Below are 55,741 nucleotides of genomic sequence, written 5' to 3' on the forward strand. Positions count from 1 at the left end.
CGGTGCCGCGGATCTTCAGCATGGAGCTTTCCGCGCCCGGCACGCCGCCGCCGGCCACCGCGGCGATCACGCGCAGGTTGGTGGTCTTCATGTTCTCCAGGTCGATCTCCACGCGGGCGAGGCGCGCCGCGAACAGCGGGTCCTGCGCCAGCGGACGGCCGTTGCACTGCGCGGTGGCGGCCACGCGCTTGAGCTTCTCCAACGCAGCCACCGAGAAGCCCACGCCCGCGATGTTGGTGCGCTCGTAGGTCAGCAGGTACTTGGCATAGGTCCAGCCCTTGTTCTCCTCGCCCACCAGGTTCTCGGCCGGTACCTTCACATCGGTGAAGAACACCTCGTTCACCTCGTGCTCGCCGTCCAGCGTGATGATCGGGCGCACCTCGACGCCGGGCGAGCGCATGTCCACCAGCAGGAAGCTGATGCCCGACTGCGCCTTAGCCTCGCGGTCGGTGCGCACCAGGCAGAAGATCATGTTGGCGTGCTGGCCCAGCGTGGTCCAGGTCTTCTGGCCGTTGACGACGTAGTGGTCGCCCTGGCGCACGGCGGTGGTCTTGACCGAGGCCAGGTCCGAGCCCGCGCCCGGCTCCGAATAGCCCTGGCACCACCAGTCCTCGCCGTTCAGGATGCGCGGCAGCCAGTACTGCTTCTGCGCTTCGTTGCCGTACTTGATCAGCACCGGGCCCAGCATGTTCACGCCGAAGGGCACGATGCGCGGCGCACCCGCCAGTGCGCACTCGTTCTCGAAGATGAACTTCTGCACGGCGCTCCAACCCGGCCCGCCGTACTGCTCGGGCCAGTGGTTCGCGAGCCAGCCGCGCGCATTCAGGATCGCATGCCAGCGCTCCATGTCGGTTTTGTCCAGGCGCAGGCCGGCCTGGACCTTGTGCGACAGCTCCGGCGGCAGATGCTCCGCCAGGAAGGCGCGGACGTCGTCGCGGAAGGCCTGTTCCTCAGAGGTGAATTGCAGATCCATGGGGTTCCTTGGCGGACGGCAGGCGGGGCCGCCGTCCGGTGTTCTTGTCGGTGGATTTCGAAGACTTTTCGGCCCCTCGCGCTTGCTGCACCTGCGCTTCCAGCTATCTTTTCGATAGCGAAAGCGCCAGGGTGCTCAGGCGGCTTCGGCGGCTGCGCGGTTCAGGCTGCCGAAGTCGCGGCCCTCGGCCACCAGCTTTTCCAGCAGCGGCGCGGGCTTCCAGAACAGCGGGTCTTCCTGGGCGAACTCGCGGATGTCGGCCAGGATCTTCGGCAGGCCCACCGTGTCGGCGTAGTGCATCGGTCCGCCGCGGAAGCGCGGGAATCCGTAGCCCGAGAGGAAGGTCACATCCACGTCCAGCGGCCGCAGGGCGATGCCCTCCTCCACCACCTTCGCACCCTCGTTGACCATCGCGGCCAGGTAGCGGCGCATGATTTCTTCCGACGTGAAGCTGCGCGGCACGACGCCTTTCTTCGCACGCTCGGCATCGACGATCGCCAGCACCTCCGGATCGGGCTGGCCGGTGCGGGCGCCCTCGGGATAGAGGTAGAAGCCGCGCCCCGTCTTCTGCCCGAACCAGCCGCGCTCGCAGATGCGGTCGGCGATCTCCACATAGCGCGCCTGCGGGTCGCGGGTGGCGGCGCGGCGCTTGCGGGTGGCCCAGCCGATGTCGCCGCCGGCCAGGTCCGTCACCTGGAACGGGCCCATCGGGTAGCCGAAGCCACGCACCGCGGCATCGATCTCGTAGGGGGAGGCGCCATCTTCCATGAGGTAGTCGGCCGCTTGCTTGTACACGGCCAGGATGCGGTTGCCGATGAAGCCGTCGCAGACGCCGGCGCGCACCGGCACCTTCTTGAGCGTCTTCGCCAGCGCGAAGGCAGTGGCGACCACGTCGGCGCTCACCTTGGCCGGCACCACGATCTCCAGCAGCTTCATGATGTTGGCCGGGCTGAAGAAGTGCAGGCCGATCACGTCCTGCGGGCGCTGCGTCGCCGCGGCGATGGCGTCGATGTCCAGGTACGAGGTGTTGGTGGCCAGCACGGCGCCGGGCTTGCAGACGCGGTCCAGTTCGCGGAACACGGCCTTCTTGACCTCGATGTCCTCGAACACCGCCTCGATCACCAGGTCCACCGCGGCGATGTCGTCGTAACGGGTGCTGCCGCTGTAGCGCGCCATCACGGCCGCTTTGGCGTCGGCCGTCATGCGGCCCTTGGCGACGAGGCCGTCGTACACCTTCTCGACGTGCGCGCGGCCCCGGGCCAGCGAGACGTCGTCGCGCTCGATCATCGTCACCGGCAGGCCGGCATCCAGCGCCGACACGGTGATGCCCGCGCCCATGGTGCCCCCGCCGATGACGGCGATGGAGGCCACCGGGCGCGGCGCGGCGGCCTTCGCCTCGGGCACCTTGGCGACCTCGCGCTCGGCGAAAAAGGCGTGGATCAGGCCGGCGCGCTGCGGGCTGGCGATGCATTCCATGAAGGCTGCGCGCTCGCGCTGCATGCCTTCGTCGAAGGGCAGCTCCACGGCGTTGCGCACGCATTCGACGATCTTCTGCGGCGAGAACAGGCCGCGCGATTTCTTGGCGGTGTCGGCGGCGAGCGTGTCCAGGTCGGCGAGCGCCGCGGCCTGGTCGGCGATGGCGATGTCGCGGGTGCGGCGCAAGGGCGCCTGCGCGGCCTGCCATTCCTGCACGCAGGCCAGGCCCACTGCGACCGGATCGGTACCGTCCACCAGCCGGTCCACCAGGCCCGCGGCGAGGGCCGCCTTGGCGTTCAACGGCTTGCCGCTCAGCATCAACTCGGCGGCCGGCTTCACGCCCATCAGGCGCGGTGCGCGCTGCGTACCGCCGGCGCCGGGCAGCAGGCCCAGGTTCACTTCGGGCAGGCCGAGCTGCGCGCCCGGCAGCGCCACGCGGTGGTGCGCGGCGAGCGCCACTTCCAGCCCGCCGCCCAGCGCGGCGCCGTGGATCGCGGCCACCACCCGCTTGGCGCAGGACTCGATGCGCCGGCAGACCTCGGGCAGCGGCGGCGGCACCGGCGTCTTGCCGAATTCGCGGATGTCCGCACCGCCGATGAAGGCCTTGCCCGCGCCGACGATCAGCACCGCCTGCACGTCGGCCCGCGACTCGGCTTCGTCGATGGCGGCGATGAGCCCCTGGCGCACCGCGGCGCCGAGCGCATTCACCGGCGGGTTGTCGATGCGGACGACGAGGACGCCGTCCTGGCAATGGGTCTGGACAGGCGCTGCGGTGGCGCCCGGTGCGGCGAGGGTCATGCGGAATGTCTCCTGGAAAGGCTGCTGCTCCGATCCATTCTTGCGGCGACAATGTTTTCTGACAATCCCATCAATCATTGACAGTCCGTCAAAGGATTTCTACCAATCCCGTTCTTCCACGATGGATCTGCCTTCCCTCACCCTGCTGGTCGAGATCATCGACAGCGGCAACCTCAGCCAGGCCGCCCGCAAGCTGAAGATGACCCGCGCCAACGTGAGCTACCACCTCACCAAGCTGGAAAAGGCGGTGGGGGTGCAGCTGGTGCAGCGCACCACCCGCCGGGTGGAGCCGACCGAGATCGGCCTGCGGCTCTACGAGCACGGCCGCACCATCCGCAACGAACTGATGGCCGCGCAAGAGGCCGTCACCACGCTGGGCCAGGGCCTGCAGGGCCGCGTCGGCATCAGCGTTCCCAGCGGCTACGGGCAGATCGTGATGAGCGACTGGCTGATCGCCTTCAAGCGCATGTACCCCGGCATCGTGCTGGACGTGCTGTTCGAGAACCGCGCCGACAACCTGCGCGACGAGGTGGACATCGCCATCCGCGTGGTGCAGGAGCCGCCGCTGTCGCTGGTAGCGCGCAGCCTGGGCGACGTGCGCTACCTGGCCTGCGCCTCCGCCGACTACGCCCGCCGGCACGGCCTGCCGCGCACGCTGCATGCGCTGCGCGCCGGCCCGGTCATCACCGCCGGCGTGACCGGGCGGCAACTGCGGCTGTCGGCCTACCAGGGGACGGAGCGGCACGAGGTGCTGCTGGAGCCGACGCTGATCTCCGAGCACTTCCCGTTCCTGCGCCAAGGCATCCTCGCCGGGCTGGGCGTGGGGCTGGTGCCGGACTACGTGGTGCAGGACAAGCTCGCCACCGGCGAGGTGCTGACCACGCTGGACGAATACCGGCTCAGCATCTTCGGCACCCACATGTACCTGCTGTACCTGCCCAACCGGCATCAGACACGGGCGGTGCGAACCTGCATCGACTTCCTGCTCGAGCAGGCACGCGCGCGGACCGGCACGCCGGAGACACCGGGAGACGCTGCCGGCTGACCCCGCGTCGTCGGCGCGACCAGGGCACCGTGCAGCGACGACCGGGTTACCCGTATCCTGCAGCCCGCCCCGCCCATCCGCTGCTCCGCGCCCTTTCGCCTCCCACGCCAGGACCCTGCCATGACCGACCTCCACTTCTACGAACCCGCCCAGGGCCACGGCCTGCCGCACGACCCGTTCAACGCGATCGTCGGTCCCCGGCCGATCGGCTGGATCGCCTCCCAGGACCGCGAGGGCCGCCGCAACCTGGCGCCCTACAGCTTCTTCAACGCGTTCAACTACACCCCGCCGATCGTCGGCTTCGCGAGCATCGGCTGGAAGGACAGCGTGCGCAATATCGAGGCGACCGGCGAATTCGTCTGGAACCTCGCGACCCGGCCGCTCGCCGAGCCGATGAACGCCTCGTGCGCGGCCGTGCCGCCCGAGGTGGACGAGTTCGCACTCGCCGGCCTGGAGGCGGCGCCGTCGCGGCTCGTCGCGCCGCCGCGCGTGGCCGCCAGCCCGGTGGCCTTCGAATGCCGGCTGACCCAGCTGCTGCAGCTGCAGGCCCACGACGGCCGTGCGGTCGAGACCTGGCTGGTGCTCGGCGAGGTGGTCGGCGTGCACATCGACCGCGCGCTGCTGAAGAACGGCATCTACGACACCGCAGCCGCCCGCCCGATCCTGCGCGGCGGCGGTCCGGCCGACTATTTCGAGATCGGACCGGACGGTCTATTCAAGATGCACCGGCCGCGCTGACCGGCGCAGCCAGCGCGCGCACGCAAAAAAGCCGCTCCGGCCTGGCGGTCGGAGCGGCTTTCGGAGGGCGGCGGGCGGCAAGTGCCGCCGGCATCAGGCGCGTTGCAGGGCAGCGATGCGCTCCTCGATCGGCGGGTGCGTCGAGAACAGCTTGCCGATGCCGCCGGTGATGCCCATCGCCTGCACGCTCTTCGGCAGTTCGCCGGGCACCATGCCGCCGAGGCGGGCCAGCGCGTTGACCATCGGCTGCTTGCGGCCCATCAGGCTGGCGGCGCCGGCGTCGGCGCGGAATTCGCGCTGGCGCGAGAACCAGGCGACGATCATCGCGGCCAGGAAGCCCAGCACGATGTCGAGCACGATCGTCGTGACCCAGTAGCCGATGCCGGGGCCGGAGCTGTTCTCGTCGCCCTTGCGCAGGAAGCTGTCGACCGCGTAGCCGACCACGCGGCTCAGGAACACCACGAAGGTGTTCATCACACCCTGGATCAGGGTCATCGTGACCATGTCGCCGTTGGCGATGTGGGCGACCTCGTGGCCGATCACCGCCTCGATCTCCTCGCGGGTCATGCCCTGCAGCAGCCCGGTCGAGACGGCGACGAGCGCCGAGTTCTTGAAGGCGCCGGTGGCGAAGGCGTTGGGCTCGCCGTCGAAGATGCCGACCTCGGGCATGCCGATGCCGGCCTTGTCGGCGAACTTGCGGACCGTCTCGACGATCCAGGCTTCGTCGGCGTTGGCGGGCTGGTTGATCACCCGCACGCCCGAGCTCCACTTGGCGACCGGCTTGCTGATCAGCAGCGAGATGATCGCGCCGCCGAAGCCCATGATCAGCGCGAAGCCGAGCAGCGCGCCGAGGTTGAGCCCGTTGGATGTGAGGAAGCGGTTGACGCCGAGCAGGCTGGCGACGACGCCCAGGACCACCACCACCGCGAGGTTGGTCAGGACGAACAAGACGATACGTTTCATGGACTCTCCGTGGGAATGCCGTGGAAGGGGACAACAAGGCCCTTGCGCGCAAGATGGAGCTTCAGGGGCTCCGCTTCAAGCCGCGCCGCGTCGCAGATGTCCGATGGAGTACGTTGTTCTGGCTGCCCTGCGGGGCGTAAGCGTGGGAGCGATGTTAGGGGCGAAAAGTTCTGATCGACGTAGGTGGCGGCCGAAATACGGCCGGATCGTCGTAGAACGCCGGATCGGCATTGGCCGGCCACCAGCCCGGCACCCCGAGGACCGGCAGCGGCGCGAACGGCTTCGTGCCCAGCCGCTCGGCGGTCAGTTCGCCTGCCAGCCACGCATCCAGCCCCGCTATCGAATCGATAGCTGGCGGCGCAGGCAGGACGTGCGCCGTGAGCCCTTTTCGCGGAGAAACCAGCTGTTCGACGAGCGCGTGGCCGAACAGCGTGAGCCGTGCGTCGGCCCAGCGCGCACGGTGCGTGACGAACAGGCCGCGCCAGTCGCGCATGCGCAGCGCGTCCCACAGCACGGCCGGCGCCTGCAGCACGGCGCCGTTCTCGTCGAACAGCGTGGCGCCGTCGCGCACCGGCCCGCGCCGCCCGCCGATGCCGTCCCGCGCGATCGCGTCGGACTGCACGCGGTTGAGCTGGCGCTTGGTGGCGGGAAAGACGTGCCAGACCAGCCCGTTGAAGAAGTCGTGCAGGTTGTCCCGCGTCGGAATCTCGCCGGTCGCGCGGATGTGGGATTCGTAGGGCGTGCCGGGCGGCAGCGCGTCGGGCGGCACGAACCGCGGCGCCGCATCCGGGCCATTCAGCGCCGCAACGGCTCCGCCGTTCGCCCCGCTGCGCGCCGCCGCGGCCGTGCCTGCCGCGGCATACGGCCGGAGCCATGGGCGTGCCCATTCCACTGCCGTCCACGGCACACCCGACGCCAAGCTGCTCAACCTTTCGACGCCTTCTGATGTCGCCTGTCGCGCACGGCTACCTGCGGGCTGCCTTCGCTTTGCAAATCGAAAAGGCCGGTGGCAGACAGCAGCTTCGTCAGCGTCGCGTATCCAAAATTGCGGGCGTCGAAAGATGCCTTGTTGGCGATGTGCGTGCCGACTGCACCGACCCGCGCCCAGCCGCTCTCATCAGCCGACGCCACAACGGCGCTGCGCAGCATGTTCACCAGCCTGGTGTCGCTGCGCAGTTGTTCCGGCGGCACTCGCAGCGGCACCGCCGGGCGCGGCACGGTCGCCACATCGGCCACGGACTCCGCCGCAATGGCGGACCGTGTCGCCGCCGGCACGGCGGGCACGGCCGGCAGCGACACTGCCCCCGCTGCCTCCCCGTCGACAAGCTGGTCAAGGAACAGGAAGCGCGAGCAGGCGTTCACGAAAGGTTCGGGCGTCTTGCGTGCACCGAATCCGTACACGGAAGCACCCTTGGCTCGCAGATGCATGACCAGGGGCGTGAAATCCGCGTCCGACGAGACGATGCCGAAAGCCTCTGGGTGATCCGTGTATAGAAGCTCCATCGCATCGATCACCATCGCCATATCGCTCGCATTCTTACCTTTGGAGTAGTCGAATTGCTGCATCGGCCTGATCGCGTGCTCGTGCAGCTTGTCTTCCCAGCCCCTGAGTTCGGCCTTCTTCCAGTTACCGTATGCGCGCCGGACATTGGTCACGCCGAAAGTTGATAGTTCGGTCAGGATCACCTCAATTTTCTGAGCCGGCGAATTGTCGGCATCGATCAACAGCGCGATACGCGCTTCTCGCGCTGCCGATCCGTTGCTCATCCGACGATCCGCCATTCCAGCGGCTCGCCCGAGCGCAGCGGCTTCAGCTCGGCATCGCCGAAGGTGAAGCTGATCGGCGGGGTCCAGCGCTCGCGCTGCAGCGTCATGGTGCCCGGGTTCGGCGGCAGGCCGTAGAAGGCCGGGCCGTGCAGGCTGGCGAAGCCCTCCAGCCGGTCGAGTGCATCGCGGCCGTCGAAGGCCTCGGCGTACAGCTCCAGCGCGGCATGGGCCACGTAGCAGCCGGCGCAGCCGGTGGCGTGCTCCTTCAGGTGCGCGGCATGGGGCGCGCTGTCGGTGCCGAGGAAGAAACGGTCCGATCCGCTGGTGGCGGCGTCGAGCAACGCCTGGCGGTGCACTTCGCGCTTGAGCACCGGCAGGCAGTAGTAGTGCGGCCGGATGCCGCCGGTGAAGATCGCGTTGCGGTTGTAGAGCAGGTGGTGCGGCGTGATCGTGGCTGCCTGGAACCGGCCGGCCTGCGCCACGTACTGCGCGGCCTCGCGGGTAGTGATGTGCTCCATCACGATCTTCAGCTCGGGGAAATCACGGCGCAGCGGGACCAGCTGCTCGTCGATGAACACCGCCTCGCGGTCGAACAGGTCGACCGTCGGTGTGGTGACCTCGCCGTGCACCAGCAGCGGCAGGCCTTCGCGCTGCATCGCCTCCAGGGTCGGGTAGGTCTTGCGGATGTCGGTCACGCCCGCATCGCTGTTGGTGGTGGCGCCGGCCGGGTACAGCTTGAGCGCCGCGACGCCCGCCTCGCGGGCCCGTCGGATTTCCTCCGGCGGCAAGTTGTCGGTGAGGTAGAGCGTCATCAGCGGCGCGAACGACAGGCCTTCGGGCACCGCCGCCCGGATGCGGTCGCGGTAGGCGGCGGCCTGGGCGGCGGTGGTCACCGGCGGCCGCAGGTTGGGCATGACGATCGCGCGGCCGAACTGCGCCGCGGCGTGCGGCACGGTGGTGGCGAGCGCATTGCCGTCGCGCAGGTGCAGGTGCCAGTCGTCCGGGCGGACGATGGTGAGGCGGTCGGGCGCAGCGCCGGCGGCAGCGGCGGCCGGGGCAGCGGAGGAAGCGGTGAAGGCGTCGGCAGCGGTCATCGGCGGATTTTCGCATCCGCCCTGCGCCGCGCACCGGTTGCCGTCAGCTGCCGCGGAACAGGAAGTAGCCTACGAACGCGGCCAGCATGCAGAACACGACGATGCCGACCATGCGGGCGATGTGCGGAATCACCAGCCAGGCGCCGAGCACCGTGGCGAACTTGCCGACGGTGCGGCCGTCGAACGGTCCGTCGCCCGCATGGGGCACGCCGCCCGCGACCGGGTAGCCGCAGGACGGACAGGCGGGAGCTGCGGTGGACACGCGGTGCCCGCATTCGGGACAGGAGATCAGGGCCATCGTGGCATGCCTCCCGATCGTTCAGGCTGCGGCGCCGGCGGCAGCCGGCTCGGCCAGGACGGCCTTGGGTGCCGGTACGGTCGGCTTCTGGTCGGTACAGGCGGCGGACAGCCCTGCGACCAGGACTGCGGCCGCCAGGGCGGCGATGCGGCCCGCGCCGTGGGACCGATAGGACTTTGACGATGCCATGCTGCGCACCTCCAATCAAAACAGCGGGATGCCGGGAGGTCCTGCCTGCCCGGCGCGTCCCGCCGTTTGTACCGATCGTGGGCTTTACAGGGGTGTCATTTGGTGCGTGGCCCGCAGCGCACCGGCACCCGCGTCCGTCAGTGCTGCAGGATCTTCGCCAGGAAGTCCTTGGTCCGCGGCTGGCGCGCCTCGGGATTGCCGAAGAATTCCTCCTTCGAGCAGTCCTCGAGGATGCGGCCGCCCACGTCGATGAAGATCACCCGGTTGGCGACCTTGCGCGCGAAGCCCATCTCGTGGGTCACGACCATCATGGTCATGCCTTCCTTGGCGAGGCCGACCATCACGTCGAGCACCTCACCCACCATCTCGGGGTCGAGCGCCGAGGTCGGCTCGTCGAACAGCATCACCACCGGGTCCATCGACAGCGCGCGGGCGATCGCCACGCGCTGCTGCTGCCCGCCGGAGAGCTGGCCCGGGAACTTGTCCTTGTGCGCCATCAGGCCCACCCGGTCGAGCATCTTCAGGCCGCGGGTCTTGGCCTCGTCGGGCTTGCGGCCGAGCACCTTGATCTGCGCGATCGTCAGGTTCTCGGTCACCGACAGGTGCGGGAACAGCTCGAAGTGCTGGAACACCATGCCGACCTTGGAGCGCAGCTTCGGCAGGTTGGTCTTGGGATCGTGCAGCGCGATGCCGTTGACGGTGATCTCGCCCTTCTGGAACGGCTCCAGCGCATTCACGGTCTTGATCAGCGTGGACTTGCCGGAACCCGACGGGCCGCAGACCACCACCACGTCGCCCTTGTTGATGCCGACCGAGCAGTCGTTGAGCACCTGTACCGGGCCGTACCACTTGGAGACGTTCTTGATATCGATCATTTTTTCGGACATGGCTTTTCCCGGTCAGCGGATGATGGCGATTTTCTTGTGCAGGCGCTTGACGACGTACGACAGCGCGAAGCAGATCACGAAGTACACGACGGCGGCGAGCAGGTAGCTCTCGATCGGACGGCCGTAGTTCTTGCCGGCGGTTTCGAAGCCCTTGAGCATGTCGTAGGCACCGATGGCGTAGACCAGCGACGTGTCCTGAAACAGGATGATGGTCTGGGTCAGCAGCACCGGCAGCATGTTGCGGAAGGCCTGCGGCAGGATCACCAGCCGCATGTTCTGGCCGTAGGTCATGCCGACCGCCTGGCCCGCGAAGATCTGGCCGCGCGGGATCGACTGGATGCCGGCGCGCATGATCTCGCTGAAGTAGGCGGCCTCGAACGCGATGAAGGTGATGTAGGCCGAGTATTCCGCCCGGTTGGCGGCGCCGCCCGGCAGGTAGTTGTAGAACGCGGCAGGCACCAGCAGGAAGAACCAGAGGATCACCATCACCAGCGGGATGCTGCGCATGCCGTTGACGTAGATGGTGGCCGGCACGTCCAGCACCTTCTTGCCCGACAGCCGCATCAGCGCCAGCAGCGTGCCGAACAGGATGCCGCCGATCGTCGCGACCACGGTCAGCGTCAGGCTGAACCACAGACCCTTGAGGACGAAGTTCTGGATGACGTCCCAGTTGTAGAAGCCGAAATCGAGATTCATCAGTGGCCCCCTCCGCTCGCGGCGATCAGGCCGGGCACGCGGGTGCGCTTCTCGATGAATGCCATGATGCGGTTGATCGCGAATGCCGAGACGATGTAGAGCACCGTCACGCCGAAGTAGATCTCCATCGGGCGGGCAGTTTCCTCACCGACCTGCATCGCGAACCAGGTCAGTTCGGTGACCGACACGGCGAACGCGACCGACGAGTTCTTGAAGATGTTCATCGCCTCGCTGGTGAGCGGCGGCACGATGATCCGGTAGGCCATCGGCAGCAGCACGTAGCGGTAGTACTGGGCGGTGGTGAAGCCCATCGCCATGCCGGCGTAGCGCTGGCCGCGCGGCAGGGCCTGGATGCCGGAGCGCACCTGCTCGGCGATCCGCGAGGAGGTGAAGAAGCCGAGCGCGAACACCACCAGCACGAAGCTGGAGAGTTCCTTCATCGGCGGGATGAGGGCAGGCAGCACGTGGTACCAGAGGAAGATCTGCACCAGCAGCGGAATGTTGCGGAACAGCTCGACCCAGACGGTGCCGATGCGCACCAGCACCGGGTTGTCCGGCAGCGTGCGCATGATGCCGATCACCGAGCCGACCACCAGCGCGATCACCAGCGCCAGCAGCGCCACCGAGATGGTCCAGCCCCAGGCCGACACCATCCACTGCCAGTAGGTCGGGTCCTTGCCCCCCGGGTCCTGCAAGAAGACCTGCCAATCCCACGATCCCATCGGGACTCTCCTTCGTTGTCGCTCGAAACCTGAAACGAAAAACGCCCGCCTCGGTCGGCGGGCGTTCTGTCATGCCGCGGCGCGGCTTACTGCTTGTTGGCCGCGTACTCTTCCTTGGGCTTGTCGTTCAGATTCGCCCAGGCATCCTTGGTGGCCTGCGATGCCGGCAGGTTGACCGCCGTGTTGGTCGGCGGGATCGGCTTGATGAACCACTTGTCGTAGAGCTTGGCGATCTCGCCGCTCTTGACCTGGGCCGCGATGCTGTCGTCCACCGCCTTCTTGAAGGCCGGGTCGTCCTTGCGGATCATGATCGCGATCGGCTCGACCGACAGCACGTCGCCGAGGATCTTGAAGTCCTTCGGGTTCTTGGACTTCGAGATGTTGCCCGCCAAGATCTGGCCGTCCATCACGAAGGCATCAGCACGGCCGGATTCGAGCAGCAGGAAGCTGTCGGCGTGGTCCTTGCCGGTGACTTCCTTGAAGTCGATGCCGCTGGCGCGCTTGTTCTGGCGCAGCAGCTGGACCGAGGTGGTGCCGGTGGTGGTGGCGACGGTCTTGCCCTTCAGGTCGGCGATCGACTTGATCGGCGAGTCGGCCTTGACGGCGATGCGCACTTCTTCCACGTACAGCGTGTTGGCGAAGGAGACTTCCTTCTGGCGCGACGCGTCGTTGGTGGTGGAGCCGCACTCGATGTCCACCGTGCCGTTCTTGACGAGCGGGATGCGGTTGGCGGAGGTGACCGGCTGGTACTTGATGTCGAGCTGGCTCAGGCCGAGGCTGCGACGCACGTCCTTGATGATGTTCTGGCAGACGTCGTAGTGGAAACCGGTGTAGACGCCGTTGCCCAGGGTGTAGGCCAGTGCGCCGGAGGATTCCCGGACGCCCTGCGTGATGGAGCCGCTCGACTTGATCTTGGCGAGGGTGTCGTTGCTCTGCGCGGATGCGCCGCCGGCAGCGAGTGCCGCGATGGCGAGAGTCAACAGATGCTTCTTCATGCAATCTCCTAAGGAAAGCGTTGGGTAGGAACGTGATGCGGCACCCGGGTGCCGAACCCCATCATGGTGCATTCGGGGATGGACGCATCGTACATCCAGTAGTAAGCACTCTTCATGCCTGAAATCCCCAATACGCCACCGCGGTCGTCCAGCGGGCGGGCGGACTGTATCCCCCGGCCGTGGCGACTGACCAATGCCGTTTGCAGCCAGGGTTATGCATCTTCCTCATGACCCCGGTCGGCGGTGCCGCCGGGATGGGCGACGAGGTAGGCCCAGAGCGCGTCGACCACCCGCTTGCTGCCGCCGCCGCGCGTGCCGCCGCGGGCCTTGGGTGCGGCCGGCCGCTCGCGGTAGGCACGGATGTCCATCGTCTGCGCCAGGTCGGGCCGGTCGGCCGGCGCGGCCGACACCAGCCGGCCGCTGCGCAGTTCGCGCTGGACCGCGCTCTGCGGCAGGAAGGCGATGCCGTGGCCTTCGAGCGCCATCGCCTTCAGGCCCTGCGCCATGTCGGTCTCGTAGACCCGGTCGAGGTGAACCGCGGTGCGGGCCTCCTTGAGCAGCAGCTCGACCGTCCGGCCGAGGTAGGCGGCCGGCGCATAGGCGAGGTAGGGCAGCGGCTGGCCGGCGCGGCCCGGCAGCTGGTACATCGGCTGGCCGTCGACGCCAGGGCGCACGTAGGGCGCGAGCGTCTCCTCGCCGAGGCTCACCATCTCGTAGCGGTCGGCGTCGAGCTGCAGCGGCATCGCGCTGTGGTGGTAGGCGATCAGCACGTCGCAGCTGCCCTCCATCAGACGCAGCACCGCGTCGTGCACGTTGAGCGCGGTCAGCCGGCTCTTCATCGGCCCGAGGCCGCCGCGCAGGCCGGACATCCAGGTCGGGAAGAAGGTGAATGCGAGGGTGTGCGGCACCGCGAACTCGACCACGTCCTGGCCGGCCGTCGCATGGCCGCGCAGCATGGCGCGGGTGGTCTGCAGCGCCTGCAGCATCTCGAGCGCCTGGCTGTAGAGGGTTTCGCCGGCGGCGGTCAGCCGCGTCGGGTAGGAGCTGCGGTCCACCAGGTCGGCGCCGGCCCACGCTTCCAGCGCCTGGATGCGCCGCGAGAACGCGGGCTGGGTGACGTGCCGCAGCTGGGCCGAACGGGAGAAGCTGCGGGTCTCGGCGAGGCTGACGAAGTCCTCGAGCCATTTGGTTTCCATGGGCCGCGATTATCGGCAGGCGCGGCAGGGCGTGCCCGCCGCGCGAGGCCGGCAGCCTGCATAGCACTACAACGCTATGGTTTTAATAGCATATTGCGCAGATCCCACCTGCGCAGAAGCCGGTTTTTCTTTCGAATTCCAGCCGCGGTCAGATTGGCGAGACCACGCCCCGTCCCGCGAAGTGCCCATCCGCATTGGCGACGAAACGGTCGACCGTCTGCTGCACCGCCTCGGGCGAGCGGCCGCCGACGTGCGGCGACAGCACCACCCGGTCGAGGCCGACCAGTGGGGCCGGCGGCTCCGGCTCGCTTTCGTAGACGTCGAGGCCCGCGCCCGCGATGCCGCCGGAGGCGAGTGCCGCCGCGAGCGCCGCGGTATCGACCACGCTGCCGCGCGCGATGTTGACCAGATAGCCGCGCGGCCCGAGCGCGGCCAGCACCGCGGCATCGACCTTGTGGCGCGTCTCGGCGCCGCCGGGCGTGGCGACCACCAGGAAGTCGCACCAGTCGGCCATCGCGGCCAGCGTGTCGAAGTAGCGGTACGGCGCGTCGTTTCGCGGCCGGCGGTTGTGGTAGCCGACCTCGATGTCGAAGCCCCGCGCGCGCTGCGCGATCTTGCGGCCGATGGTGCCCAGGCCGAGGATGCCCATGCGCTTGTGTGCGAGCTGCGGCGCGGTCGGCAACGCGTCGCGCCAGACGCCGGCGCGGCAGGCGCGGTCGGTCTCGGGAATGCGACGCACCGCGGCGATCAGCAGGCCGAAGGCATGGTCGGCGACGCAGTCGTCGTTGGTGCCGGCGCCGTTGGCCAGCGCGATGCCGCGCCCCCGCGCATGGGCGACGTCGATCAGCTCGTAGCCGACCCCGAGCGCACAGACCAGCTCCAGCGCCGGCATCGCGTCCATCTCGGCGGCGGTCAGGCCGACGGTGCCGATGGTCAGCACCGCGCGCACTTCGGCGCCACGTGCGGCGATCTGCTGCGCGCGCTCGGCGGCGGTCGGTGCGTACAGCAGGTCGAACTGCTCGGCGATCTGCGCACGGTGCGCGTCGGACAGGGGAATCAGGACGAGGACGAGAGGTTTCATGGTCGGAGCGGAAGCGGTCGAGAAGAACAAAAGCGGGAACGGCATCGGCCCGGCCCGCCGGCGGTGTGATGCGGTGCGGTACGGCGACGGCGCTCTACTCCGCCGCGTTGCGCTGCAGCTCCCACATGCGGGCGTAACGCCCGGCCTGCGCCAGCAGTGCTGCATGGGTGCCGCGTTCGGCGATGCGGCCGCCGTCCATCACCAGGATCTCGTGCGCGTCGGCGACGGTGGACAGGCGGTGGGCGATCACCAGGGTGGTCTTGCCGCGCGCGGCGGCCTGCAGTTCGGCCTGGATCGCGCGCTCGTTGGCCGAATCGAGGGCGGAGGTGGCCTCGTCGAAGATCAGCACCGGCGGGTCCTTCAGCAATGCACGGGCGATCGCGACGCGCTGCTTCTCGCCGCCGGAGAGCTTGAGGCCGCGCTCGCCGACCGGCGTGTCGTAGCCCTGCGGCAGCGCGGCGATGAAGTCGTGGATGCGCGCGGCCTTCGCGGCCGACTCGATCTCCGCCTGCGTGGCGCCGGTGCGGCCGTAGCCGATGTTGTAACCGATGCTGTCGTTGAACAGCACCGTGTCCTGCGGCACGATGCCGATCGCCCGGCGCAGGCTCGCCTGGGTCACGCCGCGGATGTCCTGGCCGGCGATGCGGATGCCGCCGGCACCCGGCGGATTCGACACGTCGTAGAAGCGGAACAGCAGCCGCGCCAGCGTGGACTTGCCGGCGCCCGAGGAGCCCACCACCGCGACGGTGCGGCCGGCGGGGATGGTGAAGCTCACGCCGTGCAGGATCGGCCGCGACGGGTGGTAGGCGAAGCGCACGTCGTCGAACACCACGTCGGCGCCGCCCGCCGGCACCGCGAGATCGGGCGCGCCCGGTGCGTCGGCGACCTCGCGCTCGCGCTCCATCAGGCCGAACATCTTGTCGAGGTCGGTCAGGCTCTGCTTGATCTCGCGGTAGATCACGCCCAGGAAATTGAGCGGGATGTAGAGCTGGATCATGTAGGCGTTGACCATCACCAGGTCGCCGAGCGTCATCCGGCCGGCCGCCACGCCGGCGGTGGCGCGCCACAGCATCGCGACCAGCGCGGTGGCGATGATCAGCTGCTGGCCAGTGTTGAGCAGCGACAGCGTGGTCTGCGCCTTGATGCGCGAGCGGCGGTACTGGTCGAGGCTGTCGTCGTAGCGGCGGGCCTCGTATTCCTCGTTGCCGAAGTACTTGACCGTCTCGTAGTTCAGCAGCGAATCGACCGCCCGGGTGTGCGCGGCCGAGTCGAGCTGGTTGGCCTCGCGGCGGAAGCGGGTGCGCCATTCGGTCACCAGCACGGTGAAGACGATGTACACGCCAAGCGCCGCCAGCGTGATCCAGGCGAAGCCGGCGTCGAACTTCACCGCGAGGATGGTGAGCACCAGCGTGACCTCGATCAGCGTCGGCACGATGCTGTAGAGCGAGTACGAGATCAGCGACTCGATGCCGCGCACGCCGCGCTCGATGTCGCGGGTCATGCCGCCGGTCTGGCGCTCCAGGTGGAAGCGCAGCGACAGCGCATGCAGGTGCCGGAAAGTTTCGAGCGCGATGCTGCGGGTCGCGCCCTGTGTGGCCTTCGAGAACACCAGTTCGCGCAGTTCGGTGAAGGCCGAGGTGCAGAGCCGCAGCAGCCCGTAGCCGACCAGCAGCGCGGCCGGCACCACCAGCACCGCGGTCGGGTCGCCGGGCGGCAGCGTCATGCGGTCCACCAGCGTCTTCAGGAGCACCGGCACGCCGACGTTGGCGAGCTTGGCGGCCACCATGAAGGCGAGCGCAGCCAGCACCCGCCACCTGTACTGCAGCAGATAGGGCACGAGCCGGCCGAGGGTGGCCCAGTCGGAGCGGGCGGCGGCCGGGGCGGCAGGCGCGGCGGCGCCCGGCGCCGCGGCGGGAGGGGGGGTCGTGGCAGCGTCGCCGTATCCGCGCATCGGGGAGAATCTGATCGTTGTTGTAGCCCACGATTCTGCCCATGACCGACTCCCGCACGCCCTACGGCGACCAATTGCCCGCCGACAAGGAACTGGTACTGAAGGTGATCCCGCAGCCGGGCGACTGCAACGCCAACGGCGACATCTTCGGCGGCTGGGTGATGGCGCAGGTCGACCTGGCGGGCTCGGTGATCCCGGCGCGGCACACCAAGGGCCGCATGGCGACGGTCGCGGTCAAGGAGTTCATCTTCAAGCAGCCGGTGCGGGTCGGCGACATCCTGTCGTTCTACGGCTCGCTGGTGCGGGTCGGCCGGACCTCGATCACCGTGCAGATCGAGGTGTTCGCCGAACGGTTCATCGACCAGGGCCGCTATTTCAAGGTGACCGAGGCGACGCTCACCTACGTCGCGATCGACGACATGGGCCAGCCGCGCGTGCTGCCCCAGCCCTGAGTGTCGGTGCGTCCGGCATGAGCCGCCTTGCGCTGACGCGCCTGAAGATCTACCGCACGGTGGCCCGGCAGCTGCACGGCAGCGTGCCCTGCTGGGTCTGCGGCCACCATGTGGCGCCGGAAGACGCCACGCTGGAGCACATCCGGCCGCGCGCCGAGGGCGGCAGCAGCCACCAGGACAACCTGGCGATCAGCCATGCGGCCTGCAATCTGGGGCGGCACACCGGCGCTCCACCGAAGCCGCTGTAGGGACATTCGCGTTCAGCTGGCGTTCATAAAGATAATGCGAATTCCTCGCATTAAATTTCTGCCGTCTGCATGCGCCTGCCTTTCACCGCTTCCCTTCGCCCGATTCCCCATGCCGCGCTGTGCCTGACGGCCGGCCTGTGCGCGTCCTCCGCCGTCCTGGCGCAGGACACGTCCGGCGGCACCCTGCGCGAGGTGGAGGTGCGCTCTTCGACCGCACCCGAGAGCGCGACCGGCCCGGTGAACGGCTACCGTGCGAAGCGGGCAGTGTCGGCCACCAAGACCGACACCGCGCTGGCGGAGACGCCCCAGTCGGTCACGGTCGTCACCCGCGACCAGATCACCGACCAGGGCGCCACCGGCGTGCAGGAGGCGCTGAACTACGCCGCCGGCGTGCGCTCGGAGGCCTACGGGCTCGATTCGCGCACCGACAGCGTGCGGGTCCGCGGCGCATCGCCCGACGAATACCTCGACGGCCTGCGCAAGAACAACGGCTACTACACCAGCACCGCCCGCACCGACCCCTACACGCTCGAGCGCATCGAGGTGCTGCGCGGCCCGTCGGCGATGCTGTTCGGCCAGGGCAGCACCGCCGGCGTCGTGAACCTGGTGAGCAAGCGGCCGCTGGCCGAGCGCCAGGGCGAGGTGGGCATTCAGGTCGGCAACTTCGGCCGCCGGCAGATCCAGGCCGACCTGACCGGCCCGCTCACCGCCGACGGCCAGTGGCTCTACCGGCTGGTGGCGGTCGGCCGCGACGCCGACACGCCGGTGGCCCAGGTGCCGGACGACCGCCGCGTGTTCATGCCGTCCCTCACCTGGAAACCGAATGCGGCCACCAGCCTGACGCTGCAGGGCCTCTACCAGAAGGACAAGACAGGCTCGACCTCGCAGTTCTTCCCGTGGTCGGGCACGCTGCTGTCCAACCCGAACGGCCGCATTCCGATGCGGACCTTCATCGGCCAGCCGGGCGACCGGTACGACTCCGAGCGCCGCTCGCTGGGATACCTGTTCGAGCACCGCCTGAACGACGACTGGACGGTGCGCCAGAACCTGCGCACCAGTCGCAACGAGGTTGCATACCTGAGCGCCTACGGCGACTCGTTCAGCCTGCCGGGCGGCTATGCGGCCGACCCGGTCGGCCAACGGCTGCTCGGCCGCTACTACTTCAACGACCAGCGCACCGTCCACACGCTGACGGCCGACCAGCACCTGCAGGGCAGCTTCGCCACCGGCGCGGTGCGCCACCAGGTGCTCGCCGGCCTGGATTTCGCGCGCTTCAAGTCCCAGGGCGCGAGCGGTTTCGCGCTGGCCCCGCCGGTCGATGTCTTCAACCCGGTGCCGACGCCGGGCCTGGCGGTGCCCGCCCTCACCGCCCAGCCGGACAACCGGCTGCAGCAGACGGGCGTCTATCTGCAGGACCAGATGCGCTGGGGCGCCTGGACCGTCGTCGCCGGCCTGCGCCACGACCGGTCGAGCGACCGCACCGACGGCGCCGACACCCGTCGCGACAGCGCCACCTCCAAGCGCCTGGGCGTCATGTACGCGCTGGCTGGCGGCTGGTCGCCCTATGTCAGCTACAGCGAGTCGTTCACGCCGCAGGCACCCACCGCCTTCGGCACCCGGCTGCGCCCGCTGCGCGGCGAACAATGGGAAGCCGGCGTCAAATACGAACCGGCAGGCAGCGCGCTCGCGTTCAACGCCGCGGCCTACACGCTCGAAGAGAAGAACCGCGCCCGCGCGCTGTCGCCGGTGCTGACCGACCAGCTCGGCCGCACCCGCAACCAGGGCGTCGAGCTGGAGGCCCGCGGCGCGGTCACCCGCGCGGCCGACCTGATCGCGAGCTACACCTACACCGACGTCGACCGCCAGCTCGAAGGCCTGCCGAAGCACAACGCCTCGGTCTGGGGCCGGTATCGCTTCGCACTCGCCGGCACGCCCGGCTTTTCCGCAGGCGTCGGCGTGCGCATGTTCGGCGGCTTCCGCGACCTGTCCTCCGGCACCGGCCCGCGGGTGCCCGGCGTGACGCTGGTCGATGCGCTGCTCGCCTACGACACCGCGCAGTGGCGCTTCGCACTCAACGTGCAGAACCTCGGCGACCGCCGCTACTTCAGCACCTGCCTGTCGCGCGGCGACTGCTGGTTCGGCGCACCGCGCACCGCGATCGCCAGCGCCACCTACCGGTTCTGACCGCCGCCGTCCGTCCGTCCACCCTACCGCCCCGCTTGCGCAGAGCCGCCGCCATGCCGCCCTCCTCCACGACCACTGCCTCCTCCGCCGCCTCCACCGCCGTCGCCGGCGCACCGCCGCTACGCCCGCCGGGCGCGGGTGCCGCACCGCACCGCTTCCTCAGCAGCGCCGCGATCCGCGGCTGGAGCTGGGTGCACAAGTGGAGCAGCCTGGTCTCCACCGTCTTCATGCTGCTGCTGTGTCTGACCGGCCTGCCGCTGGTGTTCCACCACGAGATCGGCCACCTGCTCGGCACCGAGGTGGAGCCGCCGGCGCTGGCGGTCGAGGCACCCCGCGTGCCGGTGGACACGACGCTGGAACGCGCCCGGCAGATGCATCCCGGCAAGGTGGTGCAGTTCTACGGTCCCGACGACGAAGACGACCGCATGGCCTTCGTCACGCTCAACACCGCGCCCGATGCGACCGACGGCTTCACCAGCCTGATGTTCGACGCCCGCACCGGCCGCGAGCTGCCGCATCCGCCGTTCGACGAAGGCTTCATGTACGTAATGTTCAAGCTGCACGTAGACCTGTTCGCCGGCCTGCCCGGCAAGCTGTTCCTCGGCTTCATGGGCTTCCTGCTGCTGGTGGCGATCGTCTCGGGCGTGGTGCTGTACGCGCCCTTCATGCGCAAGCTGGAATTCGGCACCGTGCGGCGCGACCGCAAGGCGCAGACGAAATGGCTCGACCTGCACAACCTGCTCGGCGTGGTGACGCTGGTCTGGGCCTTCGTGGTGGGGGCCACCGGCATGATCAACACCTGGGCCGACCTGGTGTTCAAGTACTGGCAGAACGACCAGATGGCCCAGATGGTCGCGCCCTACAAGGGCCTGCCGCCGCCGGCCCGGCTGGTGCCGCTGCAGCAGGCGATCGACGCCGCCGAGACGCTGCTGCCCGACATGAAGCTGCGCTTCGTCGCCTTCCCCGGCACCAATTTCTCCAGCCCGCACCACTACGCGGTGTTCATGAAGGGCGACACGCCGCTCACCTCCCGGCTGCTGCAGCCGGTGCTGGTCGACGCCCAGACCGGCAAGGTGACCGACAGCCGGCCGCTGCCCTGGTACGGCACGGCGCTGCTGGTGTCGCAGCCGCTGCACTTCGGCGACTACGGCGGCCTGCCGCTGCAGATCCTGTGGGCGCTGCTGGACATCGCGACCATCGTCGTGCTGGTCTCGGGCCTGTACCTGTGGTGGAAGAAACGATGAGCCATTCGCACTCCAACCTGCCGCAGCGCCGCCACCGCGAGCGGCTCTGGGCGCTCTGGAAATGGCCGGTCGCGATGGGCGTGCTGTCGTTGGTCGGCCTGCTCGCCGGGCTGATCGCCGACGGCTGGGGCGACTGGGTGTCGTGGGTCGGCCTGGGCGCGCCGACGGCGGCGATGCTGTGGTTCGGCTGGCTGCGCAGGCCGGCGCAGGATTCCTGAGCCTAATCGGCTTCTGGCGCCCGTCCTGCCTACGCAGGCAGCTATCGTTTCAGGAGTACGAGTCGAGAAAGAAGCCGCCGCAGTTCACGGCGTCGGCGGCGCGGCCGACAGGTCCATGTACGTCAGCTCCCACATGTGGCCGTCCAGGTCGGTGAAGCCGTGGCCGTACATGAAGCCGTGATCCTGCGGCGGGCGCGGCACGGTGGCGCCGGCGGCGCGGGCCTTGGCGACCAGGGCATCGACCTCCTCGCGGCTGTCGCAGGACAGGCAGATCAGCACCTCGGTGGTCTGGGTCGCGTCAGCGATCGCCTTGGGCGTGAAGGTCTGGAAGAACGGTTCGACCAGCAGCATCACGTAGTTGTGCGGGTCGCTCACCACCATGCAGGCGCCCATCTCGTTGGTGAACTGCGGGTTGAAGCCGAAGCCGAGGCTTTCGAAGAACGCGCGGCTGCGCGCCATGTCGCGGATCGGCAGGTTGACGAACATCATGCGGCCCATGCGGTACTCCTGTGGGGGTCTGGCGGATCGTCGCCGCCCGCATGGTAGACCGGCACCGGCCACCGCACGACGGCATGGCGCGGCGCCGTTGCCTCAGGCCGGGTAGCGCACCCGCTCGTAGCGGTCGAACTCGCGGTTGACCAGTTCGCCGTCGACCTGGCGCTCCACCCGGCGGATGTAGACGGTCTGCACGATGTCGCGGGTGGCGGCGTCGATCTCGATCGGGCCGCGCGGGCTCTCGAAGGCCATGCCGCGCATCGCGGCGACCAGCTTGTCGCCGCCCGCGTCGCCGCCGGTCTTCGTCAGCGCGGCCTCGATCGCCGCCAGGCCGTCGTAGGCCGCCACCGCGAAGTAGCTCGGCCGCAGCTTGGGGCCGTGCAGCGCGCGGAAGCGCTGGATGAAAATCCGGTTCTTGTCCGACGGATGGGCGAAGGAATAGTGGTGGCTGGTGACCAGCCCGAGCGCGGCGTCGCCAGTGGCGGCGAGGTAGCTGTCGTCGGTCGCCTCGCCGGTCGCGAGCAGACGGATGCCGGCCTGGTCCATCGCCCGCTCCTTCCAGGCCCGCAGGAAGGCCGGCGGCATCACGCCCGACGGGAAGAAGAAGAACACGGCCTGGGGTTTGGCGTCGCGCACCCGCTGCAGGTAGGCGGAGAAGTCGAGGCTGCCCATCGGCACCCGCGAACTGCCGGCGATGCGCCCGCCGGCGGCGGTGAAGGCGTCGCGGAAGGCACCCTCGGCATCGAGGCCGGAGGCATAGTCGGCCACCACCGTCCAGGCATCGCCGATGCCCTGCTTGGCGGCCCAGCGGCCCATCGGCCCGGACACCTGCTGCACGGTGAACGAGGTGCGCACCACGTACGGCGACTGCGACGGGATCGCGGCCGAAGCAGCGTTCATCACCACCAGCGGAACCCGCGCCTGGGTGGCGACCGGCGCGACCGCCGATGCGTTGGGGCTGAAGTCGAGGCCGCCCAGCACCTGCACCCGGTCCTGGATCAGCAGTTCCTGCGCAGCGCGCCGGGCCAGTTCGGGCGCGGGGCCGGCGGTGTCGCGGCGCACCAGCGCCACCGGCCGGCCGGCGATCCGGCCGCCGTGCTCCTGCAGCCAGACCGCGATGCCGGCATCGAACTGCCGGCCGTAGTCGGCATACGGGCCGGACCAGGAGGCGATCAGGCCGATCTTCAGCGGCTCGGCCGCGGGCTGGGCCCGCAGCGGCAGGCCGATGGCGGCCGCCGCCGCGGGGACACCGCGCAGCAGGCGGCGTCGCGCGGGCGACGGGAGGGACGGGGTCGAAGTGGCAGGCGACATGGGCGGCGATTGTGCATCGCAGCACCTTGCCGCCCGCCGGGCGCCCGCCCGTCAGACCTGCGAGAAGTCCGGCTTGCGTTTTTCCATGAAGGCGGAGAACGCCTCTTTTGCCGCCGGCCCGCGCAGCAGCCGGCCGAAGGCTTCGCCCTCGAGGTCGATCTGGCGGGCGACCGCGTCGGCCTGGCCCTGCTTCATCAGCCGCTTGGTCTCGACCAGCGAGGCGAGCGGCTTGGCGGCGAGCTTGCGGGCCTGCGCCTGCGCGACCGCATTGGCCTCGGTCGGCGGCACCACGCGGTTGACCAAGCCGACCTCCAGCGCTGCCTCGGCGAAGAAGGGCTCGCCGAGCAGCAGCGCCTCGGCCGCGCGGTGGTGGCCGAACATCTGCGCGAGCAGCAGGCTGGAGCCGCCCTCGGCGCACAGGCCCAGGTTGGCGAACGGCAGGCTGAACGCGGCGTTGTCGCCGGCGTAGACCAGGTCGCAGTGCAGCAGCATCGTGGTGCCGATGCCCACCGCCGGCCCGCAGACCGCCGCGACCAGCGGCTTCGGGAACGCGGCGATGGAGTGCAGGAAGCGCATCGCAGCGTTGGCGCCCTGCTCCGCGCCGCCGTCGCCCTGCTGCGAGGTGGCGAGGAATTCGGCGATGTCGTTGCCCGCGCTGAAGATCGTCGCATCGCCCTGCAGCACCACCACGCGCACCGACGCATCGGCGGCGGCGGCTTCCAGCGCGTCGGTCAGCGCGCGGTACATCGCGCGGGTGATCGAGTTCTTCTTGTCGAGGCGGTTGAAGGTGACGGTGGTGATGCCGGCTTCGGCATGGATCAGGATGTCGCTCATGGGGTGGACGTCTCGGTTCGTGTCTTTCGATTCAGGGGCGGGGCGAGTCTACGGGTCGTGCGGCGCGGCGGCGGCGGGCGGCTACTGCTTGTAGTACACGACCTGGTGCGAGGTCGCGAGCAGCAGGCCGTCGGCGTTCCAGAGCTGGGCGCTCTGGTCGAAGAAGCCGTTGCGGAATTCCTGGCCGCCGGCCTGCGCGAGCAGGAAGCCGGTGCCGGTGGCGGCGAGGTCGGCCGCGCCGGCATGGAAGTACACCGTCAGCGACACGGTGCCGGCCGGCACCTGCGTGGCGCGGCGCAGCCAGACCCGCGGGAAGAACACGTCGCACAGCGCGGCGAGCGCGGGAAAGTCGAGCGGCCGCGGCGGTGCGTCGCGCAGCCACAGCCGAGTCAGGCTGCCGTCGCCCTGGCCGTCCCAGGTGTCGGGCAGGCCGCCGGCGAGCGGCCGCATGTCGTAGCGGCGGATCCATTCGACGCTGCGGAACGGCATCGGCCGCGGCGTCACGCCCTCGGGCGGCGGCGCGGCGGGCGCCGGCAGGTCGGTCGCGCCCCAGGTGCTGCGCCGCGCGGCGGTGACGGCGGTGCCGGTGGTGACGACCTCCTCCTCGCCGTCCGCGCCGGGCTGCAGCAGCGCCAGCGTCCAGTGCTGCGTGCTGCGGTTGGTGCGCACCGGGCGCGCTTCCACCGCGAACGGCGCGTCGGCCACCGGCCCGGCGAAGTTAACGGTCAGCGACAGCGGCTCGCCGAGCCGGTCGGGGTGGCGCATCAGCGCCTGCAGCAGCGTCGCGGCGGTCAGGCCGCCGAACGGGCCGACCATGTTCCAGTAGGCGCGGCTGGGCTGTCCGGTCCAGCGGCCGGCGCCGTCGGGCGCGAGCTGCAGCGCCTCGTCGAAGGGATGGAGACTCATGGCCTGCGAGTGTCCACCACGGGCGGTGCCGCCGGCAGTCCGGTGCGAGACCCCAGGCCCCGCGAAAGCCGACAGCGCTGCCGGCCGCCGCTGCGTACGATGCAGTGCCCCGTCCGCTCCCGCCCCCGATGCCCGTCCGCCCCGCGTCCTTTACCGACCGCGCCGCCCTGCCCGTCACCCTGCTGATGCAGGCCGCCGCCTCGGCGGCCGTGGTCGCGCCGCCGGTCGCCGCCTCGGCGCTGCCCGCCGCGCGCAGCGCCGGGCCGCTGGCGGTGGGGCTGTACGTGGCGATCGTCTACATCGCGGCGATGGTGTCGAGCCAGTGGGGCGTGGCCCTGGTGCGCCGCTGGGGCCCTATCCGCACCAGCCAGGCATCGCTGCTGTGCTGCGCGGCCGGCGTGGCGCTGCTCGCGGCGCCGTCGCCGCTGGTCGCGCTGGCCGGCGCGGCGCTGCTCGGCCTCGGCTACGGGCCGGTCACGCCGGCGAGTTCCGAGATGCTGGCGCGCACCACGCCGCCGCACCGCTACGCGCTCGTGTTCTCGCTCAAGCAGACGGGCGTGCCGCTCGGCGGCGCGCTGGCGGGGGCGCTGGTGCCGGTGGTGCTGACGCGGGCCGGCGCCGGCTGGGCGCTGGGCCAGATCGCCGCGCTGTGCGTGCTCGGCGCGGTGCTGGCGGTGCCGTTGCGGGCCGCGCTCGACACGCTGCGCGAGCCCGCGGCGTCGTGGCCGACGCTGCGCGGTGCGCTGGTGCCGATCCGCTTCGTGCTGGAGCGACCGGCGCTGCGCCGGATCGCCCTCTGCACACTGGTGCTGTCGGGCGTGCAGGTCAGCCTGACCTCATACCTCGTCGCCTACCTGCACCAGGACCTGCTCTGGAGCCTGGTGGCGGCGGGCCTGGGGCTCACCGTGGCGCAGGTGGCCGGCATGGCGGGGCGGGTCGCGTGGGGACTGGCGGCCGACCGGATCGGCGACGGGTCGCGCCGCACGTTGCGGGGCTTGGCCTGCGCGATGGCCGTCTGCGGCCTGGCGCTGCCGCTGCTGACGCCCGGCGTGCCCCCGGCTGCGATCCTGGTGCTGCTCGCGGTCTACGGCGGCACCGCGGTCGGCTGGAACGGGGTGTACCTGGCGAGCGTGGCCCGCGCGGTGCCGCGCGCCGAGGCCGCGATGGCCACCGGCGGCAGCATGGCCTTCACCTACCTGGGCGTGGTGCTGGCGCCGCCGGTGTTCGGCGCAGTGGCGCAGGCGACCGGCCGGGTCGGCCCGGCCTATGCGCTGCTGGCGCTGCCGCTCGCGCTGGTGCTGTTCTGGCTGCGGCCGCCGCGCGGCTGATGCTCTCGTTTCGATAGCTGACTGCGCAGGCACCACCTGCGCAAAAGGCCGATTTCCCCCGGATGTCGACCGCCGCCGAAGATCAGACCCGCTCGAAGATCCCCGCCGCGCCCTGGCCCATGCCCACGCACATCGTGACCATGCCGTACTTCAGCTGCTTGCGGCGCAGCGCATGCACCACCGTCGCGGCGCGGATCGCACCGGTCGCGCCCAGCGGATGGCCGAGCGCGATCGCGCCGCCCATCGGGTTGACCTTGGCCGGATCCAGCCCGAGCGTGTTCAGCACCGCGAGCGACTGCGCGGCGAAGGCCTCGTTCAGCTCGATCCAGTCGATGTCGTCCTGGCGCAGGCCGGCGGTGCGCAGTGCCGCCGGGATCGCCTCGATCGGGCCGATCCCCATGATCGCCGGCGGCACGCCCTTGCTCGCGAAGCTGACGAAGCGCGCCAGCGGCTGAAGGCCGAAGCGCTGCACCGCCGCGCCGCTCGCGAGGATCAGCGCCCCGGCGCCGTCGGAGGTCTGCGAGCTGTTGCCGGCCGTCACCGAGCCCCGCGCGGCGAACACGGTCTTCAGCTTCGCCAATCCCTCGATGCTGGTGTCGGGCCGCGGGCCTTCGTCGAGCGACACGGTGCGCGTCGCGACCGCCACCTCGCCTGTTTCCAGGTCGGGCGTGCGCTCGGTCACCTCGATCGGCACGATCTCGTCGGCGAAGTCGCCCGCCTGCTGGGCGGCCAGCGCGCGCTGGTGCGACTGCAGCGCGAAGGCGTCCTGCGCGTCGCGGCCCACCTTCCACTGCTGCGCCACCTTCTCGGCGGTCAGGCCCATGCCGTAGGCGATGCCCACGTCGCCGTCGCGCGCGAAGATCGACGGCGACAGCGACGGCGCGTTGCCCATCATCGGCACCATGCTCATGCTCTCGACGCCGGCGGCGACCATGACCTCGGCCTCGCCGACGCGGATGCGGTCGGCCGCCATCTGCACCGCCGACAAACCCGATGCGCAGAAGCGGTTGACGGTGATGCCGCCGATGCCGGTCGGCAGCCCCGCCAGCACCGCGGCGATGCGCGCCACGTTCAGGCCCTGCTGCGCCTCGGGGATCGCGCAGCCGCAGACGATGTCCTCGATCGCGGCCGGGTCGAGCGACGGCACCTGCGCGAGCGCCGCCTTCAGCGGGGTGGCCAGCAGGTCGTCGGGCCGGGTATGGCGGAAGAAGCCGCGGTGCGACTTGCCGATCGGCGTGCGGGTCGCGGCGACGATGTAGGCGTCCTGGATCTGTTTCATGGCGGGCTCCTGGCCGGCGGTTTCTCTTGTTTCAGGAACACCGCGGAACCGGCTTGGCCGGGCCGCTGGTGTTGCCCCCTGCAAGGGGGTGGGCGGAGGGCACGATGTGCGCGCAGCCTGGGGGGTGGGCTTAGTTCCTTACCGGCTTGCCGGTGTTCAGCATGCCCATGATCCGTTCCTGCGTCTTGGGGTGCACGATCAGCGAGCAGAAGGCCTTGCGCTCCAGCGCCATCAGGTATTCCTCGGTCACCAGCGTGCCGGTGTCCACGTCGCCGCCGCAGACCACCTCGGCGATCAGCCCGGCGATGTGGAAGTCGTGCGCGCTGATGAAGCCGCCGTCGCGCATGTTGACCAGCTGCCCGCGAATCGTCGCCACGCCGTCGCGCCCCGCCACCGCGAAACGGCGCGGCAGCGGCGGCCGCCAGCCGGCATCGGCCATCGCGCGGGCCTGGCCGAGCGCCACGTGCAGCAGTTCGTCCACGTGCGGCACGACGACGTCGCCCTCCACCAGGTAGCCGAGCTTTTTCGACTCCAGCGCGCTGGTGCCGACCTTGGCCATCGCGGCGGCGGTGAAGCCTTCGGTCAGGAACGGCAGCAGGTCCTTGGCCGTAGACGCGGCCGCGTTCTCGGCGGCGCGGCGGGCGATGTAGGTCAGGCCGCCGGCACCCGGCACCAGGCCGACGCCGACCTCGACCAGGCCGATGTAGCTCTCCATCGCCGCCACCCGGCGGGCGCAGTGCACCGCCAGTTCGCAGCCGCCGCCGAGCGCCATGCCGCGCACCGCGGCGACCACCGGCACCGCGGCGTAGCGCAGCCGCAGCATCATCTGCTGCATCTCGTGCTCGGCGCCCTCGACCGCGTCGGCGCCGGCGACCACGAAGGCCGGCAGCATCGCCTGCAGGTCGGCACCGACCGAGAACATCGCGTCGTTCGACCAGACGACCAGCGCACGGTAGTCCTGCTCGGCCAGCTCGACCGCGCGCACCAGGCCCTCGGTCACGTCGGGGCTGATCGCGTGCATCTTGGTCTTGATGCTGGCGATCAGCACGTCGGCATCGTCGCCAGCCAATGTCCAGAGGCGGATCGCGTCGTCCTCGTGGACCGTCGTGCCGCTGGCCTCCACCGTGGGCCGTCCGTCGCCGCGCACGCCTTCCGGGAACCGCTGGCGCGCATGCACCGGCAGCACCCGCGGTGGTACGAAGCGGTTCTGCGACGGGCTCCAGGAGCCTTCCGGCGTGTGCACGCCGCCGGCCGCGGCGACCGGGCCGTCGAATACCCAGGCGGGCAGCGGCACCGACGACAGAGCCTCGCCGCGGTCGATGTCCTCCTGCACCATCTTCGCCACGTCGAGCCAGCCGGCTTCCTGCCACAGCTCGAACGGGCCCTGCCGCATGCCGAAGCCGCGGCGCATCGCCAGGTCCACGTCGCGTGCGGTCTCGGCGATGGCGCCCAGGTGCGTCGCGGCGTAGTGGAAACCGTCGCGCAGGATCGCCCACAGGAAGCGGCCCTGCGCGCCTTCGCTGCCGCGCAGCAGGCGCAGCCGTTCGCCGGCAGGCTTCTTCAGCATGCGGCCGTAGACCTCGTCGGCCTTGCCGCCGGCGGGCACGTAATCGCCGCTCTCCAGGTCGAAGCGCAGGATGTCGCGGCCGACCTTCTTGTAGAAGCCGGCCTTCGACTTCTGGCCGAGGTGCTTCAGCTCCAGCAGCTTCGACAGCACGGCGGGCGTGCCGTAGCTGCCGTAGAACGGATCGTATTTCGAGGCCCCTGCGGTAGCGTCCGCGCTCAGGTTGTCCTGCAGCGTGCGCACCACGTGCGCCATCGTGTCCAGGCCCACCACGTCGGCGGTGCGGAAGGTGCCGCTGCTGGCGCGGCCGAGCTTCTTGCCGGTCAGGTCGTCCACGATGTCGAACGGGATGCCGAACTTCTCGGCCTCGTGCATCGTCGCCAGCATGCCGGCGATGCCGATGCGGTTGGCGATGAAGTTGGGCGTATCGTGCGCGCGCACCACGCCCTTGCCGAGAGCGCTGGTGACGAAGGTCTCCAGGTCGTCGAGCACGCCGGCCTGCGTGGCGGGGGTGTCGATCAGTTCCACCAGCGCCATGTAGCGCGGCGGGTTGAAGAAGTGGATGCCGCAGAAGCGCGGCCGCAGCGCTTCGGGCAGCGCCTCCGACAGCGCGCCGATCGACAGGCCCGAGGTGTTGGACGCCAAGATCGCATGCGGTGCCACGTGCGGCGCGATCTTTTGGTAGAGGTCGCGCTTCCAGTCGAGCCGCTCGGCGATCGCCTCGATCACCAGGTCGCATTCGCCGAGCCGCGCGAGGTCGTCCTCGTAGTTGGCCTGCTGGATCAGCGCCGCGTCCTCCGGCACGCCGAGCGGCGCGGGCTTCTGCTTCTTCAGCGTCTCGACCGCCCGGGCGACGATGCCGTTCTTCGGGCCTTCCTTCGCCGGCAGGTCGAACAGGATCACCGGCACCCGCACGTTGACCAGGTGCGCGGCGATCTGCGCGCCCATCACGCCGGCGCCGAGCACGGCGACTTTCTTCACGAGAAATCGGGACATTCTTTTGCTTTCGATGGATGCGGCCGCGCCGTCAGTTGACGCGGGTCCAGGTCTGCGTGCGCCAGAACGGGCCCAGGTAGCCGCGCACCTCCAGCTTCGTGCCGCCGTCGATCGGGGTGAAGCTGGCGCGGTACTCCTTGCCGTTCTCGGGGTCGAGGATCTTGCCGCCCTCCCAGACGTCCTTGCCGTCGGCCTTTTTGCCGCCGCGCACGATGTCCAGGCCGAGGATCGTCTTGTCCTTGCGGTCGTCGGCGCATTCGGTGCAGCGCGCGGCCGGGTCGGCCCCGTTGCGCAGCAGCTTGTCGACCCGCCCGGACAGGCCGGAGGCGCCGTCGGCGATCACCACCTGCGACTTCGGCTCGCCGGTCTTCTCATCGGTGGTGCGCCAGGTGCCGACCGGGGTGGACTGGGCGCACGCAGCGCCGGCGGCTGCTACCAGAACGATAGCTGTCAGGGCATGTCTCATGGGCGCAAACCTCGTTTTTCGATCAGATGGCGGAAGGTCAGGCGAACACCGCGTCGGTGTCCATCAGCGCGCGGGAGCCGGCGCGGGCGGTACGCATCAGCGTCGCGGTCTCGGGGAACAGCTTGGCGAAGTAGAAGCGCGCGGTCTGCAGCTTGGCGGTGTAGAACGGGTCGGTGCTGCCGTCCGCGATCTTCTTCAATGCGACCTGCGCCATGCGGGCGAAGAAGTATCCGAACACCAGGTGGCCGGCGACGCGCAGGTAATCCACCGCCGCGGCGCCCACCTCGTCCGCGTTCTGCGAACCCTTGAAGCCGATCTCCATCGTGAACTTGGTCATCTGGTCGGCCAGCAGCGCGACCGGCGTGACGAACTCGCTCATCTTTTCGTTCACGCCCTCCTCTTCCACCAGCCGCGCGACCAGCTTGCCGAACTTCTTCAGCGACGCGCCGTTGTTCGACAGGATCTTGCGGCCCAGCAGGTCGAGCGCCTGGATCGTGTTGGTGCCCTCGTAGATCATGTTGATCCGGGCGTCGCGCACGAACTGCTCCATGCCCCACTCGTGGATGTAGCCATGGCCGCCGAACACCTGCTGGCACTGGGTGGTGGCGTTCCAGCCGTTGTCGGTCAGGAAGGCCTTGACGATCGGCGTCAGCAGCGCGACCAGCTCGGCCGAATCCTTGCGCACCTTCTCGTCGGGATGGTGCAGTTCCTTGTCGAGCAGCAGCGTGCAGTACATCAGCAGCGCCCGGCCGCCCTCGGCATATGCCTTGGCGGTGAGCAGCATGCGGCGCACGTCGGGGTGCACGATGATCGGGTCGGCCGGCTGGCTCTTGTCCTTGGTGCCGGTCAGGCTGCGCATCTGGATGCGGTCCTTCGCGTAGGCCAGCGCGTTCTGGTAGGCCACCTCGGTCAGGCCGAGCGACTGGTTGCCCACGCCCAGGCGGGCCGCGTTCATCATGATGAACATCGCCGCCAGGCCCTTGTTCGGCTCGCCGACCATCGTGCCGATGGCGCCGTCGATCACGATCTGCGCGGTGGCGTTGCCGTGGATGCCCATCTTGTGCTCCAGGCCGCCGCAGTGGATGGTGTTGCGCGCGCCGAGCGAGCCGTCGGCGTTCATCAGGAATTTCGGCACGACGAACAGGCTGATGCCCTTGCTGCCCTTGGGCGCGTCCGGCAGCCGGGCCAGCACCAGGTGCACGATGTTCTCGGTCAGGTCGTGCTCGCCGGCGCTGATGAAGATCTTGTTGCCGGTGATGCGGTAGGTGCCGTCGGCCTGCGGCTCGGCCTTGGTGCGCAGCAGGCCCAGGTCGGTGCCGCAGTGCGGTTCGGTCAGGCACATGGTGCCAGTCCATTCGCCGCTGGTGAGCTTGGGCAGGTAGGTCTGCTTCTGCGCGTCGGTGCCGTAGGCGTGCAGTGCCTCGTAGGCGCCGTGCGACAGGCCGGGATACATCGTCCAGGCCTGGTTGGCCGAGTTCAGCATCTCGTAGAAGCACTGGTTCACGACGAACGGCAGGCCCTGGCCGCCATAGGCCGGGTCGCACGACAGCGCCGGCCAGCCGCCTTCGACGTAGCGGGCGTAGGCGTCCTTGAAGCCGGCGGGCGTCGTCACCTCGTGCGTCGCCTTGTCGAGCGTGCAGCCCTGCTCGTCGCCGGTCAGGTTGAGCGGAAAGGCCACCTCGCTCGCGAACTTGCCGCCCTCCTCCAGCACGGCGTTGATCGTGTCCACATCGACCTCGGCATGGGCCGGCAGCGCCTGGAATTCGGAGGCGACGTCGAGCACTTCGTGCAGGACGAACTGCATGTCGCGCAGCGGGGGGGTGTAGAGGGGCATGGCGTCTCCAGAAACAATGAACGGAAGGAAGTCAGGCGCCGTAGCGGCCGAGGATGTTGTCGAAACCGGTGTGGGCGCGGGTGAGGGAATCGGGCGTCTTCAGGAACCGCGCCTCGTAGTGCAGCGCCAGGATCAGGCCGTGGATCTCGAAGGCCATCTGCTTCTCGTCCACGTCGGGGCGCAGCTGGCCCTGCTCGCGCGCCTGCTCGATCGCGCGGTGCACCGCATCGAGCCAGGTCCGCACCGAACCCGCAAGCGCGTCGCGCACCGGGCCGGGCCGGTCGTCGAACTCCACCGCGCCGCTGATGTAGATGCAGCCGGAATCCAGCTCGACCGACGTGCGCCGCATCCAGTTGGCGAACAGCGCCCGCAGCCGCGGCAGCCCGCGCGGCTCCTGCATCGCGGGGTAGAAGACCTCGGCCTCGAAGCGGGCGTGGTACTCGCGGATCACCGAGATCTGCAGCTCCTCGCGCGAGCCGAAATGCGCAAACACGCCCGACTTGCTCATCTGCGCCACCTCGGCCAGCGCCCCGATGGACAGGCCCTCAAGGCCGATCTGCGTCGCCAGCCCCAGGGCGGCATCGACGATCGCCGCCTTGGTCTGCTGGCCCTTCTGCAGCGCGCGTCCTTCCCGGGGCGGGCGCGGCGGCTTGGAATCGGAAGTGACGGCGGGCATGGTCAGTTTTAAAACGAACGGTCGTACTATTTTGCACGCCGGCAGATCGACGCGCAAGGTGGCGGTGTTGGGGGTATCCCTAGCTTTTGCACAGAGCAGCTTGAGCCCAGCGCAAAAAATAGACGGCTCGTCTGATAGTTCCTATACTTTTCAGACAATCCGTCTGAATCAGACGGAACACGACCGGAGACAACCCTGTGAACCACCGTATCCGCATTGCGGCCCTCCTGGCCGCAGCCCTGTCGCCGCTGGCGTCCGCCCATGCGCAGGACGCACCGCTGCCGAAAACGATCAAGATCGTCGTTCCGTTCTCGCCGGGCGGAAGCAACGACCTTTTCGCGCGAGCGCTCGGTCAGAAGCTGGCCTCCCGGTGGGGCGTCCCGGTGGTGGTCGACAACCGGCCGGGCGCCGGGGGAACCATCGGCGCACAGGCGGTGGCGAATGCGGAGCCCGACGGCGGGACGCTGCTGCTCAATTCGGTCAGTTTCACGACCAACGCGGCCGTGCAGCCCCGGCTGCCCTACGACCCGATCAAGTCGTTCGCGCCGGTCGCGCTGCTCAACCGTGGGCCGATGCTGCTGATCGCCGGCAATGCCACCGGCTACCGCAGCACGGCCGACGTACTGGCCGCGATCCGCAGCCCCAAGAAGGATGTCAACTACGGCTCGGCCGGTCCCGGCTCGATCGGGCAGCTGGCGGGCGAACTGCTCAACGCCACGACCGGCGGTCAGGCTGTCCATGTGCCCTACAAGGGCATCGCCAACGCTACCGCGGACATGATCGGCGGCAACCTGCAGGTGATGGTGACCACCGCCGCGTCGGTGGCCGGGCCGCTCAAGGCCGGCAGTCTCCGCCCGATCGCCGTCACTTCCGCCGAGCGGTCGCGTTTCATGCCCGATCTCCCGCCGGTGTCGGAGACGGTGAAGGGCTACACCGTCGAGTCCTGGTGGGGGATATTCGCGCCGGCGAAGACTCCCAGGCCGCTGGTCGACCGGCTCAACGCCGAGATACGCGCCATCGCCGATACGCCGGAGATGCGCGAGCTTTTCGCCCGCGAATCGACCGAACCCGGGAACCTGAGCGCCGACCGGTTCGCGGCCTACGTGCAGGCCGAGGTCGTGAAGTGGCGCACGCTCGCCCGCGAGCGGAACATCACGGTGGACTGACCCTGCGGGGCGTCCGCGCCCTCAGGCGCGCGACGGCCGTGCCAGTTTCAGCTTGAAGGGCTTTGCATGGGGCTCCGCGAATCCGGCAGGGTCGCCCCCCAGGTCGAAGGTCAGACGCCCTGCGGCCTCCATGACCAGCGGCAGGCACGTGCGGAACGCCTCGGTGTCGAAGCGGTAGAGCGGCACCCCGAGCGACAGCGCACAGACCAGCTTCTGGCCGACGCCGAACACCGGGCAGGCGATCGCGGCGCTCTCGGAATCCCGCTCGGCCAGCGACACCGCGTAGTGCGCCTGCCGGACATGGTCGAACACCTCGCCCTCCTGCCCCGCCCAGGCCAGCAGCACCTTGCCGGCGGCGCCCTTGTCGAGCTCCACGCGCGCCCCTTCCCGCACGTTCATGCGCACCATGCGAGGCTGCTCCACCCGGTGCAGGCAGACGCGCGCGTCGCCCTCGCGGACGTACAGCGCTGCAGTCTCCTGCGTGCGCTGCGTGAGGTCGCGCAGGACCGGCAACGCGACGTCCTGCAGCCGGAAAGACGCCTGGTAGATGGTGCCCAGGTGGAACGGCATCGGTCCCAGCATATAGCGGCCGTCCTCCAGTCGCTTGAGGAAACGGAAGTGCTCTAGCGATTCGCAGAGCCGCAGGATGGTGCTGTGGTACAGGCCGGTGGCCTGCGTGATCTCGGCCAGCGTCATGCCGCCGACGCTGTCCTGGAATGCCATCAGGATCGACAGCGCACGGTTGACCGAGGCAACGCCCGGATCGTCCTGTTGTTTCATCGGAGTTCCCTTCGGGCCGCATCCTAAGCGATTGACAAGGACTACCAGCGCTCCGAAAATCGTTTAATAGACATTCTGTCTGTTTTAAGGAAACCTTCGACCATGAGCCAGCTCCCGCGCAAGACATTCGATCCCACGGCCCGCGGTCCGCTGGAAGGTCTGCGCGTCGTCGACATGAGCCGGCTGGTGGCCGGCAACATGCTGACGCTGCAGCTCGCGGACTTCGGTGCGGACGTGATCAAGGTCGAACCGCCCGAAGGCGACTCGCTGCGCAACTTCAAGACCGAGGGACTCGACCTCTGGTGGAAGACCTACGCGCGCAACAAGCGCAGCGTGGGCATGGATCTGCGGCGCCCGGAGAGCATCGTTTTGCTGAAGCAGCTGATCGCCACCGCCGACGCGCTGGTCGAGAGCTTTCGCCCCGGCGTGCTGGAAGACATGGGTCTCGGTCCCGAGGTGCTGCTGGCGCTCAACCCACGGCTGGTCATCACCCGGATCTCCGGTTGGGGCCAGACCGGTCCCTACCGCCGCAAGCCCGGTTTCGGCACCCTGGTCGAGGGCTACAGCGGCTTCGCAGCGATGAACGGCTTCGAGGACCGGGAGCCGGTGCTGCCGCCGATGTTCCTCGGCGACATGACGACCGGCCTCTACGGCGCCAGCGCGACTTTGACCGCGCTCTGGCACATCCAGGCCCATGGCGGCGGAGGCCAGGTGATCGATCTGTCGTTGTTCGAGCCTATGCTGTCGATCCTCGGACCGCAGGCGGCGAACTTCCGATTCACCGGCAAGCGCAAGCCGCGAACCGGCAGCCGTTCCAGCACCACGGCGCCGCGCAACGTCTACCGGACCGGCGACGGTCAATGGGTCTGCCTGTCCACCGCGTCCAACAGCATGGCACGACGGCTGTTCGAGGCGATCGGCCAAGCGTCGCTGCTCGACGATCCGCGCTTTGCGACCAATGCGGCACGGCTGCAGAACATCGAGACGGTCGACAGCGTTGTCGGCGACTTCGTGCGCAGCCGCACGCTGGCCGACAACCTCGCGTTCTTCGATTCAGCCGGGGTGACGATCGGACCGGTGCACGACGCAGGACAGGTACTGGACGACGACTGGGTCGCCGCGCGCGGAAGCCTGGTCGAAGTCGAAGACTCCGACCTGGGCAGCCTGCCGATGCACGACGTGCTGCCACGCCTGGGCAGCACGCCCGGGAGCTTGCGCCTGCAGGCACCGACGATCGGCCAGCACAACGCCGACATCCTGCGTCCGCTGACCGACGCTGCGACCTATGCCGTTCTGCTGTCCTCCGGCGCCCTGGTGGGCAGCCCGAGTATTGCGGTCTGAAGATTCAACCCACCAAGGAGATGACCATGAATGCCCTCGGACAACCGATCCGCTCTCCCGGCGCCTGGAAGGGCCCGGATATCGACTGGACACAGCACGGGCTGCACGTGCTGAACGATGCCGAACTGCAGGAGATCGACGATGCGCTGCAACATCTGCTGTCGCTCGGCGATCTGGATTTTCCGGCCATCACCCGCGAGACCTTTCCCCTGCGGACCGTCGGCGCACTGATGGCATCGCTGCCCGAGCGCCTGCGCACCGGCTGCGGCTTCCTGATGCTGCGCGGCCTGCCGCGGGAGCGCTATTCCGACGACGACATGGCGCGCATCTATTTCGGCCTGGGTGCCTACATCGGTACGCCGATGACGCAGTCCTACCTCGGCGATCTGCTGGGCCATGTGGTCAACGTAAGCGATTTCGAACCCAAATCGCGCGGCTACCGCAAGGGCGGCGGCCAGCTGATGCATACGGATTCCTGCGACATCATCGGCTTGATGTGCCTGCGCACCGCGATCTCCGGCGGTGCGAGCCGCATCTCCAGCGCGCTCACCGTGCACAACCACCTGCTGGAACATCACCCGGAGTCGCTCGAAATCCTGCGCCGCGGCCTCCACCTGAAGCGCACCGACGAGGACGGCCGGCGCGCGACCCGCACCTACAGCGAGGCGCCGGTACCCTTCTTCACGCAGCACGGCGAGGAAATCACCTGCTACCTGCCCACGGGCTACGCGCGTCTGGCGGAAAAGAGCGGCGCCCGACCTTTCAGCCAGGCGGAGTCCGACGCGCTGTACCACGCACGCAAGGCGGCCGCCTCGGAGGAGAACTACCTCGACATGGGCTTCAAGGAAGGCGATATCCAGTTTCTGAACAACCGCATGATGGTCCACGGTCGCACCGATTACGAAGACCACCAGGAACTCGGCAAGCGCCGGCACCTGCTGCGCATGTGGCTCCGCGTGGCCTCCTGGCCTGCCATGCCGGCAGAGCAGGTGTTCCACACGGACGAGGACATGCGCTTGTGGAGCACCAGCCGCCGGCCGCTGATGGAGCTGCCGTCGAACCATGACCGCGACCTGCTCGCCGGGGTCGCGGGTGCGATGGTGGAGTGACGGGGCAGCAGCCCCATCGCCTCAGAGGATGCGGGCGAGGCTCGCGTCTAGGTATTCGGACGGCGCTCGGCGGAAGCCCGACCGGGCGTAGCGCTGCATCCGTCCGACCACGAAGGCGGTGAGCATCGATGCCTGGGCGGGGCTCCCGTCCTCGCCCTCACTGTCAGCATGTGCGCCGGCCCGCAGGCTCTGGCTGAGAGTGGCCTCGACCTTGTCGAAGAACAGGTTCATGCGTTGCTGCAACCGGTCGTTCTCGAACACCAGCGCATCGCCCACCATGACGCGCGTCATGCCGGGGTTGCGTTCGGAGAAGTGCAGCAGCATCGCGACGATCTGGGCCGCCTGCAGGGTGCCGACCCGTTCCTTTTCGAGGATCTGGTCGATCAGCGAGAACACCGATTCCTCGATGAAGTCGATCAGCCCCTCGAACATCTGCGCCTTGCTGGCGAAGTGGCGGTACAGAGCGGCCTCGCTCACTTCCAGTCGCGCGGCCAGCGCTGCGGTGGTGACCCGGTCCGCACCGGGCTTTTCGAGCATGGCGGCCAGTGCCCGCAGGATCTGGATGCGCCGCTCGCCGGGCCGCGGGCGCTTGCGGGACAGGGTTGCAGCGGCCGCGGCAGCCCCGTCGGCCAGGTCAGCCGCGGGAAGAGAGGGAGTAAAAGCCTCGGACATCGTTGTAACCGTACGTAATGTCCGAAATTCTCGCACAGCAACCCCGTCAGGAAGCTGTCGACCACTGTCGCATCGGCGCCTCACGGCGCCGACCTACACGCCTCAATGCGCGCGGATCATCGTGCCGAACGCCTGGTCGGTCAGGATTTCCAGCAGCAGCGCATGCGGCACCCGGCCGTCGATGATGTGCACCGAGTTGACACCGCTACGCGCCGCATCTAGCGCACCTTCAATCTTCGGCAGCATGCCGCCGGAGATGGTCCCATCAGCGAACAGGCCGTCGATCTCGCGGGCGCTCAGGTTGGTCAGCAGTTCGCCCGCCTTGTTCAGCACGCCCGGCGTGTTGGTAAGCAGCAGCAGTTTCTCTGCCTGCAGCACGGTGGCAAGCTTGCCGGCCACCACGTCGGCATTGATGTTGTAGCTCTCGTTCTGCTCACCGAAGCCGAGCGGGCTGATGACCGGGATGAACTGGTCGTCCTGCAGGGCTTTCACCACGCCGGGGTCGATCCGCACGATGTCGCCCACCTGCCCCACGTCGTGCAGAACCGACGGATCGTCCCGGTCGGCGAGCTTGAGTTTCTGTGCGCGGATCAGGCCGCCGTCGCGGCCGGTCAGGCCGACCGCCTTGCCGCCCGCTTGGTTGATCAGGCCGACGATGTCCTGCTGCACCTCGCCCGCCAGCACCCATTCGACGACTTCCATCGTTTCGGCGTCGGTGACGCGCATGCCCTGCACGAAGGTGCCGGTCTTGCCGAGTCGCTTCAACGCAGTCTCGATCTGCGGCCCGCCGCCGTGCACCACCACCGGGTTGATGCCGACCAGCTTGAGCAGCACTACGTCTTCTGCGAAATCCGCCTGCAGCGCAGGATCCGTCATCGCGTTGCCGCCGTACTTGATCACCATGGTCTTGCCATGGAAGCGGCGGATGTAAGGCAACGCCTGTGCCAGGATTTCAGCCTTGTCGCGCGGTGCGACGGTGAGAACGGGATCGGTCATGAGCATTTCCTCGGAGTAGCGGACAGGGGGGCCGGATCAGCGCTGGATCCAGCCCGGCACCTTGAAGCGAACGATGGCCAAATAGGCGCCGACGTAGGTCACCACGAACAGCAGCGAAAAGCCGATGAGCACCGGCGTGTTCTGCCAGAACACGACCGCCGGCACCACGGTCACCAGCGTGAAGCCCCAGAGATAGGGCGAGGTCCGGTTGTTGCGGCTCAGCAGTTGCCGGGCCTCGTCGTCGTGCAGCACCTGGCGCACGATGCGACGGAAGATGAGCTGGTGGAAATGCAGTGCGTCCGCCATACCCGGCGAACCGCCCCGGGCGGTCTTGCGGTAGATCGAGAACACCGTCTCCCAGACCGGATAGATCAGCAGCAGGACCGGGAACCACGGCGAGACCTGCGGATGGCGCTGCACCAGCAGCACGCAGGCCACCGCGATCACCACGCCCCACAGGTAGGCGCCACCGTCCCCCGCGAAGATCAGGCCGCGCGGGTAGTTCCACACCAGGAAGCCGGTCGTCGCACCGGCCAGGCACATCAGGAAGGCCGCCAGCGACCGGTCGCCCACCTGCAGCGCCACGTGGGCGATCGCCAGACAGACCAGCAGTGCGACCGTGCCGGCCAGGCCGTTGTAGCCGTCGATGATGTTGAAGGCGTGGGGCAGGCCGGCGACGGCCACGACCGCCAGCACGACGCCGAGCATCGGCAAGGCCGCAAGCACCGGATCGATGAACGGCAGACCGAGACGGGTCACCGCGATGCCCAACAACAGACAGGCCAAGCCACCGGACGCGGCCGTCAGTGCCAAGCGGTACCGGACGGGCAGGCGCTGCGTGAGGTCTTCGACTACACCGGTGACAACGGCCGGCGTCAGCACCAGCAGCCACATCATCACGTCGCGCCAGCCGATGCGCAGGTTCAAAGGCAGAACGGAGCCGTCCAGAGCGGTCCCGAGCAGCCACGCCAGCGCCATCGCGCCGGCGATGGCGACTCCGCCCAGCCGCGGAACCGCTCCCTGATGGAACCGCTGCGGCAGATCCGTGCCGTACGCGGCCGCGTGCCGGTGCCGCATCCGCAGCACCCAGACGCTGCCGATGAAGGAAAACACGAACGCCAGCAGCGTCAGGACGACCATGGCATCGCCTCGTGCCCTGGACCGGCGGCCATCAGTTGAACTTGATGGTATCGCCGGAGAAGCCCATGCCCAGCCCGTCCAGCGCAGTGGGCGCCGGCGCCTGGCTGGCCAGTTGCCGGGCCTGCAGTGCAGCGGCGGCGGGCAACTGGTCGAGCCGGCCGGCTGCGAAGATTTGCGCATAGGCGAGCGTCAGGCCCCCGGCATCGCGCAGCGCCGCGAGCGCCGTGGCATCGAGCGTCTGGATGGCAGCTTCGTCTACCCGGAACAGGCCTTCCACCATCCGGATACCCGTGTCGCTTTTCAGTTCGATCTTCCACGGCACGATCAAGCCGGCGGCCGCGATCGCGTCGACCGCCCGCTGGGTCACCAGCCGGCTGTTTTCGACCTGGACCAGGAAATTCAGCATGTCGCGCGTCACCGCGGCAGGCTGCCCTGCATCGTCGAAGAACGGGTTGCCCTGTCCGGCCGCGACGATCCAGTCGCTGTCTTCGTGGACGCACAACACCGATTGTTCGGCGTCCTGCGGACGTACCAGCTTGAAGGGATAAGCGCGCACGGCAGCGGGCACGTAGGCGCCGTTCCACCGTCCATCGGGCCCGATGAAAAGATTGGATCCCGGCTGCAAGGAGGTCAGCGCCACCAGTTGCCAACCGGCACCTTCCGGCACGAAGGCGAGCGGCAGGCTCGGCACGAGCCGGCCCAGTTCGGCAGCGACCACCGGGATCAGGTGGGAGGCCGCAGCGACGCGGAAGTGCCCCGGGTTTTTCCAGGAACGGCCTGCGAAATGTTCGGGGGTGACGGCTTTGAGTTCGGACATCGTGGGGCGGTTCAGCCGTGGTACGGTCGGTGGATCAGCGGCCGGCGCGACGAGGGCGAAAAGTGCCGTGCGCCGGCCAGCGCCCGATTCTAAGAGGCGCTACCGGCGCCGGCGAGCGCATGGACCCACGCCACCTGACGCGGCAGGCAGACGGCCTGCAGGTCGTACTCCTGTTGCGCGTGCCGGCGCGCCGCCGCTCCGAGGCGGGCGCGCTCGTCCGGCTGTTCCAGCAATTCGCAGACCGTCTCCACCAGCGCACGACCGTCGAAGAAGTCGACCAGGCGCCCGGTCCGGCCGTCCACGATCGCTTCGGTCAGCGGCTGCGTGCGGCTCGCGACGATCGCACAGCCGATGCTCATCGCCTCCAGCAGGCTCCACGACAGCACGAACGGGTAGGTCCAGTACACATGCACCGTGGACAGCTGCAGCAGCGCCACGAAGGACGCATAGGGAATGTTGCCGAGAAAATGCACACGGGCAGGATCGATGGTGCCGCGGACTTCCTCCAGAAAAATGCCCTTCCAGGTCCGTCCGGCAGGCGGCTGCGCACCGTAGCTCACGTCGTCGCCCCCGACGAGCAGGACGCGCGCCTTCGGCCGGCGGCGCAGCAGCTCCGGCAAGGCCCGCATGAACACGTGGTAGCCGCGGTACGGCTCCAGGTTGCGGTTCACGAAGGTGATGATTTCGTCCTGCCGGCTCAAGCGCAGCGTGCCGCCGAGCGTCAGCTGGATGTCGGGTGCAGGCTGCAGCGCCTCGGTGTCGATACCGTCGTGGACGACCGTGATCCTGTCGCGGAAAGGCGTTGGAAAAGTGCTGCGCTGCCAATGGGTCGGTGCGATGCCGCCTTGGGCGCGCGCCATGTGCAGCACGTTGTTGACGTTCTTCAGGTGGAGCCGGCAGACCTCGCCCGGATCGCTGCTGGCAAATTCCGGATCGAAGCCGACGTCCGCACCTTCGGCACGGTAGAAGAATTCGCAGTAGATGCCGAGCCGTGCGGACGGCCAGACGTCGCAGAGGAACAGGCTTTCTCCCCAACCCGGATGGGCGACGACCACATCGGGCACGAACCCCTGTGCACGCAGTTCCAGCGCCGCCCGGAAGGCCGCTTCGGCCCGGATCGCCTTGGTCTCGAAATCGACCGCCCAGGGATGGATGCCGGGCGTGCTTCCGCGCGCGGGCCGATAGCGCAACAACCGTACGCCGGCCCACGTCTCGTCGCCTCCCGGCTGCATCGTCATCGCCACGACCTCGTGGCCCTGTGCTGCGAGGGCGGGCGCCAGATGCCGGAACTGGCCCGGAAAATTCTGGTGAACGAAAAGAACCTTCATCCGAGGTAGGCGAGTCCGGTCTGGGACAGACCTACCAGATCGACGTGGCTGGCATTCTGCGGAAGCTGGGCTGCCGCAGCCAGTAGCTGGGCCTGCGTGGTCGCCCCACCCTGCAACGCACCGACGTAAGTCTGCACCGCGTCAGCCGGCGCTTCCGAACCGAAAACGCTGCGCCACACCTGCCGCACGAAGGTCGCATCGTCGGCGCCGCCGGCAGTCTGCGCCATGAAGCCGATGCGGATCACGGTTTCGGCACCCTGCGCGAGCGAATGGCCCGCATCGAAGTACGAGAGAAATGCCCCGACCAGCCCTCGGTTCTGGAACGCGGCCGTACCCGCGACGGCGCCCAGCATCAACGCGGCCTTGCCCGCGTTGCCGGACAGGTCAAAAGCCCAGGCGCCGTCCGCAAACCGCAGGCGCTCCACCGACACCAGGTCGTCGATGCCGCTGCCGGCGGTGGCGTTGCCTGTCACCGTCCACCCGGTGGACGATGGCGCGAGTCGATAGTCGGCCCGCGCGTAGTCGTAGGTCACGCTGTCGATGGCAGACGTTCCGTAGAAACTGTCGCGGCCGACACCGCCCCGGAACGAGAAGCCGGTCGCCATCCCGCCCAGCAGACTGTCGTTGGCCGCCACGGCCGAGGCCAGCCACTGCGCCGTGCCGGTACCGAACAACCCGGCGTAGGTGGACTGGGTGAAGGTGGTGTTGCCGGCCGACGCGATCCCCAGCACCTGCGCCTTGCCGTCGGCACCGGTCGTCAGCAGCGGCCCACCCGACGATCCAGGGCCGAGCGCCGTTCCGATCTGATAGACGCCTGCCCCGTTGGCCGGACTCGCATAGGCGACTTCGGCCATCAGGCCGGTGCCGCGGCCGGGGTAGCCCGCAAGCGTGGCGCTGCCGGCGACGCGGGCCGACGACGTGGCGAGGATCCCGGTGACGTCACCGATCCGGGATTGCAAACCGATCAGCGCCAGATCGCCTTGCGATTCCGTGGCGGCGAGGTAGCCATCGCCATCCAGGTCCCAGTTGGCGGCACGCCCGGACAGGCTCACCACGTTGCTGTAGACCCCATAGGGCGTATCCAGAACGGGCCGGGTATCGGCCCCGGGAAATATGTCGATCTTCCGGGCCCAGCCCCCACGCGCCTGGTCGTAGACCACATGCATCGCCGTGAGCACGTCGTTGGCCCCCACGACCACACCCGACGCCCCGCTACGGGTGCCGTCCGACCATTCGCATCGGATGTAGCAGACGGCGCTGTAGGGCTGGCTCGTGCGGGCGGTGATCTCGAACATGGCGGCGCTCTGCGTAAAAAACAGGCATTGTCATCGCGGGAAGATGTCCCCGCGAGGGCAGGCCCTATTCTTCCTTCATCGAGGCCGCCATCCGCTTGGTCAGCGGATGCAGCAGGTAGGTCAGGAACGACCGTTCGCCGGTCTTGAACACCACCTCCACCGGCATGCCGGGCTGCAGGGTGCGCTTGCCCAGCTCCTTCATGCCCTCGGGCGTGACCGCGACGCGGGCGAGGTAGTAGGACATGTTGGTCTGCGGCTCGGTCAGCAGGTCACCCGAGATCGACTGCACCTTGCCCTGCACCACCAGCTGCGGCGAATGCGCGAACGAGGAGAAGCGCACGTCCACCTCTTCGTTGGGCTGCACCCGGTCGATCATGTGCGGCGCCACGCGGACTTCGAGCAGCAGGTTCTCGTCGGCCGGCACGATGTCCATGATCTTCTGACCCGGCGGGATCACGCCGCCGACCGACTGGAACGCGAGGCCGACGACCTGGCCCGCAGCGGGCGCCTTGATCTCGGTCCGGCCGAAATCGTCGCGGACGGCGCGGATGCGTTCGGCATCGGACTGCACTTCGCGGGTCACGTCGGCGAGCTGCGACTCGACTTCCTTGCGGTATTCCTGGCGGCGGGCGATCGCGCGCTGCCGCAGCTCGGCGATCGCGGACTGCGCCCGGGCGGTGTTGCCCTGCAGTTCGATCATCGCGGTGTTCGACTCGGCGAGCTGGCGGTCGAGTTCCAGTTGGCGGTTGCGCGGCACGTAGCCCTCGGTCACCAGGCCGCGGGTGTTGGATACCTGCTCCTGTAGCAGCACCTGCTGCTCCTTGCGGCTGGACTGCATGCCCCGGTAGGCCTGCAGCAGACTCTCCTGGCCCCGGATGCTTTCCTCGAGCGACTGCAGGTCAGCCTGCAATGCGGACCGGCGCGAAAAGAACAGCTGTTCCTGGGTCGCCATCTGCTGGCGGATCAGCGGATCGCCGGCGGCTTCCTTGAGGTCCGAGTGGAAGGTGATGGTCGACTGGCCGGCCTGCTCGGCCTGCAGGCGGCCCTGCATGGCCCGCAGGCCGAGGTAGCGCTGCCGGACCGCCTCGTAGTTGGACCGCGCGACCGCATCGTCGAGGCGGATCAGTACTTGGCCTTCGGTGACCCGGTCGCCCTCCTTCACCAGCACTTCGCGCACGATGCCGCCGGTCAGGTGCTGCACCGCCTTGCGTTTGGTGTCGATCGCCACCACGCCGGCAGCCGGCACGCCCTCGTCGAGCGGCGCGAAGGCGGCCCAGGCCAGGAAGCCGCCGAAGCCGATCGCAAGCGCCCACAGGCCGATGCGGCCCGCGCGGCGTGCGTCCGACGGCAGCTGGCGCTCGACGTCGACGAGTTCCGATGCGGCAGGGCCGTGGGCGGCCAGGGCATTCGGCGGAAAGGGCAGTTGGTCTTTTTTGTCCATGACGGGACCCAGCAAATGGCGGAAAACGGAAGGAAGAAGGTGAGAGCCGCGCCTCAGGCCGGCACGGCACCTGCGGGCGGCAGGCTGCCGCCGGACGACGGCGACGCGGGGGCAGGAGCCGGCTGCTGCGCGCGCTGCAGCGCCTGCAGCACCTCGTCGCGCGGCCCGTCGGCCTGCACCCGGCCGTCGCGCAGGATCAGCAACCGGTCGGCCACGGCGACCACGCCGGGGCGGTGGCTGATCAGGAACACGGTCCGGCCACGCGCCTTGAGTTCCCGCACGGTGGAGAGCAGCGCGGCCTCGCCCTGGTCGTCGAGGTTGGCATTCGGTTCGTCCAGCACCACCAGCGCAGGGTCGCCGTATACCGCGCGGGCGAGCCCGATGCGCTGGCGCTGTCCGCCCGACAGCATGCCGCCGGCTTCACCGATCGGGGTGTCGTAACCCTTCGGGAAACGCAGGATCATGTCGTGCAGGCCGGCGCAGCGGGCGGCGTCGATCACCTTGTCGGAATCGATCGTGCCGAAACGCGCGATGTTCTCGGCGATGGTGCCGTCGAACAGTTCGACGTCCTGCGGCAGGTAGCCCAGGTGCGGCCCCAGTTCACCGCGTTCCCAGCCGTCGATCGGCCGTTCGTCGAGCAGCACTTCGCCCGACACGTTCGGCCAGATGCCGATCATGACCCGGGCCAGCGTGGATTTGCCCGATCCCGACGGACCGAGCACCACGGTCACCGTGCCCGGTGCGGCGGCAAAGCTCACGTCCTTCAGGATCGGCTCGCGCCGGCCCGAGGCCGATGCGACGACATTGCGCAGCGCGAGCGCACCGGTCGGCGCGACGCGGGTCAGCGCGGGATCGCGCTCCGGATGCGCCTGGAGCAGCTTCTCCAGCCGACGGAAGGCTTCGCGGGCGTTCACGAACACGCGCCAGGTGCTGACCATCATGTCGATCGGCGCCAGCGCCCGGGTCATCAGCACGTTGGACGCGATCATCGCGCCGGGCGACAGCTGCCCGTCGATCACCAGCAGCGCGCCGGCGCCGAGCGCGAACGACTGCTGGGTGTAGCGCAGAAGCTTGCTCCAGGCCGCGATGCGGTGGCCCAGCGCCTGCGACGCGCCGTTGCGTTCCATGTAGCGCTGATGGCGGGCCTGCCAGTGGCGCTGCAGGTTGCCGACCATGCCCATCGACTCCAGCACCTCGGCGTTGCGCAGCTTGCTCTGCAGGTAGGTGGTGGCCGCGCTGCCGGCCTTCGAGGCCGCCTCGGCCGGCGCCACCGTCTTGCGGTGGCCGAACCAGGCGAGTGCGCCCTGCAGCGCCGCGAAGATCAGCGCCAGGATGCCGAGCCACGGGTGCAGGAAGAACAGCACCAGGATGTAGATCGGTGCCCAGGGTGCGTCGAAGAACGCAAAGATGCCGGTGCCGGTCATGAACTGGCGGATCTGCAGCAGATCGGTGAAGGCCGACTGCGGCGCGGCGCCGGACTGGCTCAGGTTGGCCTCGAAGCTGGCGTTGAACACCCGCGTGCCGAGCAGGCTGTCGAGCCGTACACCGGTGCGCACCAGCACCCGGGTGCGCATCCATTCCGAGAACGCCATCACCAGGAAGAAGAACAGCGTGACCAGCGACAGCGCGATCAAGGTCAGGTCGCTCTGGCTGATCATCACCCGGTCGTAGACCTGCAGCATGTACAGCGTGGGCGAGAGCATCAGCACGTTGATGACGCAGCTGAAGATGCCGACCATCACGAACTCGCGCCGGAAACCCCAGAGGATCTCGGTCAGCTCGCTGCGCCGGGTGGATGCGGAAGATGTGCTCATGGGTCGCGGGAATGCAGGGTCTTGTCGGTCGAAAGCGGCGGCGGTGTAGGTCAGGCCGGCACGACGGCCGTGCTGCCGGCAGGCGCGGCCGGCCGTTGCGCAGGCGCCTGCGGCACCGGCTGCTGCGCCTTCTGCAGCGCGGCCAGCACTTCGTCGCGCGGTCCGAACGCCGCCATCTGGCCGTCCCGCATCACCAGCATCTTGTCGGCGACCGACAGCACGCTCATGCGGTGGGTCATCACGACGAAGGTGGTGCCGCGGGCCTTGAGTTCGGCAATCGCACGGACCAGCGCAGCGTCGCCCTCCTCGTCCAGGCTGGAGTTGGGTTCGTCCAGCACCACGAAGACCGGATCGCCGTACAGCGCGCGGGCCAGGCCGACCCGCTGGCGCTGGCCGCCGGAGAGCCGCGCGCCTTCGCGGCCGACCTGCGTGTCATAGCCCTCGGGCAGCGCCAGGATGAATTCGTGCAGGCCGACCGCGCGCGCCGCGGCCTCGACCTTGGCGCGCTCGACCTGACCGAAACGCGCGATGTTCTCCGCGAGCGTGCCGTCGAACAGCTCGATGCCCTGCGGCAGGTAGCCGACGTGCGGGCCCAGCTCGCCCTTGTCCCAGGCATGCACGTCCACCCCGTCGAGCCGCACCTTGCCACCGGCCGACGGCCAGATGCCGACCAGCAGCCGCGCGAGCGTCGTCTTGCCGGAGGCCGACGGGCCGACCACCGCCAGCACCTCGCCCTTGGGCAGCGCGAACTGCACGCCGCGCAGGATCGGCACGGTGCCGCCCGGCGCGGCGGCGACCACGCCTTCGACCTGCAGCGCACCCCGGGGCGCGGGCAGCGCCATCGTCTCCGGCGGCGCGGGCACGGCCGAGAGCAGGCCGTCGAGCCGCCGCCAAGCGTCGCGTGCATTGACCACGCCCTGCCACTGCGACACCACCTGCACCAGCGGCGCCAGCACGCGGCCGCCGAGGATGGAGGACACGATCATCATCGCCGCGCCGCCGTTGAGCTGGTTGCGCAGCAGCAGCCAGCAGCTCAGGCCGAGCAGCAGCGAACTGATCACGTTCTGGATGAAGCGCGAGGCCGCCTGGAAACCGCCCGCCCGATCGGAGGCGATCGCCTGCAGGCCGAGGAATTCGCGCTGCCGTTCCATCCACCGGCGGTGGATGTTGCGCAGCATGCCCATCGACTCGATCACCTCGGCATTGCGCAGCGAACCGTCGGCGTACTGCTGCGCGGCGATCGCGCTGCGGTTGGCAGCCGTCAGCGGCGGCTGGGTGCTGCGCTCGTTGAGCCAGCCGACGAAGGTCTGCACGACCGCGCCGACGACGGCAGACCAGCCGAGCACCGGGCTGATCATGAAGATCAGCACCAGGAACACCAGCGACACCGGCGCCTCCATGATCGCCATCACCACCGGCGAATGGAAGAAGTCGCGGATCGTGCGGAAGTCCGTCATCGGCTGCACGGTGCCGCCGGGCACGCGGCGCAGGTTAGCATCGAAGATCGCGCGGAACACCCGGTCGCTGAACCGGCCGTCGAACGCCACGCCGGCGCCGCGCAGGATCTCGGCCCGGCCCCATTCGAGGATTTCCATGACGACGTAGGCGAGCATGACCAGCACGGTGAGCATGGTCAGCGTCAGGTGGTTGCGGCTGTTGACCACCCGGTCGTAGACCTCCAGCATGTACCACGACGGCATCAGCACCAGTAGGCTGGCGACCAGGCTGAACCAGCCGGCGCGCACGAAATGCGGCCGCAGCTCGGTCAGGGCCTTGCGCAGTTCGGACTGCGGTTTCTGGGGATTCATGCGGCTTCCTCGACGATCACGTATTCAGGGATGTGCCCGGCCCGGTCGGCCACCTGGGCGGCGGTGGCGGACTCCTCGCCTTCCTCGGGTGCGGACAGCAGGAACGACAGCTGGAAGACGCCGTCGGCGCGGCGGGTCAGCACGATCTCGCGCAGCTTCTGCTGGTGGAACGCCGCTTCCTGCGCCTCGGCGAGCGTCAGGTGGAAGCGCATCCGGCCGTCGAGCGTGTACATCGACAGCTGGCCCGCCTTGAGGCTCAGGGTGTGGCGGTCGAAATACACCGGGCAGGTGTCGGTGAAGCGCAGTAGCGGCAGCGGCTTGTCGCCCAGACGATTCAGGTTGAACGGGCTGTTGGCATGCTGGAACACCAGCCGGCCGGTACGCGAGACGGAATAGATGGCGTTGCAGACCATCTGCGAACCGACCTCGGGGAACTGCTGACGCAGCGACTTGTAGGCGAGATGGTGCAGGGTAACGCGGTTCCAGCATTTGGTGCTCTGCACCAGCGGTGCCAGCGCATTGCAGACCTGCGCGAAGGTGGCCTGCAAGGCAAGCAGCCGGGCCGCCTGCTCGGGCGATGTGTCCAGCGGAATGTGCAACACCGAATTCATATAGGAACGAATTGTAGCAAGCACTCCTATATGAAACAGCTGCGGGCGTCGGCGGCTGTGGTGCGCCTGCCGCACCCTCCCATAAAACCGCTATTTACCTGATAGCACCATACGCAGACAGGATGGGCGCCAAGGCCCGTTCAGGGCATCAATTCTGCTGCCAGGGCAGACCGTGGAACCGCCAGCCGCCGCGCTGGCCGCGGTGCCGCTGCGCATCGGGATCCCCTTCGAATCCTTCGAGGATGTTGTAGGCCTCGACACCCAGCTGGGTCGCGCGCCGGGCCGCCGCGACAGAACGCACGCCGCTGCGGCACAGCATCACCGCCTTGCGCCCATCCACGGTCGCCGCCAACAGCGCCTCGTCGAAGTCGGCATTCGGCACCATGCCCGGCCACTGTTTCCACGCCAGGGCCACCGCACCCGGCACGAAGCCGACCCATTCGCGCTCGGCATCGCTGCGCACGTCGATCAGCACGGCATCGCCGGCCTGGACCAGGGCCCAGGCCTGCTGCGGTGTCAGGTCGCCGGCATAGCCTTCGGCAGGACGGGCGCCCCCGACAGGAGATGATGAGGGAGTAGAGGAGGTATCGGCAGCGGAGGTCATGCTGGAAATTCTGCCATCCGCTGGCAGACCGCCCTGCCCTCCGGCTAGTCCGACCAGCGCGGCACCGCGTCGCTGCGCAGTTCCGCCCGCAGCCGGAGGTGGTCCGGCACTACGGTCGCCACGGTGGCCCAGAAGCGCGGGCTGTGGTCCATGTGCCGCAGGTGGGCGAGCTCGTGGGCGACGACGTAGTCGATCACCTCGGGCCGGAAATGCATCAGCCGCCAGTGCAGCCGGATGCCGCCGTCGCCGCTGGCGCTGCCCCAGCGGGTGCGGGCGCTGGTCAGCGCGAGCCGGCGCCACTGCACACCGAGCCGCGGCGCGAAATGGTCGAGCCGCGCAGTGAACCAGGGCCGCGCCTCGCGCCGCAGCCAGGCCTGCACGGTCGCCGCGACGGCATCGGGCGGGCTGCCGGCCGGCAGCGCCAGTTGCAGCATCAGGCCATTGACACCGTCGTCGGCCAGGACCGCACCGGGCACGCCCCGGGCCGGTGCCGCTCCGCCGAGCGCCACCGTTACCTCGCGGCCCAGATACGGGAAACGGACGCCGTCGCCCCAGGCGATCTCGGCCTGCCGCTGGCGGCCACGCCGGTCGCCGGCTTCCGCAAGCTTGCGCAGGATCCACGCCGACTTCTCCAGCAGGGCGGCGTCGATCTGGTGCAGCGGCACCCAGCCCGGCGCCCGCACGCACAGGCCGTCGGGTCCGACCGAGAAGCCGATGGTGCGGCGACGTCCGCGCACCAGGGCATACACCACCCGCTGGCCGCCCAGCAGCGCTTCGCGGTTGGCGCGGGGATGCGCCAGCAGGGTGCCGGCGGCGCCATCGGCCTCGCCGGCGCCATCGTCCGGCAGCAACTCGGGCGCCGGCGGCTTCCGTGGGCGCGACACCCGCAGGCGTGGCGTGCCCGTCGCAGGCCCGCGGCGCGCAGGCGGCATGGCGCCGGCATCGGCACCGCGGTCGCCGCCGCGGCCGAGGAAGTCGAGCGCCAGCTGCATCAGCCGCTGCATGCCGTCGTCCTCAGGCACGGTAGGCCTCGGGGTCGAGGCGGCGCATCTCCGTCTCGATCCAGGCCTCGACCTCGCGCATCAGCTCTTCCGGCTGGCGGCCGGCGCTCGGGATGGCCGGGCCGATCGACACGTCGACGGTGCCCGGCCGCTTGATGAAGGCCTTGCGCGGCCAGACCTTGGCGGAGCTGACCGCGACCGGGATCACCGGCGCACCGGTCTCGACCGCGAGCCGGGTGCCGCCGCTCTTGTAGGTGCCCTGCTGACCGCGCGGGATGCGGGTGCCCTCGGGGAACATGATCACCCAGACGCCTTTGGCCAGCAGCCGCCGGCCCTGCGACACCACCTTGTTGAACGCCTGGGCGCGCAGCTTGCGGTCGATGTGGATCATGTCGAGCCGGCCCATCGCCCAGCCGAAGAACGGCACGTAGAGCAGCTCCTTTTTGAACACGTAGGCCAGCGGATGCGGCATCAGCACCGGCATCAGGAAGGTCTCGAGCGTGGACTGGTGCTTGACCAGCAGGATCGCAGCACTGGTCTCGCCCTGCGGCAGGTTTTCCCGGCCCGAGACGCGGACCCGGATGCCCAGGATCGCCTGCGCCGGCGGACCGGACGCCAGCCACAGCCAGCCCGCGGCCATCCAGTAGAGCCGGGTGCTGCTGATGAAGAGCGAGGCGACCAGCATCGCGATCGCCCAGGGCACGACGGTCACCAGCATCCAGAGGGCGTGCAGCAGGGAGCGGATCAGGGGCATGTGAGATCGGATGGAAAGAGGGCTCCAGCGCTCGTCGGACCTGCGCAGGCAGCTATCGAAAAAGGAGCAAAGCGCTAGGCCCCGGCCCGCGGGCCGTCCACCGCATCGCGCTCGACCGCGAAGGCCGCGAAGGCCGCCAGATCCGCATGTACGCGGGTGCCTTCGGGAAACTCGGGCGGCAGCGGCTCGTCGGCGCGGCCGCGGGTGCGGCCGGTCAGCACCAGGTGCGGTTCGCAGCCCAGCGCCGTGCCGGCCTGCAGGTCGCGCAGCCGGTCGCCGACCATCGGCACGCCGTCGAGCGCCATGCCGTAGCGTTCGGCGATCTGCTCGAACAGGCCGGGCAGCGGCATGCGGCAGTCGCAGTGCTCGCCGAGGCCGTGCGGGCAGTAGAAGACCGCGTCGATCCGGCCGCCCGCGGCGGCCAGCATCTTGTGCATCTTCTTGTGGATGGCGTTCAGCGCCGCCACGTCGAACAGCCCGCGGCCGAGGCCCGACTGGTTCGACACCACGACGACGTGGAAGCCGGCATGGTTCAGCTGCGCGATCGCCTCCAGCGCGCCCGGCAGCGGCACCCACTCGTCCGGCGAGGTGACGAAGTCCTCGCGTCCCTCGTTGATCGTGCCATCGCGGTCGAGGATGACGAGCTTCATCTCAGGCCGCCAGGCGCGACAGGTCGGCCACGCGGTTCATCGCGGCGTGCAGAGTCTTCAGCAGGCCCTGGCGGTTGAGGCGCAGGTCGGCCTGCTCGGCGTTGACCATCACGCCGTCGAAGAAGGCGTCGACCGGCGCGCGCAGCGCGGCCAGCGTCTGCAGCGACGCGGTGTAGTCGCCGGCGGCGAACTGCGCGTCGGCCTGCGGCACGGTGCGCTGCAGTGCGGCGTACAGCGCTTGTTCGGCCGGCTCCTGCAGCAGCACCTCGCTGACGTGCGCATCGACCTCGCCGGCCTTCTTCAGGATGTTGGCGACCCGCTTGTTGGCCGCGGCCAGCGCCGCTGCCTCGGGCAGCGCCGCGAAGGCGCGCACCGCCGCCAGCCGCTGCGCCACGTCGCCGAGCCGCTGCGGCCGCAGCGCCAGCACTGCATCGACCTCCTGCGCGCTGTAACCCTGTTCGCGCAGGCCGCCGGCGAGGCGGTCATAGACGAAGTCGAGCAGCGCGGCGGTCGGGTCCTGGATCTTGTCGCCGAAGGCCGGCACCGCGGCGCGGACCAGCGCGTCGAGGTCCAGCGGCAGCGCCTTTTCCGACAGCATCCGGATCACGCCCAGCGCATGCCGGCGCAGCGCGAACGGGTCGCGGTCGCCGGTCGGCAGGTTGCCGATGCCGAACATGCCGACCAGCGTTTCCAGCTTGTCGGCCAGCGCCACCACGGTGCCGACGTCGTTGCGCGGCAGCTCGTCGCCGGCGAAGCGCGGCTTGTAGTGGTCCTCGATCGCGTCGGCGACCGGCTGCGGCAGGCCGTCGTTCTGGGCGTAGTAGCGGCCCATCGTGCCCTGCAGCTCCGGGAACTCGCCGACCATGTCGGTCACCAGGTCGGTCTTGGCGAGCAGCGCGGCCTGATCGGCCTGCGCCACCAGCTCGGCGCCGCCGATCTGCCCTGCGATGGCGCGGGCGATGGCGCGCACCCGCTCCACCCGCTCGCCCTGGCTGCCGAGCTTGTTGTGGTAGACCACCTTGCCTAGTGCCTCCACGCGTGCGGCCAGCGGCTTCTTGCGGTCCTGGTCGAAGAAGAACTTGGCGTCGGCCAGGCGCGGGCGCACCACCCGCTCGTTGCCGCCGATCACTGCACTCGCATCGTCGGGCGAGATGTTGCTGACCACCAGGAAGCGGTGGGTGAGCCGGCCGTCGGCGTCCAGCAGCGGGAAATACTTCTGGTTGGCCTTCATCGTGAGGATCAGGCACTCCTGCGGCACCGCGAGGAACTCCTCCTCGAAGCGGCAAACCAGCACGTTCGGGCGCTCCACCAGCGCGGTCACCTCGTCGAGCAGCGCGTCGTCCTCGATCGGGCGCACGCCGCCTCCGACGCCTGCCGCGGCCGCCTGCAGCTGGCGGACGATCTCGGCGCGGCGCTCGGCGAAGCCGGCGATCACCGCGCCCTCGTCCTGCAGCTGGGCGGCATAGCCGTCGGCATCGCGCAGCACCACCGGATCGACCTTCGCCTCGAATCGGTGGCCGTGCGTCTGATTACCAGCGCGCAGGCCGAGCACCTCGACCGGCACCACCTCGCTGCCGTGCAGCGCGACCAGTCCGTGCGCCGGGCGCACGAAGCTCACCGTGGTCCAGCCGGGCATCTCGCAGTGGTCCGCGAGTTGATAACCCATGACCTTCGGGATCGGCAGTTCAGCAATCGCTCGGCTCAAGCCACGCTGCAGGCCACCGCGTATGTCATGGCCGGCAGCCAAGGACTTGAAATACAAGAACTCCTTATTCCCTTCCATCTTGGAAAAGAGCTGATCTGGCACATCCTTTACTTCAGGCCATGTCCGGAGCGCTTCTTCACATCGTGGGCCTTCAGCAGCAGCTTTTTTCAATAACGCAGCCGTCGCGTTGCCATCCTTATCAAAGGCAGCGCTCATCAGCATCAGCTTCTTTTCAAGCTGAACATCAGGAGCTTGAGACAAAACATCCGAAACCTGCACAGCCAAGCGCCGAGGCGAAGCGAATGTCCGGAATGTGCTCTTGCTTGTCGTCAGTCCGCTCAGCGTCAACTGATCGAAAAGCACTTGGGCGAAGGCGTCGCCCAGCTTCTTCAGGGCCTTCGGCGGCAGCTCTTCCACGAAGAGTTCCACCAGCAGATTCTTGTGCGTCGTCGTCATCATTCGTTCCCCGCTCACGCGGCCTTCTTCTGCTGCTGGGCGGCCTTGGCGAGATCGGCCAGCACTGCGTCGGCCCAGGGTTTCGGCGCCATCGGGAAGCCCAGGCGGGCCCGGCTGTCGAGGTAGCTGCGCGCCACGCTGCGGGCCAGGTCGCGGATGCGGCCGATGTAGGCGGCGCGTTCGGTCACGCTGATCGCACCACGCGCGTCCAGCAGGTTGAAGCTGTGCGCGGCCTTCAGCACCTGCTCGTAGGCCGGCAGCGCAAGCTGCTCGGTCATCAGGTGCTTGGCCTGCTTCTCGTGCGCGGCGAAGGCAGTGAAGAGGAAGTCGGCGTCGGAATGCTCGAAGTTGTAGGTGGACTGCTCCACCTCGTTCTGCTTGTACACGTCGCCGTAGCTGAGGCCCTCGGTCCACTGCAGGTTGTAGACGTTGTCCACGCCCTGCAGGTACATCGCCAGGCGCTCCAGTCCGTAGGTGATCTCGCCGGTGATCGGCTTGCAGTCGATGCCGCCGACCTGCTGGAAGTAGGTGAACTGCGTCACTTCCATACCGTTCAGCCACACCTCCCAGCCGAGGCCCCAGGCGCCGAGGGTCGGGTTCTCCCAGTCGTCCTCGACGAAGCGGATGTCGTTCTTCTTGAGGTCGAAGCCGAGGGCCTCCAGCGAGCCCAGGTAAAGCTCCAGGATGTTGGCCGGCGCGGGCTTCAGCACCACCTGGTACTGGTAGTAGTGCTGCAGGCGGTTCGGGTTCTCGCCGTAGCGGCCGTCCTTGGGGCGGCGACTCGGCTGCACGTACGCGGCCTTCCAGGGCTCGGGGCCCAGCGCGCGCAGGAAGGTGGCGGTGTGCGAGGTGCCGGCGCCGACTTCCATGTCGTAGGGCTGCAGCAGCGCGCAGCCCTGGTCGGCCCAGTACGACTGGAGTTTCAGGATGATGTGCTGGAAGGTCAACATGGGATGTCGCAGGGAGGAAGCGGCGGTGCGTGCCGCCCGCAGGCGCTTGCGGCCGGCCGGCGCGGGCCGCCAGCGGGCGGGCGCCCGGCAAAGCGGGCCATTCTAAGACGCCGCGACTGCGCGGGGACCGGCCCCGGTCGCGGCGTATTCCCACAGCCGTTGCGGCGTTCGCCTGCGTGGTGCCCGGCGCCCGACTCGGATACTCCGGCGAACCGTCCGCTCCGGGGCCCTGCCCTGCTAACCATGCATCCACCCGCGCTCCTGCCCGACGCTCCGCTGTTCCTCGTCCTCAATGCGGCATCCGGCAAGGGCAAGGCCGGCGAGGCGCGCACGCTGATCGAGGACGGCTGCCGGCGCGCCGGCCGCACGCTGCACTGCTTCCCCATCGACCGGCGGCAT

General features: G+C 69.1%; 53 protein-coding genes (1 of these 53 cut by a window edge). 12 read left to right on the top strand and 41 right to left on the bottom strand.

The genetic code is table 11. The features are described from left to right. On the bottom strand, nt 1–973 hold a 973-nt coding region (locus tag QZ500_RS18725), incomplete at its 3' end, for an acyl-CoA dehydrogenase family protein (protein ID WP_295857491.1). Between the two features lie 135 nt (nt 974–1,108). Next, nucleotides 1,109–3,247, bottom strand: a complete 2,139-nt coding sequence (locus QZ500_RS18730; protein WP_295857493.1) for a 3-hydroxyacyl-CoA dehydrogenase NAD-binding domain-containing protein — start codon at nt 3,245–3,247, stop codon at nt 1,109–1,111. A gap of 121 nt (nt 3,248–3,368) precedes the next feature. Here QZ500_RS18730 and QZ500_RS18735 point away from each other — a divergent pair, with 121 nt between their 5' ends. Then, nucleotides 3,369–4,292: a LysR family transcriptional regulator gene (locus tag QZ500_RS18735; RefSeq protein ID WP_295857494.1), complete on the top strand. Its 924-nt coding sequence runs from the start codon at nt 3,369–3,371 to the stop codon at nt 4,290–4,292. Nucleotides 4,293–4,412: 120 nt separating this feature from the next. Further along, nucleotides 4,413–5,030 (top strand): flavin reductase family protein, encoded by a 618-nt coding sequence (locus tag QZ500_RS18740; protein ID WP_295857496.1) that lies wholly within the window; start codon nt 4,413–4,415, stop codon nt 5,028–5,030. 93 nt (nt 5,031–5,123) lie between these two features. Here QZ500_RS18740 and htpX read toward each other — a convergent pair whose 3' ends face one another. The 13 genes from htpX to QZ500_RS18805 form a co-directional block, all read right to left on the bottom strand. Further along, the gene (htpX, locus tag QZ500_RS18745; RefSeq protein ID WP_295857498.1) at nt 5,124–5,993 is read right to left on the bottom strand and encodes a protease HtpX; all 870 of its coding nucleotides are present in this window, start codon (nt 5,991–5,993) and stop codon (nt 5,124–5,126) included. 154 nt (nt 5,994–6,147) lie between these two features. Next, complete coding sequence (locus tag QZ500_RS18750) at nt 6,148–6,762, bottom strand: DUF3025 domain-containing protein (RefSeq protein WP_366763562.1); 615 nt, start codon at nt 6,760–6,762, stop codon at nt 6,148–6,150. A 155-nt stretch (nt 6,763–6,917) separates the two neighbouring features. Further along, nucleotides 6,918–7,760: an NYN domain-containing protein gene (locus tag QZ500_RS18755; RefSeq protein WP_295857500.1), complete on the bottom strand. Its 843-nt coding sequence runs from the start codon at nt 7,758–7,760 to the stop codon at nt 6,918–6,920. Then, nucleotides 7,757–8,854 (bottom strand): dihydroorotase, encoded by a 1,098-nt coding sequence (gene pyrC / locus QZ500_RS18760; RefSeq protein ID WP_295857503.1) that lies wholly within the window; start codon nt 8,852–8,854, stop codon nt 7,757–7,759. The genes QZ500_RS18755 and pyrC overlap by 4 nt, the downstream gene beginning before the upstream one ends. Before the next feature lie 43 nt (nt 8,855–8,897). Next, nucleotides 8,898–9,152 (bottom strand): zinc ribbon domain-containing protein, encoded by a 255-nt coding sequence (locus tag QZ500_RS18765; RefSeq protein WP_295857504.1) that lies wholly within the window; start codon nt 9,150–9,152, stop codon nt 8,898–8,900. Nucleotides 9,153–9,173: 21 nt separating this feature from the next. Continuing rightward, nucleotides 9,174–9,341 carry a hypothetical protein gene (locus tag QZ500_RS18770; protein WP_295857505.1) on the bottom strand — a complete coding sequence of 56 codons (168 nt, stop codon included), beginning with the start codon at nt 9,339–9,341 and terminating at the stop codon, nt 9,174–9,176. Between the two features lie 137 nt (nt 9,342–9,478). Further along, nucleotides 9,479–10,216, bottom strand: a complete 738-nt coding sequence (locus QZ500_RS18775; protein ID WP_295857723.1) for an amino acid ABC transporter ATP-binding protein — start codon at nt 10,214–10,216, stop codon at nt 9,479–9,481. Nucleotides 10,217–10,240: 24 nt separating this feature from the next. Beyond that, the gene (locus QZ500_RS18780; RefSeq protein WP_295857506.1) at nt 10,241–10,924 is read right to left on the bottom strand and encodes an amino acid ABC transporter permease; all 684 of its coding nucleotides are present in this window, start codon (nt 10,922–10,924) and stop codon (nt 10,241–10,243) included. After that, the gene (locus QZ500_RS18785; RefSeq protein ID WP_295857508.1) at nt 10,924–11,646 is read right to left on the bottom strand and encodes an amino acid ABC transporter permease; all 723 of its coding nucleotides are present in this window, start codon (nt 11,644–11,646) and stop codon (nt 10,924–10,926) included. The genes QZ500_RS18780 and QZ500_RS18785 overlap by 1 nt, the downstream gene beginning before the upstream one ends. 86 nt (nt 11,647–11,732) lie before the next feature. Continuing rightward, a complete protein-coding gene (locus tag QZ500_RS18790; RefSeq protein ID WP_295857510.1) occupies nt 11,733–12,641 on the bottom strand; it encodes an amino acid ABC transporter substrate-binding protein in 909 nt (302 codons plus the stop codon). 212 nt (nt 12,642–12,853) lie between these two features. Next, a complete protein-coding gene (locus tag QZ500_RS18795; RefSeq protein ID WP_295857511.1) occupies nt 12,854–13,837 on the bottom strand; it encodes a LysR family transcriptional regulator in 984 nt (327 codons plus the stop codon). Between the two features lie 148 nt (nt 13,838–13,985). Then, entirely contained in the window at nt 13,986–14,918 is a 933-nt protein-coding gene (locus QZ500_RS18800; protein ID WP_295857512.1) for a 2-hydroxyacid dehydrogenase, read from the bottom strand. A 94-nt stretch (nt 14,919–15,012) separates the two neighbouring features. Further along, entirely contained in the window at nt 15,013–16,869 is a 1,857-nt protein-coding gene (locus QZ500_RS18805; protein ID WP_295857514.1) for an ABC transporter ATP-binding protein/permease, read from the bottom strand. A gap of 41 nt (nt 16,870–16,910) precedes the next feature. On the opposite strand from QZ500_RS18805, the gene QZ500_RS18810 reads away from it, so the two are divergent. From QZ500_RS18810 to QZ500_RS18830, 5 genes are all read left to right on the top strand, one after another. Then, nucleotides 16,911–17,321: an acyl-CoA thioesterase gene (locus QZ500_RS18810; protein WP_295857516.1), complete on the top strand. Its 411-nt coding sequence runs from the start codon at nt 16,911–16,913 to the stop codon at nt 17,319–17,321. Between the two features lie 17 nt (nt 17,322–17,338). Further along, nucleotides 17,339–17,569: an HNH endonuclease signature motif containing protein gene (locus QZ500_RS18815; RefSeq protein WP_295857518.1), complete on the top strand. Its 231-nt coding sequence runs from the start codon at nt 17,339–17,341 to the stop codon at nt 17,567–17,569. Nucleotides 17,570–17,638: 69 nt separating this feature from the next. Then, on the top strand, nt 17,639–19,753 hold the full coding sequence (locus QZ500_RS18820) for a TonB-dependent siderophore receptor (protein ID WP_295857520.1): 2,115 nt from the start codon (nt 17,639–17,641) through the stop codon (nt 19,751–19,753). Between the two features lie 53 nt (nt 19,754–19,806). Continuing rightward, nucleotides 19,807–20,997, top strand: a complete 1,191-nt coding sequence (locus QZ500_RS18825; RefSeq protein ID WP_295857522.1) for a PepSY domain-containing protein — start codon at nt 19,807–19,809, stop codon at nt 20,995–20,997. After that, nucleotides 20,994–21,215, top strand: a complete 222-nt coding sequence (locus tag QZ500_RS18830) for a hypothetical protein (protein ID WP_295857524.1) — start codon at nt 20,994–20,996, stop codon at nt 21,213–21,215. The genes QZ500_RS18825 and QZ500_RS18830 overlap by 4 nt, the downstream gene beginning before the upstream one ends. Nucleotides 21,216–21,299: 84 nt before the next feature. On the opposite strand, the gene QZ500_RS18835 is transcribed toward QZ500_RS18830, so the two are convergent. The 4 genes from QZ500_RS18835 to QZ500_RS18850 all read right to left on the bottom strand — a co-directional run bounded on the left by QZ500_RS18835 (nt 21,300) and on the right by QZ500_RS18850 (nt 24,761). Then, on the bottom strand, nt 21,300–21,713 hold the full coding sequence (locus QZ500_RS18835; protein ID WP_295857526.1) for a VOC family protein: 414 nt from the start codon (nt 21,711–21,713) through the stop codon (nt 21,300–21,302). 93 nt (nt 21,714–21,806) lie between these two features. Beyond that, a complete protein-coding gene (locus tag QZ500_RS18840) occupies nt 21,807–23,021 on the bottom strand; it encodes an ABC transporter substrate-binding protein (RefSeq protein WP_295857528.1) in 1,215 nt (404 codons plus the stop codon). Nucleotides 23,022–23,072: 51 nt separating this feature from the next. Further along, nucleotides 23,073–23,855, bottom strand: a complete 783-nt coding sequence (locus QZ500_RS18845; RefSeq protein ID WP_295857530.1) for an enoyl-CoA hydratase — start codon at nt 23,853–23,855, stop codon at nt 23,073–23,075. An 81-nt stretch (nt 23,856–23,936) separates the two neighbouring features. Beyond that, nucleotides 23,937–24,761 carry a thioesterase family protein gene (locus QZ500_RS18850; RefSeq protein ID WP_295857532.1) on the bottom strand — a complete coding sequence of 275 codons (825 nt, stop codon included), beginning with the start codon at nt 24,759–24,761 and terminating at the stop codon, nt 23,937–23,939. Nucleotides 24,762–24,889: 128 nt separating this feature from the next. Between QZ500_RS18850 and QZ500_RS18855 the strand changes: the two genes are divergently transcribed. Then, nucleotides 24,890–26,089 carry an MFS transporter gene (locus tag QZ500_RS18855; protein WP_295857534.1) on the top strand — a complete coding sequence of 400 codons (1,200 nt, stop codon included), beginning with the start codon at nt 24,890–24,892 and terminating at the stop codon, nt 26,087–26,089. 82 nt (nt 26,090–26,171) lie between these two features. Here the strand turns inward: QZ500_RS18855 and QZ500_RS18860 are convergent, their stop codons facing one another. The 5 genes from QZ500_RS18860 to QZ500_RS18880 form a co-directional block, all read right to left on the bottom strand. Next, the gene (locus QZ500_RS18860; RefSeq protein WP_295857536.1) at nt 26,172–27,368 is read right to left on the bottom strand and encodes an acetyl-CoA C-acyltransferase; all 1,197 of its coding nucleotides are present in this window, start codon (nt 27,366–27,368) and stop codon (nt 26,172–26,174) included. A gap of 130 nt (nt 27,369–27,498) precedes the next feature. Next, nucleotides 27,499–29,928 (bottom strand): 3-hydroxyacyl-CoA dehydrogenase/enoyl-CoA hydratase family protein, encoded by a 2,430-nt coding sequence (locus QZ500_RS18865; protein WP_295857537.1) that lies wholly within the window; start codon nt 29,926–29,928, stop codon nt 27,499–27,501. 31 nt (nt 29,929–29,959) lie between these two features. Next, entirely contained in the window at nt 29,960–30,394 is a 435-nt protein-coding gene (locus QZ500_RS18870; protein WP_295857538.1) for a DUF2147 domain-containing protein, read from the bottom strand. Nucleotides 30,395–30,431: 37 nt separating this feature from the next. Beyond that, nucleotides 30,432–32,228, bottom strand: coding sequence for an acyl-CoA dehydrogenase C-terminal domain-containing protein (locus QZ500_RS18875; RefSeq protein WP_295857539.1), 1,797 nt, complete (start codon nt 32,226–32,228; stop codon nt 30,432–30,434). Nucleotides 32,229–32,259: 31 nt separating this feature from the next. Further along, the gene (locus tag QZ500_RS18880; RefSeq protein ID WP_295857541.1) at nt 32,260–32,904 is read right to left on the bottom strand and encodes a TetR/AcrR family transcriptional regulator; all 645 of its coding nucleotides are present in this window, start codon (nt 32,902–32,904) and stop codon (nt 32,260–32,262) included. Between the two features lie 197 nt (nt 32,905–33,101). Here QZ500_RS18880 and QZ500_RS18885 point away from each other — a divergent pair, with 197 nt between their 5' ends. Further along, the gene (locus QZ500_RS18885) at nt 33,102–34,070 is read left to right on the top strand and encodes a tripartite tricarboxylate transporter substrate binding protein (protein ID WP_295857543.1); all 969 of its coding nucleotides are present in this window, start codon (nt 33,102–33,104) and stop codon (nt 34,068–34,070) included. Nucleotides 34,071–34,091: 21 nt separating this feature from the next. Here the strand turns inward: QZ500_RS18885 and QZ500_RS18890 are convergent, their stop codons facing one another. Further along, nucleotides 34,092–34,850 carry an IclR family transcriptional regulator gene (locus QZ500_RS18890; RefSeq protein WP_295857546.1) on the bottom strand — a complete coding sequence of 253 codons (759 nt, stop codon included), beginning with the start codon at nt 34,848–34,850 and terminating at the stop codon, nt 34,092–34,094. Between the two features lie 102 nt (nt 34,851–34,952). On the opposite strand from QZ500_RS18890, the gene QZ500_RS18895 reads away from it, so the two are divergent. Next, on the top strand, nt 34,953–36,191 hold the full coding sequence (locus tag QZ500_RS18895) for a CoA transferase (RefSeq protein ID WP_295857548.1): 1,239 nt from the start codon (nt 34,953–34,955) through the stop codon (nt 36,189–36,191). 26 nt (nt 36,192–36,217) lie between these two features. Next, entirely contained in the window at nt 36,218–37,300 is a 1,083-nt protein-coding gene (locus tag QZ500_RS18900; RefSeq protein WP_295857550.1) for a TauD/TfdA family dioxygenase, read from the top strand. A gap of 21 nt (nt 37,301–37,321) precedes the next feature. Here the strand turns inward: QZ500_RS18900 and slmA are convergent, their stop codons facing one another. The 16 genes from slmA to glyQ form a co-directional block, all read right to left on the bottom strand. After that, nucleotides 37,322–37,972: a nucleoid occlusion factor SlmA gene (slmA, locus tag QZ500_RS18905; RefSeq protein WP_295857552.1), complete on the bottom strand. Its 651-nt coding sequence runs from the start codon at nt 37,970–37,972 to the stop codon at nt 37,322–37,324. A 102-nt stretch (nt 37,973–38,074) separates the two neighbouring features. Continuing rightward, nucleotides 38,075–38,968 (bottom strand): acetylglutamate kinase, encoded by an 894-nt coding sequence (argB, locus tag QZ500_RS18910; protein WP_295857553.1) that lies wholly within the window; start codon nt 38,966–38,968, stop codon nt 38,075–38,077. Nucleotides 38,969–39,004: 36 nt separating this feature from the next. Continuing rightward, nucleotides 39,005–40,108: a glycosyltransferase family 4 protein gene (locus tag QZ500_RS18915; RefSeq protein WP_295857555.1), complete on the bottom strand. Its 1,104-nt coding sequence runs from the start codon at nt 40,106–40,108 to the stop codon at nt 39,005–39,007. 31 nt (nt 40,109–40,139) lie between these two features. Beyond that, complete coding sequence (locus QZ500_RS18920) at nt 40,140–40,925, bottom strand: SapC family protein (RefSeq protein WP_295857556.1); 786 nt, start codon at nt 40,923–40,925, stop codon at nt 40,140–40,142. Between the two features lie 89 nt (nt 40,926–41,014). Next, complete coding sequence (locus QZ500_RS18925) at nt 41,015–42,253, bottom strand: glycosyltransferase (RefSeq protein WP_295857558.1); 1,239 nt, start codon at nt 42,251–42,253, stop codon at nt 41,015–41,017. Next, the gene (locus QZ500_RS18930; protein ID WP_295857560.1) at nt 42,250–43,548 is read right to left on the bottom strand and encodes a trypsin-like peptidase domain-containing protein; all 1,299 of its coding nucleotides are present in this window, start codon (nt 43,546–43,548) and stop codon (nt 42,250–42,252) included. Before QZ500_RS18930 ends, QZ500_RS18925 begins: the two co-directional genes overlap by 4 nt. Before the next feature lie 64 nt (nt 43,549–43,612). Continuing rightward, nucleotides 43,613–44,989, bottom strand: coding sequence for an HlyD family type I secretion periplasmic adaptor subunit (locus tag QZ500_RS18935; RefSeq protein ID WP_295857562.1), 1,377 nt, complete (start codon nt 44,987–44,989; stop codon nt 43,613–43,615). A gap of 53 nt (nt 44,990–45,042) precedes the next feature. Next, nucleotides 45,043–46,803, bottom strand: coding sequence for a type I secretion system permease/ATPase (locus tag QZ500_RS18940; RefSeq protein ID WP_295857564.1), 1,761 nt, complete (start codon nt 46,801–46,803; stop codon nt 45,043–45,045). Between the two features lie 50 nt (nt 46,804–46,853). Further along, nucleotides 46,854–48,611 (bottom strand): type I secretion system permease/ATPase, encoded by a 1,758-nt coding sequence (locus tag QZ500_RS18945; RefSeq protein ID WP_295857566.1) that lies wholly within the window; start codon nt 48,609–48,611, stop codon nt 46,854–46,856. After that, nucleotides 48,608–49,222 carry a hypothetical protein gene (locus QZ500_RS18950; RefSeq protein ID WP_295857569.1) on the bottom strand — a complete coding sequence of 205 codons (615 nt, stop codon included), beginning with the start codon at nt 49,220–49,222 and terminating at the stop codon, nt 48,608–48,610. Before QZ500_RS18950 ends, QZ500_RS18945 begins: the two co-directional genes overlap by 4 nt. A 148-nt stretch (nt 49,223–49,370) precedes the next feature. Further along, a complete protein-coding gene (locus QZ500_RS18955) occupies nt 49,371–49,826 on the bottom strand; it encodes a rhodanese-like domain-containing protein (protein ID WP_295857571.1) in 456 nt (151 codons plus the stop codon). A 44-nt stretch (nt 49,827–49,870) separates the two neighbouring features. Then, nucleotides 49,871–50,848, bottom strand: coding sequence for a SprT family zinc-dependent metalloprotease (locus tag QZ500_RS18960; RefSeq protein ID WP_366763579.1), 978 nt, complete (start codon nt 50,846–50,848; stop codon nt 49,871–49,873). After that, a complete protein-coding gene (locus QZ500_RS18965; protein ID WP_295857573.1) occupies nt 50,841–51,581 on the bottom strand; it encodes a lysophospholipid acyltransferase family protein in 741 nt (246 codons plus the stop codon). The genes QZ500_RS18960 and QZ500_RS18965 overlap by 8 nt, the downstream gene beginning before the upstream one ends. A gap of 74 nt (nt 51,582–51,655) precedes the next feature. Further along, nucleotides 51,656–52,231: a D-glycero-beta-D-manno-heptose 1,7-bisphosphate 7-phosphatase gene (gene gmhB, locus QZ500_RS18970; protein ID WP_295857576.1), complete on the bottom strand. Its 576-nt coding sequence runs from the start codon at nt 52,229–52,231 to the stop codon at nt 51,656–51,658. A gap of 1 nt (nt 52,232) precedes the next feature. Beyond that, nucleotides 52,233–54,392, bottom strand: a complete 2,160-nt coding sequence (gene glyS, locus QZ500_RS18975; protein ID WP_295857727.1) for a glycine--tRNA ligase subunit beta — start codon at nt 54,390–54,392, stop codon at nt 52,233–52,235. Nucleotides 54,393–54,406: 14 nt separating this feature from the next. Beyond that, complete coding sequence (gene glyQ, locus QZ500_RS18980; protein ID WP_295857578.1) at nt 54,407–55,342, bottom strand: glycine--tRNA ligase subunit alpha; 936 nt, start codon at nt 55,340–55,342, stop codon at nt 54,407–54,409. A gap of 243 nt (nt 55,343–55,585) precedes the next feature. Between glyQ and QZ500_RS18985 the strand changes: the two genes are divergently transcribed. Further along, nucleotides 55,586–55,741: the start of a diacylglycerol kinase family protein gene (locus tag QZ500_RS18985; protein ID WP_295857581.1), read on the top strand. The gene runs 816 nt beyond the window's last position; only the first 156 of its 972 coding nucleotides appear in the window; its start codon is at nt 55,586–55,588; its stop codon lies beyond the right edge, outside the window.

The organism is uncultured Xylophilus sp. (assembly GCA_913776965.1).
Taxonomy (GTDB): domain Bacteria; phylum Pseudomonadota; class Gammaproteobacteria; order Burkholderiales; family Burkholderiaceae_C; genus Xylophilus.

Coding starts and splice junctions, on each gene's coding strand:
- QZ500_RS18830 (WP_295857524.1), top strand. CDS start 20,994: ATGAGCCATTCGCACTCCAACCTGCCGCAGCGCCGCCACCGCGAGCGG.
- QZ500_RS18735 (WP_295857494.1), top strand. CDS start 3,369: ATGGATCTGCCTTCCCTCACCCTGCTGGTCGAGATCATCGACAGCGGC.
- QZ500_RS18850 (WP_295857532.1), bottom strand. CDS start 24,761: ATGAGTCTCCATCCCTTCGACGAGGCGCTGCAGCTCGCGCCCGACGGC.
- QZ500_RS18825 (WP_295857522.1), top strand. CDS start 19,807: ATGCCGCCCTCCTCCACGACCACTGCCTCCTCCGCCGCCTCCACCGCC.
- QZ500_RS18870 (WP_295857538.1), bottom strand. CDS start 30,394: ATGAGACATGCCCTGACAGCTATCGTTCTGGTAGCAGCCGCCGGCGCT.
- QZ500_RS18840 (WP_295857528.1), bottom strand. CDS start 23,021: ATGTCGCCTGCCACTTCGACCCCGTCCCTCCCGTCGCCCGCGCGACGC.
- QZ500_RS18920 (WP_295857556.1), bottom strand. CDS start 40,925: ATGTCCGAACTCAAAGCCGTCACCCCCGAACATTTCGCAGGCCGTTCC.
- QZ500_RS18875 (WP_295857539.1), bottom strand. CDS start 32,228: ATGCCCCTCTACACCCCCCCGCTGCGCGACATGCAGTTCGTCCTGCAC.
- QZ500_RS18955 (WP_295857571.1), bottom strand. CDS start 49,826: ATGACCTCCGCTGCCGATACCTCCTCTACTCCCTCATCATCTCCTGTC.
- QZ500_RS18805 (WP_295857514.1), bottom strand. CDS start 16,869: ATGCGCGGATACGGCGACGCTGCCACGACCCCCCCTCCCGCCGCGGCG.
- glyQ (WP_295857578.1), bottom strand. CDS start 55,342: ATGTTGACCTTCCAGCACATCATCCTGAAACTCCAGTCGTACTGGGCC.
- QZ500_RS18765 (WP_295857504.1), bottom strand. CDS start 9,152: ATGGCCCTGATCTCCTGTCCCGAATGCGGGCACCGCGTGTCCACCGCA.
- QZ500_RS18900 (WP_295857550.1), top strand. CDS start 36,218: ATGAATGCCCTCGGACAACCGATCCGCTCTCCCGGCGCCTGGAAGGGC.
- QZ500_RS18755 (WP_295857500.1), bottom strand. CDS start 7,760: ATGAGCAACGGATCGGCAGCGCGAGAAGCGCGTATCGCGCTGTTGATC.
- QZ500_RS18915 (WP_295857555.1), bottom strand. CDS start 40,108: ATGGTCGTCCTGACGCTGCTGGCGTTCGTGTTTTCCTTCATCGGCAGC.
- QZ500_RS18845 (WP_295857530.1), bottom strand. CDS start 23,855: ATGAGCGACATCCTGATCCATGCCGAAGCCGGCATCACCACCGTCACC.
- QZ500_RS18965 (WP_295857573.1), bottom strand. CDS start 51,581: ATGCCCCTGATCCGCTCCCTGCTGCACGCCCTCTGGATGCTGGTGACC.
- QZ500_RS18815 (WP_295857518.1), top strand. CDS start 17,339: ATGAGCCGCCTTGCGCTGACGCGCCTGAAGATCTACCGCACGGTGGCC.
- QZ500_RS18785 (WP_295857508.1), bottom strand. CDS start 11,646: ATGGGATCGTGGGATTGGCAGGTCTTCTTGCAGGACCCGGGGGGCAAG.
- QZ500_RS18820 (WP_295857520.1), top strand. CDS start 17,639: ATGCGCCTGCCTTTCACCGCTTCCCTTCGCCCGATTCCCCATGCCGCG.
- QZ500_RS18770 (WP_295857505.1), bottom strand. CDS start 9,341: ATGGCATCGTCAAAGTCCTATCGGTCCCACGGCGCGGGCCGCATCGCC.
- argB (WP_295857553.1), bottom strand. CDS start 38,968: ATGACCGATCCCGTTCTCACCGTCGCACCGCGCGACAAGGCTGAAATC.
- QZ500_RS18810 (WP_295857516.1), top strand. CDS start 16,911: ATGACCGACTCCCGCACGCCCTACGGCGACCAATTGCCCGCCGACAAG.
- QZ500_RS18780 (WP_295857506.1), bottom strand. CDS start 10,924: ATGAATCTCGATTTCGGCTTCTACAACTGGGACGTCATCCAGAACTTC.
- gmhB (WP_295857576.1), bottom strand. CDS start 52,231: ATGAAGCTCGTCATCCTCGACCGCGATGGCACGATCAACGAGGGACGC.
- QZ500_RS18835 (WP_295857526.1), bottom strand. CDS start 21,713: ATGGGCCGCATGATGTTCGTCAACCTGCCGATCCGCGACATGGCGCGC.
- QZ500_RS18740 (WP_295857496.1), top strand. CDS start 4,413: ATGACCGACCTCCACTTCTACGAACCCGCCCAGGGCCACGGCCTGCCG.
- QZ500_RS18925 (WP_295857558.1), bottom strand. CDS start 42,253: ATGAAGGTTCTTTTCGTTCACCAGAATTTTCCGGGCCAGTTCCGGCAT.
- QZ500_RS18860 (WP_295857536.1), bottom strand. CDS start 27,368: ATGAAACAGATCCAGGACGCCTACATCGTCGCCGCGACCCGCACGCCG.
- QZ500_RS18795 (WP_295857511.1), bottom strand. CDS start 13,837: ATGGAAACCAAATGGCTCGAGGACTTCGTCAGCCTCGCCGAGACCCGC.
- QZ500_RS18950 (WP_295857569.1), bottom strand. CDS start 49,222: ATGAATTCGGTGTTGCACATTCCGCTGGACACATCGCCCGAGCAGGCG.
- htpX (WP_295857498.1), bottom strand. CDS start 5,993: ATGAAACGTATCGTCTTGTTCGTCCTGACCAACCTCGCGGTGGTGGTG.
- QZ500_RS18730 (WP_295857493.1), bottom strand. CDS start 3,247: ATGACCCTCGCCGCACCGGGCGCCACCGCAGCGCCTGTCCAGACCCAT.
- slmA (WP_295857552.1), bottom strand. CDS start 37,972: ATGTCCGAGGCTTTTACTCCCTCTCTTCCCGCGGCTGACCTGGCCGAC.
- pyrC (WP_295857503.1), bottom strand. CDS start 8,854: ATGACCGCTGCCGACGCCTTCACCGCTTCCTCCGCTGCCCCGGCCGCC.
- QZ500_RS18865 (WP_295857537.1), bottom strand. CDS start 29,928: ATGTCCCGATTTCTCGTGAAGAAAGTCGCCGTGCTCGGCGCCGGCGTG.
- QZ500_RS18880 (WP_295857541.1), bottom strand. CDS start 32,904: ATGCCCGCCGTCACTTCCGATTCCAAGCCGCCGCGCCCGCCCCGGGAA.
- QZ500_RS18890 (WP_295857546.1), bottom strand. CDS start 34,850: ATGAAACAACAGGACGATCCGGGCGTTGCCTCGGTCAACCGTGCGCTG.
- QZ500_RS18935 (WP_295857562.1), bottom strand. CDS start 44,989: ATGGACAAAAAAGACCAACTGCCCTTTCCGCCGAATGCCCTGGCCGCC.
- glyS (WP_295857727.1), bottom strand. CDS start 54,392: ATGACGACGACGCACAAGAATCTGCTGGTGGAACTCTTCGTGGAAGAG.
- QZ500_RS18940 (WP_295857564.1), bottom strand. CDS start 46,803: ATGAGCACATCTTCCGCATCCACCCGGCGCAGCGAGCTGACCGAGATC.
- QZ500_RS18775 (WP_295857723.1), bottom strand. CDS start 10,216: ATGATCGATATCAAGAACGTCTCCAAGTGGTACGGCCCGGTACAGGTG.
- QZ500_RS18855 (WP_295857534.1), top strand. CDS start 24,890: ATGCCCGTCCGCCCCGCGTCCTTTACCGACCGCGCCGCCCTGCCCGTC.
- QZ500_RS18945 (WP_295857566.1), bottom strand. CDS start 48,611: ATGAATCCCCAGAAACCGCAGTCCGAACTGCGCAAGGCCCTGACCGAG.
- QZ500_RS18790 (WP_295857510.1), bottom strand. CDS start 12,641: ATGAAGAAGCATCTGTTGACTCTCGCCATCGCGGCACTCGCTGCCGGC.
- QZ500_RS18930 (WP_295857560.1), bottom strand. CDS start 43,548: ATGTTCGAGATCACCGCCCGCACGAGCCAGCCCTACAGCGCCGTCTGC.
- QZ500_RS18895 (WP_295857548.1), top strand. CDS start 34,953: ATGAGCCAGCTCCCGCGCAAGACATTCGATCCCACGGCCCGCGGTCCG.
- QZ500_RS18800 (WP_295857512.1), bottom strand. CDS start 14,918: ATGAAACCTCTCGTCCTCGTCCTGATTCCCCTGTCCGACGCGCACCGT.